Origin of the sequence: Methanococcoides sp. NM1, from assembly GCF_900774285.1 — an archaeon.
Classification (GTDB): domain Archaea; phylum Halobacteriota; class Methanosarcinia; order Methanosarcinales; family Methanosarcinaceae; genus Methanococcoides; species Methanococcoides vulcani.
Genome location: NZ_CAAGTW010000003.1, coordinates 1 through 57534 on the forward strand (window position 1 = coordinate 1; position 57534 = coordinate 57534).

Below are 57534 nucleotides of genomic sequence, written 5' to 3' on the forward strand. Positions count from 1 at the left end.
GATGATATGGAAGGTCCTATCGGTACTATTGCTTCACTTGGTATTGGCGAGTATAATAACAGCTTTACTGCCAGCAATATCTCTGTAGCAGGTCCTTATGTTAACAATGTAACCGCTTCTGCAACTTATAATGGATCCGAGGTTAATGCTTCCGATATCAGCTACTACTTTGGTGTCAATGCATCAATTGACATTGAAAAGTTCACTGATGGTCATGATGTAAACGAACCTATTGGTCCATATCTTCTACTTGGTTATCCGGTTGAATGGACATATGAAGTTAAAAACACAGGAAATGTGAATCTTGCCGTAGATGTGCAGGATAATGACATCAATGTTACTCCAGTGTACATGGATGGTGATGATGGCGATGAAATCTTCGAACCTGGTGAGGTCTGGGTCTTCAACGCTAGTGGTACGGTTATTGAGGGTCAATATTGCAACATTGGAAATGTAACTGGCTCTTATGGGGACTTCTTGGTAACAGATGAGGATTCAAGTTACTACTTCGGTGTAACTAATACAACGCTTAAGGATATGCTTGAGGGCAAGGGATACTGGAAGAACTCCGAGAATTGGCCTGAAGAAGTTACTAATATCACTATTGGCAATGTCACTTACACAAAAACTGATGCTCTAGGCTACCTTAACTCTCCAGTTGAGGGCAAACCTTCCATAATGTTTAATCACTTGGTGGCAGCCAAATTGAACGTCATGGTTGGCAATCCCTACTATCCTTATGAAATAGATGGTGAATTGGTCGATTTCATCGAAGCAGCTGATGCCTGGATGAAAGATTATCCATTAGGTAGTAGTAATCCTGAAGTTGGAGCAGCATGGAATGAGTCAGGGGAGCAGCTTAAAAATGTGCTGGAGATGTATAACGAAGGCATATTGTATTAAAAGTAATTGATTGTCATGCACTTGAACGTTTGACTAAATAATCGTTGAAGAACAGGTTTCATTTTATTTCCTGTTCAACTCTCTTTTTTATTCTTTTTCGAATTTGTTCCTTCCAAAAACACCTCATTATGATGAGCATACACTTCTCTATAGATATATTTATATATAAATCCCGCCAATATCTTAATTGGGTATACATGGTGGTGGTGTAGTATGAACTCTCTAATCAAACCTCTGGGTTTTTTAGTATTGATCGTCTTGCTCCTGAGTGGGCTGACAAGCATTTCAACAAATTCTCCTGGACTTGCTCCAGAGCCAACCAGTGACACTCCTGAAAACGATTATTCGGAATGGGACAACTCTACTCCTACAACGAGCGAGTTCAACATCTCAGTGAAGGAAGGTGATAATGAGGAGCCTGTTATCAGAAAGTCCAGTGGTGACTCTAAGCCCAATGAGGTTGTTGAAGTAGAACCAGTAATGCCAGTAGCTAATTTCACTGCTGTTCCAAGATCTGGTGTTGCTCCATTAAATGTTACGTTCAAGGATCTATCCAGCAATGCTATCGAATTTTCCTGGGATGTGGATGGTGTTGTTGGTGAGGATTACAATGTTTCTGAGCTTTTCCATAATTACGACGAGGCGGGCACTTATAATATATCCTTAACCGTGAAGAATGGGGATGGTAATGATACTAAAACATTTGTGGATTACATCATTGTAATTCTCTCTGAGCCTGAACCAGTTCGGACCGTTGAAGTAATGCCAGTTGCAGATTTCATAGCTAATGTAACTAAAGGAACTGCTCCATTAGCTGTCAAGTTCACGGATAACTCCAGTAATGCTACCAACATTTCCTGGGATGTGGATGGTGTTGTTGGTGAGGATTCAAATGCTTCCGAGTTTGTATATGTTTACGAGAATGTGGGAACTTACAATGTGTCTCTGACAGCAACAAATGAAAATGGTACTGATACAAAGTTCATGGCTGAGCATGTGGAAGTCGACTCTCCGGAAAAGACGCAGGAAATTCCTGAATTCCCGACAATTGCAATTCCAGTTCTTAGTATTCTGGGATTTATGTTCCTATTACAAAGAAGAAAATAAACCGTGGTGGTACAAATGGAACTTGTAAAAGTATATTGTGAACATTGTGGAAGTGAGATGCTGGTGTACGATACTCATGTGAAAAAGCACATGTATTGTACTATACACTGTCTTGAGTCCGCAGGTGGAAGTTCTTCAGGGGCCGATGGTAACACGGCATCCACCTGATGATCTTTCCATAATTATTTTTTTAGCTTTCTGGCTATTGTACATATTGATTACTTTTAGTATTCTAGTTTTGATCCAATCTTCTGATTTTCGGCAACTTTAAATAATACTGGGGTATTACTATGGTAATACCTGGTTGATATTTTGGAGTTTCCTCATGAGATCAATATCATTATTAAGCAGCGGTCTGGATTCGATCGCTGCTCTCGCAATTGCAAAAAGGACCTCCGATGTTGTTCTGGCATTGACTTTCGATTATGGTCAGCGTTCTGTTCAGAGGGAGATCGATCATTCAAGGGTTATTTGTGAACATTATGGTATAGATCACAGAATAATCCGTCTGGACTGGTTAAAGGACATTACGAACACATCTCTTGTGAACGAGGACGTGGATATTCCTGAGCTATCGGTCGAAGATATTTCAAAAAATACAGGTGCCGTTACTGAAGACTCCGCAAAGAGTGTGTGGGTTCCCAATAGGAATGGTGTCTTTTTAAATATCGCAGCAAGTTTTGCTGAAAGCTATGATTGCGATTATGTCATTGCAGGATTCAACGGGGAAGAGGCAAAGACATTCCCTGACAATTCTAAAGAGTTCGTTGATGCGTCTGACGTGTGTTTTTCTTACTCCACTGCAAATGGTGTGAAAGTTCTTGCACCCCTTATTGATATGGACAAGTCAGGTATAGTGCATGAGGCAATGGATGCAAAGGCACCACTTGAGTGGAGCTGGAGTTGTTATCACGGTGGAGATGAGCCATGCGGAGTATGTGAAAGCTGTGTAAGACGTGCACGTGCTTTCCATGAGTCCGGTTTGAAGGACCCTCTTATGGTAAGATTGGGGTTGGATGATTAAAGGTGCTAAAGGTGTTTATTATGGAATGTATAATTCTTGATGAAATAATGGATTATGACGGAAGTCAGATCTCTTCTTTGTGGGCATACAACCTGAAAGGTATCCAGCAGGATTCGATCATTGCTTTCAGAGGTGGCTGTGATGTGAAGCTCGAACACATGATCGATCTTGAGGACAAGAGAATGGGCGATTCTATATATTCTCCTGATATGCTTCATTTCCTTATAGAACACTTTGATTCTACTGACCTTAAGCTCATCTATGCACGACAGCGATTGTTCACTGCAATTGTGGCAGAGGTACTTCTGGGGAATGGTGTAATGACCACAAGGCAGGGGGATGACCTGTTCGTGGATGGCAGGAAACTGACAATTTCGATTGCAAGCACTTCTGCAGTATCCCAAAAGATCCATTTCGGGATCAATGTGTCCCATGATTTTTATGGAAATCTGGCGGATATTGGTGTCGATGAGGTAAAGGCGGTAGGACTTCTTGGAGCGATATCTAAAAAATATGTTGCCGAGATTGATGATATCGAAAAAGACCTTCGCAAATCCCGACCATTGGATGTGGTATGATGCAGGTACCTATCAGTGAGATATTTTGCTCTGTTCAGGGTGAAGGTCCTCATGTGGGCGTGAGGCAGGCTTTTGTAAGGTTCGTCGGTTGCAATCTTAACTGTTCATATTGTGACACGAATGTTGAGACACCGGCTGTCTGTAAATTTGAAAAGGTTCCCGGATCGAACGTATTCCAGGACATACCAAACCCTCTTAGCGTAGAGGATGTTAATGAACTGCTGGGCATTTATGAGAATGTCCATTCTATATCCCTTACAGGTGGAGAACCTCTCCTTGAGGCAGATTTTATTGCAAATCTGGATGTTTCAAGTCCTCTGTACCTTGAGTCTAATATGACCCTTCCACACATGGCAAAGAAGATCAAGGACAAGGTCTCCTATGTTTCAGGAGATGTGAAGCTTATTGATGAGTTCGAGGGTGAGGATTTTGCGTCCCATCTTGACAGGACCATAGAATGTTTCCGCATGCTTCGGAATACAAAGGAAAGGGAATGTTTCTCTAAACTGGTTATCACAAAGGACACAGTAGCAGATGATGTTCTGGGTATTGTTGATGCTATTTCAGGTTATGTTTCTTGTGTGGTACTTCAACCGGTGACACAGAAACATCTTGCTCCTGATATTGATGTTATGCTTGAATTACAAAAGAATTTGCTTGATTCAATAGATACTTTGATAATTCCTCAAACACACAAGATGTGGGGTTGTTTATAATGACAAAAATGAGACTTGGAATAATAGAATACATAGATAGTGCACATTATTTACCTGAACACGAGACCTGTGGCATCGTCCATGGTCACACTTATAAGATAGAGATAGTTCTCGAGGGCGAGAAAAAGGAAAACGGAATGGTCATGGATTTCTATGAGATCAAGAAGACCGTACGTGAAACTCTAAATAACTATGACCACAGGCTCCTTAATGATATTCTGCCATTCCCAAGTGCAGAGAATATCTGTGAGCATATTCATGCAGACCTCTCTGAAAAGCTTGGTTATCCGCTTTCTGTGAAGGTATGGGAAGGTCATGGTAAGTGGTGTGAACTGAATGGTTTGGAGTGATCTCTCCACAACCTATATCTATAACGGTTCTAATTGAATTGCAGACTTCGTATTATTAATGCTGGAGGACAAACTTTGCCTGATACTGATAAAAACCCTAACGAATGTCACGATGAGACTGGCATTGATCTTGATGTTATGCGAAAGATCTCAGAACATCCTTGTTATAATAAGGACGCGCAGCATAAATATGGCCGTATTCACCTGGCTGTAGCTCCAAAGTGCAACATCCAGTGCAATTATTGTGATCGTAAGTTCGATTGTGTCAATGAGAGTCGTCCGGGTGTGACAAGTGAAGTTCTAACTCCGCAGCAGGCACTCGAAAAGACAAAGGATGTTCTCAAGGATTATCCTTTCATCAAGGTAGTTGCAGTAGCAGGTCCTGGTGATCCTCTTGCCAACGATGAGACCTTTGAGACCTTTGAACTTATCAAGAACGAATTCCCCGATGTGACCCTTTGCCTTAGTACAAATGGATTGGCACTTCCGGATAAGATGGATGATCTTCTAAGGGTTGGCGTCAGTACACTTACTGTAACTCTTAATGCTATTGATCCTGAGATACAGGCAAAGATCGTGGACCATGTGGCTTACAAAGGCAAGTCCTACACAGGTGTGGAGGCTGCGGAAATTCTGATCAGGAATCAGCTTGAAGGCATAAAGATGGCAGTTGAAGCCGGACTTGTTGTTAAGATCAATACGGTGCTTATTCCGGAAATTAACAGGGACCACATTATAGAGATTGCAAAGAAAGTACGTGAGCTTGGTGTCTTTATCATGAACATCATGCCTCTTATCTGTCAGGCAAAGTTTGCAGACATGGAACCACCTTCCAATCAAGAGCGCAAAGAGATGCAGAATCTCTGTGAGCCTTATGTACAGCAGATGCGCCACTGTCGCCAGTGCAGGTCTGATGCATATGGTCTTCTGGGCAAGGACCTCTCTCAGATGAGCGAGGAGCGCAGGAACGTCATCAAGATGGAGTCTATTAAAAAGAAGGAACATGAAGAATGATCTTCTTCTGTTCTGCCTGAACCACATAAGGGAATGATATGCTTGGATATTGAACAACTGGCTGCAAACCTTCGAAACTTTGAAGGTGTGACCCGCAAGAAACCCATAGCTGACATTGTCAATATGTTCGAGGACGTGCGTAGTGAATATGGTGAGACCATCGTGGATTTTGGAGACGATGCAGCAGTGCTCGATACTGGTGGTGACGAGGTTATACTGTTCGCTGCTGATGCGATCTGGGGCAAGATCGCACTTGAAAGTCCCTGGTGGACAGGATACACTTCCGTCGTTGTGAACGTCAATGACATATCAGCAATGGGCGGAAGGCCTGTTGCAATGGTCAATGTCATGTCCTCCTGTGATTCCGAAGCATGCAAAGAGATGATGCGTGGTATCAAGGACGGGGTAAAGAAGTTCGGTGTCCCCATGGTTGGAGGACATGTTCATCCTGATACTCCTTATAATTCACTTGGTGTTGCTATCATTGGTGTTGCAAAGAAAGATCATATTGTCAGAAGCGACATGGCAAGGCCGGGCGATGCAGTGATAGTTGCCTATGATATGGATGGTCGTGTGGGCAAGAATTCTCCTTACAGCTGGGATACCACTTCTTTTAAGGATGCCCAAACCGTTCGTGACCGTTTCCTTGTGATACAGATGATCGCTGAGAAGAATTTGCTGACAGCAGGAAAGGATATCAGTAATCCGGGAACTGTGGGAACGCTTGGTATGCTATGTGAGACCAGCAAAGTTGGTGCATCTGTAGATATTACAAAGATCCCTATGCCGGAAGGCCTTGAGTTGGAACAGTGGCTTAAGATCTATCCCGCAACCGGTTATATTTTAACTGCAAAGCCGGAGAACTGTGATGAGTGTATCCGGATATTTGAGGATGTTGGAATTGCTGCGGTTGTGATCGGTGAGATCAACGATTCCCAAAAAGTGGATATTTATTCAGGGGACCAGAAGGCAGTTGTCTTTGATCTTAACACCGATACCATTACAGGTATCGATATGGGAGCAGAAGATATTTGATCAGAAAATGTGGAATGAACCTGTGATCAATTCAACAGGTTCTCTTTTTTAAATATCAGCATTATTCAATGTATGCTTCCATTTCCTTGAAGTAGTATTCTTCTGCCTCTTTAACGACATCAAGCTTGCCTCTAAGAGCAATAACTTCCCTTTTGTCACATTCTACAATATCAACGTTGAGATTTCTTTCGACCGGTTGCAGGCCAAATTCTTCTACAATATCATAGATGATGTATGATGGCGTTCCTGGAGGCATTACCAGGTCGAAAAGCTCCTCGATCTCTTCTCCAAATTCCTCTTCGATCTCTTTATTCTCTTTCCTTTTTTCGAGGTCTTCAATTGTCAGCATTTTTGGCATTGTGATCACCTTTATATGACAGAACTGATGGCACGTTCTACATATATAGTAATCGCTGGTTCCTATATACCGGGTTTCTGAAATTAGAGAACGTTTCGATCAAATATACTAATATGTCTTTCTTGTTCCTGTATTGCAGAAAAGTATTATATGTTCAGATGACGATATCTTTTTAGAATTATTCAGGGTGAATCATAATGAGACTGATAGGCATATCTGATAATCTGGGACAGTTACGTGTGGAATTTGCCGGATGCAATATGAGATGCCCATATTGTGTGCACATCCGCCAGCCCATGAAGGAATATTCCATCGAGGATGTTGTGGACCTTGCAAAGAGATCTGAAAGTGAAGATGTTTATCTGGGTGGCGCGGAACCAACACTCCAGAAGGACCTTCTTCCCCTGATCGAAGGACTCCATGCTGCTGGCAAAAGCATACTGCTTAAATCCAATGGCATGAAGCCGGATGTCCTTGAGAAGGCACTTCCCTTTGTCAAGGGATTTGTTATTGAGATAAAAGCCCCTCTTGATGATATTCCTGCGATCATGGAACTTACAGGCCTCTCAGAGGAGCGCAGTATCAAATACATCTCTTTACTGCGTGAATCCCTGAATATTGCAAAACAGAAATGGCTTAGGGTCTGGATAAGGGTCATACCGGGGTTTATCAATACTGGGACGATAGCTCGGATCCTGCCGGATATAGGGGAAGCATCAGAGGTTATGCTGTACCAGTTCATGAGCAATCCTGATTTCGACCTGCCTTTCAAAGGGCACGATAAGCCAACTCCGGAATGGGATGAGGTCAGAAAGCTTGGTGAGATGTTACTTGAAAAGGTGCAAAAGGTCCGGATCGTAGGAGATGGTGGAAAACTGCTTCTTGAGAATAACTGAATTTATCAATGTAGCTCAAAACCAAAAGCTTCTCAAATGGGTTACCATACCGGAATATTTATTCGTGTTAATGGCTATCTCTTATGTGATAGCAATGCAAGAATATAAATTGAAACGCGGTTTTTCCCCGGACATCGAAAGAATTTATGAAGAGATTGAAAAAAGCTTTCCTGGCGAGATCAGACGCGAGGGAGACAAGCTTTTAGTTTCTTATGGCGTGATCACAGAACTGTCCGTCTATATGGACGGCAAGAAGCTAGTGGTGAATACTGTCACTGACGCTACTAAAGGCGATGATGGACTGATCCTTGACACGAACAAGCGCTTCAGGGATTTCCTTCTGCTGGCAACAGGATATACTGCTAAGGAACGCCTTAAGCAGGCCAAGAAGGCAGTATCCAAGTAAGGGCTTTGATCCAGGGGATATTGATCATCTGTGACATTCGTTAATAAGGAATTCCTTAAGGCCCTGAAGTCATTTGACATACCGACGTGTCTGAGGGTGTGTGCAGGTACCGATGGGTCTGTAACATTCCTCCTTGAGATTATGACCCGCAAGGACGTCTCTGTGGTCACTGAGGCACAGCATCTCATACAGGCAGATGAGGAAACTGCATCCCTTCTTGATATTGCAGTGGGATCTGACGTGAACTACAGGCTTGTGACGCTTTTTGCAGGCGCAAGACCCTTTGTCAGGGCTCTGTCGCTGTCCCCTATTGAGAGGATGCCCGAAGACATCCGTCAGGACCTCATGCGCGCGGATGTCCCCATTGGCAAGATACTCCGAAGCAGCGGCATTGAGACCCGCCGGGACTTTGATAACATCGAGATCAATGAAGATGACCTCCTTTTCGGTACCAGTAAAGCACTTTCAAGGTCATATCGCATCGTACACGATAACAGGACCCTGATGTGGATAAATGAGAAGTTCCCGGTAGACGACCGCTGGAATTTATAAACCCGACCGAAAGGTTCATAATTGATTCTGTGTATCTGGGAACCACATCACAACCCCCATTTTATGAAGGTGCCTCGGTGGCTTAGGGGTATAGTACGTCCTTGGTAAGGACGAGGTCGTGGGTTCAAATCCCACCCGAGGCTCATTTTACTTATTTTCACGCTGTTTTTGTTACCATTTTCATCATTGTAAAGTGTAGATTTACTTTGCTGAACGAAAACCCTTCCACGGTTTTAATTATGTATTCTGTAGATGTAAGTGGATCTTGAATCGAATCGTCGCAATCCGAGAATGTCAAGATTGTATGTTTAGTTTGGTTGAGGATTTCTACAGAGCCCATATTACAACTAACCATATGTATCACGTTTTTGTCACACAATAACCAATTTGTAAACAAGGTTATGTATCCATTTGATATACGGGAACAAGGAATAAGAGCCGAACGAAAATACCAGACTTAGAATCAAGAAATAATAATAAGGGGGATCAGATGAAAATAACTGACAAGTACAATGAGATAAGATCAATCCTTGTTCCAGGGTTTGACGTGGATACACCAAAGGAAATCAATTTCGGTATTCAGTTCAGCGTATCAAAGAAACAGTTTTCCCGCGTAATAAGAATATACGACGGAAAGAAGGGAATTAAAGTTGATCTGTCCCAGTTAGGCACATCACCTGAAGCAGAAGAAATACGTATTGCACTAATAGAAGGTGTAGTACCTTCACCTAATAATAAGAACATTTCAATTCCCGAAGAAAAGTTAACATCATCTATAGACTTGCCTGTTACAAATGGACATGGTGTAATTGGCTCTGATGAATCAGGTAAGGGTGATTTCTTTGGTCCTCTTGTGGTAGCTGCAGTAAAGACCACTCCAGAAATTGAATCAATTCTTGAGGGGATCGGTGTCAGGGATTGCAAACAGTTGACCGATTATCAGAACATTTCTATTGCAAAGCAGATAAAAAGCTCAATTTCAGCTGATATGTTCTCCGTGAAGATCCTTGAACCAGTTGCATACAATAAATATTATGAAAAACTTCAGAACCTGAACATTATGCTTACCGTAAACCATGTAAGTGCAATCAGAGACCTGTACCAGCAGGGTGATATCATCATAATTGACAAATTTTCATACCACGACAGCATGGTCGAGGATGAACTTTGCCAATGGAACATCGATGTGAAGCCTGTTCAGATACCCAGAGCAGAAGACCAGTCAATTGCAGTGGCTGCAGCATCAATCCTTGCACGTGCAGCTTTCCTTGAGGCTATACAGGAAATGAACGAGAAGTATATCGGAACATTCCCAAAGGGTGCATCGGATAAGGTTAAGAAGGTTGGTGCAAAGTTCATTGAAAAGTATGGCAGGGATAGGTTACACGAAGTTGCAAAAATGCACTTCAAGACAGCATCCGAGATATGGGGAAGCTAAGTCAAAAAAGAAGATTCAAAACGGCAAATAAGATCAAATTGGATAAGCTTTTTTAATATATGTTAGGTTTATAACCTCATTTAGATCATTTCAACTCTGGAGATCTTAGAGAAACTCGAAAATCCCAATTTAATTTATTTTTATTTACAGGTGAGAAATCACATCTGATCATCGCTTCTTTAAACTGCTTATTTGTGATGAAGAAACCATCTGGTGTTTGTTCAAAAAGAAGTTTAAGCGCATAACTGGTGTAATTTTTATTTGATATTTTTTGTGGGAGTATATTTAACGTTATCCAATTATCCAGGGCGTTTTTTTGAATATCGGGTAATTCGTATTCACTCGTATCTTTCTTTCTTTTTGTCATATTGATACTGAATGATTTGCAAATATTTAATTCACATCCTCTTTAACTAAGAACACTTCCTCTATTATGGGACTTTGGAATCTTTGAAGTAATAGGTGATAAATGATCTAAGTGCTTTTTGATAGCGTACACTTTTTATACGTTGTATATATCCCCGAAAAATGATACGAGGGATATGATTCAAACCTCAGCCTTTAACAAAATTGATCTGTCGGCTACTGGAGCAATATATATCCAATTTGATTTGAATAGTTTCTGTTGATAACAATGGATAATTTTGGAAAAACACTATGCTTTTATATATCCACTATCTCACTATTTTTGTGGTTAGTTTATGAAGAAAGAATTCGAAAGTATAATTGATTCACTTCCAGTATTACTAGAAAAATTGGTAAATTCAAGGCCATTAAAACGGGATAATCTGCAAGGCATGCCTGAATGTGGAATATATGTTTATTACAAGGATAGAATTCCGCTTTTTGTAGGTCGTTCAGACAATATGAAAAAGCGTATCATGGCTCAAAGTCGAAAAGGTTCAACTCATCATTCTGCTCCATTTGCATTTCTCTTAGCTAGAAATAAAGCAATTGCAAAAGGGATGGATATTGAAAATAAGACTCGTAATGAACTTATAAACGATCCACTGTTTAACGATCTATTTATCCAGTCGAAAGAGGAAGTTTCTAAAATGTCAATTAGATATGTTGAAGTTAAGAATCCAGAAGAGCAGACTATTTTTCAGGTATATGCTTCAATGGAATTGAATACTGAATTTAATAAATTTGAAACTCACTAATATTTTTCATTTTATTTTTTCGTACTAGGTCTGTTTCATCTGGAAAGATACAGGGTTAAAAGTTTAATTCTAGAAAAAGTAAAAATAAGAATTACCATTTTCTTATTAAAATAAATATACTATTTCGAAATATTTTTATACATTTAGTGCCTTTAATAAATTATTCTTCGTGTGGAGATTGCAGTTGAGTTTAGCATAGAGATCAAGGTGTTTAATATTCTTATGAATTTGATTCTAAAACTTTGTCTTAAGTTCATAATTCCGTGCATTAAAGGAGGAATAAAGATGATTAAAAATTTGATTTCTGAATTGATTAGGGGCATCTGCGCGGAGGCAACAGCCTCCCTATTCACTTCTTTGTGCTGATACTTATAACTGTCAAGATCCTGCTATGATGCCACATTGGTGAGCTAGGGGGTTTCAAAGCTCCCCTCCGCACTTATTAATTTATTTTAATAAAAATCTGCATTATTTTATGAAAGTTGCACTTTTCATGAGCAATTAACATACAAAAACTTTATGTATATTATGCATGTTTCTTAAAGAGGTCACATGGATTTAAAATTTCGTTCAGCTTCTGTAAGAAAAATCCCTAAATCATTTTCTTTATCTGTGATTAAAGAAATGAGAAAAGATGAATTTATTCCATCGGAAGTAGACGAAGGTTACCTATTTTTAGAAAAATCCGAATATGATACGTACATATTTAAGTATCTCAATAAGGTTACTTTGATACATACTGAATATAATGGCAACTTTACAAAAAAAACAGATTATGATATAAAAGAGACTATTTTTGAAATCGATTTAAAAAACAGTTTTATGATTGTTTACTCTGGAAAATCACAAAGCGATTATTTTATGAGACGTCTTTTTAAAAAAATTGGTTACTTTGATTCTTTTATATCAATTAATTTCATCCATTTTCTATCTATGCTAAAACAATCTAATTACATTGTTCAAAGTGAAGAAGCCGTTATCAATGGTTTTACTCATAATGAAATTTTAATTGGAAAATACATTGCAAGCATTAAAAGTTTGGATATTTTACATCACGTTCTTAATTCATACACTAATAAAGTAGTGAAAATAAAATTGCAATTAGAAGATCAAAATGAAAATGTGTCTATTCTATCAATAGATAAGAGCGGTTCATTTACTTTCAACAGTTTTGATAAAAATAATGAATATTTATTAAAATATTGTATCTTAAACTCGATTGTGGGAGATTTAGAATGGTTATAAGCTTAGATGGTTCTGAAGGAAGAAATGTTCATGGTGATATTCATGAAGAAGAAATAAGAGCACTTTTCTCTAATTTTTTCAAATGGGAACTCATTTATAGTAATTTTGATATGACCTTTCCTATTCTTGATACTAATAAATCAAAAAAGGCAGGCATCGATTTTCTTTACCGTCTAAATGAACCCTTTTTAGAAAAATCTGAGAATCATGGGGTTATTGTTGAATGTAAAGGTAGAGAAGATATGGAAAACTTTAATGTTTCTAAATTTTCTGAAGATCTTTATAAGCTAAAAGTAAAAATCGAAAAAGCCAATTTATCCCATGATGTATTAGAAGATCAAAAAATAATAGATTCCAATATCAACTATTTTAAATATGGAATTTTATGTTATCGCTTTAATAGTTTTGACATCAATAAATTCAAAAACGTATTAAAAAAATGTGAAATTAGGGACAGAACAAGAAAAAATCACTTCCCAGTTATATTCATTTTATCTAATGATCGCATAAGTGTATTTAGTCACCTAAAAAAGCACTATTCCAATCTGAAATATTATTATCCACACTATCTTTCAAATCAAAATTTAAATTTGAGGGATAATTTGTCTTTGTTCTATATGTTTTCTGATATTATAATGTTTGAAGCAGATGGTGTTAAGAATATTTTATCTTTTGATGAACCTTCTCCTACTACATTTAAATTAATAAGGGAGGTATGTGGTCGATTTAATCATAATATTTCTGAGATTACATTTGCAAGAGCAAACCCATTCAATAAGTCTATCCACAGAGAATATAATTCACAATGGGTAAGAGATAGAGGACAAGACATTAAGCTTCAATACTTAAATAATGATATGAACTGTTTTGAGCCACTTGAGGAGGTTTTTAAATGACTGAAGGCAATGAAGTCCAATTCAAAGAACATGATAAGCTGGAAGTTTTCTTTAATAGTGAACACATAAAGCTTCAAAACAGTCTTGAGTTTTTTAAAGAAAAGAATGTTTTTGTGTTTGCATATACTAATAACCATTTAGCAGACTTTGCAAAAAATTTCTTTTTAGGCATTGAGTCACAAGAAACACTCCGTAAGTATATTGATATAAATGCTTACCCCAAAATGTCGGGTTTTATCTTATTGACAAGTGAAGACATTTCATTAAATGACTTAAAAGAATATCTTAGTTCACATTCTGAAGATTCTTTTTCATTTAAAAAGAGCACTCTTTTATCAATTAATACTGATAATGAATGGATTTATGGCAAGATTGAATATTCTGTAACAGAATTCGCTAGCCATAATTTATTTTCTACAGAACGAAAAATGGTTTCATTCAGGATTTCAAAAAATGAAAATCATTTTAACTTGAAAATCAAACTCAATAGGGATAGTGATTATTCTGTAGTGCATAAAGTAATTGATTCAATAATTGAGAAAGATTCTTCTATCAATATAAAAATTGTAGATCTTAATTTATCTTTTCTGACAACTCATAAAAAGCACAAATTTATAAGTGAATTTATTGATGAGATTGATCAAACATATGATTCTGTTGGAATTATTAGATATGGTTCAAATCAAGCAAATGACTTGGAAACAGATGTTCCTTTTGATCAATTTCACTTAAAGAGTAACAATGAAACAAACATAATTCCAATTGGACAATTGACTCAAACACTTGAAGAGCGTGCAGCGGCATTGAATAGTGTACATGTAATTGTTTATAATAAAAATGATAATTTTTTATTTATAATTGGCTTGCATTCTAATGAGAAAAAGAAAAGAATTGAAATCGGGCTCAAGAGAGACTTTAAAAAAGTTGAAAATCATGATCAAATTACTGCAATAAAATCTAAATCTGATCTCGATGAATTTAATTCTGCAAACATTGATGATGTTGAAAAAGAAACAATTTTTGTAAATTTCTGGGATTCAACATCAAAACGATATTTGGAATGTTGGAAAGAGCAAATGGAAAGTTTAAATAGAAAATCTTTCGTTTGATTAATTTTTTTTAATTCCTTATTTCTTTTACACAATTTAAACAGAAAAATATGATTTTCTTTTGTTTAAGTAACGATTACATAAAGTGAAAGAGTTGCAACGAACACATTTTGTTTTGTATATTTCTCTAGTATCTCTATACATCATTTATTTTCACCTCTTCTTCATAGCTACCGCTCACCCAACAACCCGGCTATACCTCATCGTATTGTGAGTAGACAAAACAGATGCACGCTTGTTAACTCCCAGTTCCCTGAACTCTTTGTTAAGATGATCAGCTTCCCGGATAGTCTCAACAATTATCTTTTCAAACTTTTGAGCTTTTGATTCTTTTTTCTTCATCTCAACAAAAAACCACAACCTCCCTTTCACCAATCATCTCCAAACCCCACTGGAACTAAAATTAGAAATAGTAAATCGGCTAAATAACATATGATAGTTAGTTCTGATGACTAACATGCACATAATAACGGGAGGGAGTAAATGAGTCTATTTAATAGAATGGAAACCGTCCTCAAGGCGAAGATGAACAAGATCGTCAATCGCATGGAGGACCCCAGAGAGACACTTGACTATTCCTATGAGAAGCAACTGGAAATGTTGCAGGGTGTAAAAAGAGGGGTGGCTGAGGTAGCAACCTCAAAGAAAAGACTTCAGTTGCAGCGCTCAAAGCTGATGCAGAGCATTGACAAGCTTTCCGGGCAGGCAAGGGATGCCATTAAGAGTGACAGGGAAGACCTTGCAAGGCTTGCACTTGAGCGCAAGGGTGCACTGGACCTTCAGGTACAGGGACTTGACCAGCAGATCGCTGACCTTGAAAAGGAGCAGGATAAACTGGTGGCTGCTGAGAAGCGTCTTTCAACCAAAGTAGAAATATTCAGGACGAAGAAAGAGACCATCAAGGCACAATATACGGCTGCTGAATCCCAGGTGAAGATCAATGAATCCGTATCAGGGATCAGTGAGGAAATGGCGGATGTCGGTCTTGCTGTTGAGAGAGCAGAGAACAAGACCGAAGATATGAAGGCACGTGCCTCTGCCCTTGATGAGCTCATCGAGACAGGTACCCTTGATGACATTACAAGCAGTGGTGATGACATCGATAGGGAACTTGCAAAGATCAGTGCGGAATCGAATGTCGAGACGGAGCTGGCAAAACTCAGGATGGAGGAAGGAAAATGATAATCAGGATAATGGGTGAAGGGCAGTTTGAGGTCCCCGGAAGTCTGTTCGACGAGCTCAACATCATTGACAACCGGATAGTGGACCTTGTAGGCAAGGAAAATGAAGCTGATTACAGGACTGAGCTTTCAAGGCTCATTAATGTGATCAAATCGAACGGGAAGCAACTTGATGATGCAAGCATTGTGGAATCCAACATCATTGTCCCGCCTGAAGACCTGAGCCTACAGGAAGCAAAGGAGATCTTTACCGGAAGCGGTCTTCTCGAAGACTGAAATCTTCATCTTTACTTTTTAGAATGGCATTCCCCAGAGGGGATACCATTTCTCTACATTTTTCTCGACCGGCAGCTCGTTCTCTATAAGGGCTTTGAGCCTGAGCTCCGTGGAATTGTCCCTTTCCTGTTTGCCCCGTGGTACGAAGGGGTAGTAGCTGCCCTGCTTGAAATTATAGATCCAGTAGACCGGTCCCTCGCTTTCAAAACGGTACACTGCGCACAGGATCTGTTCTGAAAAACCCTGCTCGATCAGGGTCTGGCTGATCATATGTATGTTCGTGACAAGGTCCTCGAAATCTGCATCATCCAGGATCACCCAGAGGAAGTTGTACTTGTCTTTCTCGATGCGGTAATTTGTCCCTGTCTCCTGTGTGCTGTAGCTTAACAGCTCCTCGATCTCCTTTCTGGTATTCTCATACTGGGAAAGGGACATGGACTTGAAACAGATGCCTGCCTGGCCGGACGGGTGCAGGTTCAGGTTCACCTCCATGGTGATCACTGCCGTTGAGATCGCGAACAGCCGCTCCGTATTTGATGGCGGCAGCTTGCTCCTGCCTAGCAGGGAATCGAACATGCCTTTAAGTCCCATCAGAACTCAAGCTCCTGTTGTAGCTTTTCAAGTGCTGCAAGCCTTTTTTCCGTGGATGGGTGGGTCGAGAGCAGGCTCATGAAAGAACCTGAAACTGCAGGGATTATGAAAAACGCATTCATACCCTCCACTGACCTAAGGTCATCCTGGGGGATGCGGGGCATGATGCCGCTTATCTTCGTAAGTGCCGATGCCAGGTTGGAGGGCTGGCCTGTGATAACAGCAGAACCTCTGTCAGCCGCAAATTCCCTGTATCTGGAAAGGGCGCGTATCAGCAGGAAACTGATGACCCATACAAGCAATGACACGATCCAGATCGCGATAATGCCGCTGGATTCCTTTCTTCTGCCGCCCATACCTCCGAATCCGCCAAAGTAGAAACTGTACCTGACGATATAGAATGCAAGGGTCGATATGAAACTGGCTATGGTGAGTATCGCCATATCCCTGTTCTTGACATGGCTCAGCTCATGTGCAAGGACCGCTTCCAGCTCTCCCTGGTTTAGTTGGTCCATCAGGCCTGTGGTCACAGCAACCACTGCATTCTTTGGACCTCTGCCGGTTGCAAAGGCATTCGGGATCGATGTGTTCACCACTGCAATTCTGGGAATTGGCAGGTCCGCTATGGCACATAACCGGGTTATGGTCTGGTGAAGTTCAGGCTCCTCATGCTCGGAAACGATGGTTGCATGCATGGTCCAGAGGACCAGACGGTCTGAGTAGTAATATTGTGCTCCCATGAATACGCCTATGAACAACAGCATAAACATCTGGGGAGCACCCGAATAGAACAGGAATGCCAGAAATAGTAGGTACACTGCCGCCAGCAGGAATAGTGTCAACAACATCCTGCCCTCAAGTCCCCTGTCATGTTTCCATTTCAAATTGATAACCTCTTATCTTCACATAAAATATATTCGATATAGTATTCATAAATGTATCTTAACGTAAACTTATACTGAGCTGACATATTATAAATATATGCAATGTTTTTGCATTTTGATAGTAAAAGGTGCCATGGATCACAATCTTAAGAATATAGACCTGACAATTCTTCGTGATAAGCTCATAGTCATCACAGGACAAAATAAGATCATTAGATCGTCCTGATGAATATGCAAGCACGGTCACTTCTGCTTTGATCTTCACAAAGCATGTCGTGAGATCTTGTCAGTAAAATTGTAAAAAAAGATTCACGGGTCTTGGGAGGCCCAACAAGATCTCTCTGGAGAGTAATCCGAAGTTCAGAGCACTCTGGTAAAGCCACCGATCTTTTCATCGCATATTTTTTTGTGTTTTTCTTCTTCTGCGACAAGGTGTTTCATATCTTTTATGAATTCTTTCCTGTTCTTTTCTTCAGGGAATACTTCTTCCAGGACAGCAGGGTCTGCTCCAGTTATGTTGTGATACATGTCCCTTGCAAGTACTTCATATTTTCTTATCTCACTGAACATCTCGTAGATATTTGTCCTGTTAAAGTCAAACATTTTGTGGGGAATTCCTCGGGGTGCAGTTCTTGGGAGTTCAATGTTTGCCACGTTGAGCCATTTTTCAAGGATCAGGGCGTGTTTGTCTGAATCATTAGACAGGGTTTCCAGTGCTTCCAGATGTTGTCCTTCAAGCTCGATTCGTGCTTCCCATGTTGCAAGCTGTTCCATTTCAATTTCAATCCAGTACATTCTTTGAAGCTGCAGGACTAGAATTTCTTTTTGATTGATGTTTTCCAACCGGATCTCTCCAAAATAGCTGATATCTTGAATATCTTTTTTTATCTTATATAATCCTACGCGGTAGGTGCATCGGGGAAATAGTTATAATGTTTCGAATTCCTCGATTTCAAACAAATCCTTTAATTTATTTGCCCTTTGTAATTATATATTTAATTTTAAACGTAATATAGACCGCAGAATATTTATTTGATTAGTAGGAATTGGTTTGTTGGTTAGATATTTTATTTTTGTGCGTGGTGTGCGAAATGAGCAAAATACTGAAAGCTGTAGATGCTATGTTCAATTCTGAAGAATTGATCACTGATGTGAAAACATTGCAAGATACGCTATTTTTTAAGTATAATCAAACGTATGTATGGTCAATACAAAAGGAACTCGGCGACTTTTATCTAATTTATTATGTAAATCATGATGAAGTAAAAAATGTTATTGATGCTATCAAGTACATGCCTAATGACCCGGGACCCTATATTTCATACAGTTCAAAAGATTATAAATCCACTGAAAATGGAGATAATTTTGCCGAATTATATCAGATAGTAAAAGAAAAGCTGTATAATATTGATACGGTATTGGATAATATAATAAGTGGTGAATAACTTTCACTTATTTATTTTCTTTGATAAATATTCGGGTATCTTTTTCTTTTCGTTCTCCTTGATCTACTCTGAATGCAGTTTATCCTTTACTGATGTTTCATCAAAATGACAAAAAACAGAATCTGTCCCTTTTCTATGGGTTATAATATATATAATAGCAAAAACAATCCCTCTATGATGTAACAAAGTTACATCTATTCGATGTAGCTCTCCACCTCTGGAAGTTGCATTACATCATTTCAATTATTACTCACATAGCATCAGTATCCCGGATACTGGAAAGAAACAATGGATGATCAAGTAAGAAAAACGGACAAAGACGTGTCTGTCATTTCTAATGGCTGTCATTTTTGCTTTGTGTATAAGGATACGGCACAGCTGGCCGATTTTCTGCAGGATTACATCATGTCAGGTCTCGATGGCAACGAATTATGCATATGGATGACTCCTGATGCGGAAAGTGCTACAAAGGCAAAAGATATGCTCAAAGAAAGGGGCATCTATATCGATCCTTATCTTCGTACATCCCAGCTTGAGATCATCCCCATCCCGGAATTACCCGGAAATGATCTGAAATTATTGCCCTCTCTTCTGCTTGATCACTGGAAACTTATGCAGGATCAGGCTATACTGAATGGTTTCGATGGTCTTCGTTTTAATGTGGATCTGCAGAATATTGAAGGTTCCGGGCCGGAATACCTTACATCTTATGCCGATATTGTAAAAGATACGGTCAGTGAACTTGGGATGAGGTCGCTTTGTACCTGTCCTCTTGATATTTTCTCTCCTTCTGAGGTCATCGACCTGATGCACAGGAATGACAACATTATAATGAACGTGGATGAAAAGAACCTTTCATTCAAGGAGAGTGCATTGGATAGCAAGCCGGAAAAATCAGTATATCAGGAACCAATACGAAAGGATGAAGAACTCAGTTCCATCTATCACAGCAGTCCGGCCATTGCATTCCTGTGGAAGACCGAGAAAGGATTCCCGGTTGAGTTCGTGTCGGATAATGTGAGCCAGTTCGGATATGATGCATCGACCCTGATGTCTCATGACATCCTCTATGCTGATATTATTCATCCTGATGATGTAGAAGGCTATTATTCAGATCTTCTTGAATGCTTAAAAGAAAATAAAAGGCATTTCTCCAAAGAGTATCGAATTCTGGATCGAAATGGGGCTGTCCATTGGATATCTGAGCATTCTCAGCTGGATATTGTGGAAGATGGTGTTAGTGATCGCTATCATGGCATCGTCCTGGATATTACTGAAAAAAAGTTTGCTGAGAACGAACTGAAGGAATCGGAAGCAAAGTACAGGGCACTGTTCGATGGATTCAGTGATGCTGTTTGTCTGCAGAAGCCCGATGGGGCTTTCCTTGAGGTTAACAAGGTCGGGCTTGAACTGTTGGGTTACACGCATGAGGAATTTCTTTCTCTCAATTCAGGATCCCTTTTACTTCCCGATCGTTTTGAGGAGTTTAAAGCCCATATAGCTGAAGTGCTCGAGAATGGACATTCGATATTTGAGACCCTCCTCCTGAAAAAGGACGGATCCAGTGTACCTGTGGAGATGAATGCCAGTCTTATGGACTACAAGGGCAAAGACGCCATTCTCATTACCTCGAGAGATATCACTGAACGCAAGAACAAAGAGGAAAACGTGTTAGTTGCAAAGGCTAATGCTGAAACCGGTATTATTGCAAAAAGCGAATTCCTGGCCAACATGACGCATGAGCTCAGGACCCCCTTAAATGCGATCATCGGTTTTTCCGATGTTATGCTTGAAGAATCATCCGAGGCTCTTAATGAAAAGCATGTGAAGTACCTGCATAACATTTCAGATAGTGGTAAGAAGCTTCTTGGTATCATCAATGACATTCTGGATATTTCAAGGATTGAATCCGGGAATATGGAATTGCACTACGAGCATTTCCTTGTTTGGGAATCCTTTGATGTGGTTTGCTCTCTGCTTGCTCCGATAGCCGAAAAGAAAAATGTCGATCTGCACTCAGAATTAGATCCTCGGGGTATCATCATTAATGCTGATAAGCAGAAGTTCGAACAGGTCCTGCAAAATCTGGTGAGCAATGCAATAAAGTTCACTCAGGCAGGTGGTTCTGTTGATCTCAGTGCAAGATTCGTTGAAAGCAGGTTAGTGGTCCAGGTAAAAGATACTGGTATTGGTATTTCTGAAGAGGATCGTCAGTCCCTTTTTAAGTCCTTTAGTCAGGCAGATGGCTCCCACCGTCGGGGTTACGGTGGTACCGGTCTTGGCCTTGCAATTGTCAGGCATTTTGTGGAAATGCATGGTGGAAATGTCTGGGTCAAAAGCAAACCTGGCGTAGGAAGCACTTTTTTCTTTGATATGCCCATTGCAGTCACATCGCCTCGTGCAGCGAAGTCAATAACTCAGCACCTCATTCCGGAGATCGCTCAGCAAACAGTTCAGGATAATTCCGGACATATTAATAGTGATGCGATCGATGAACTGGCTGAAAATGTCACTCCTGAAATAATAGTTCCTGATAAATGCACGGATAGTGATCCTCTGGTGCTTGTTGTTGAGGATGATGAAAGGTCGCGTGAGCTTTTGATGTTAACTTTTATTGATGGTGGTTATCGTGTTGTGTCTGCCGGAAATGGTGTGGAAGCTGTGGCTCTTGCCAGAAAATTGAGACCATTTGCTATTACCCTTGATGTAATGTTACCTGAGATGGACGGCTGGACTGTACTTCGCCATTTGAAAGAGGACGAATCTACCTGTGAGATACCTGTAGTGATGATCTCTATGATGGACCAGAAAGAAATTGCTCTGGAACGTGGTGCAGTGGATCATCTGACCAAACCATTCGATCGGGAATATCTTTTGAAATTGATGGACAGGTACAAAGAGAAACTGGAGCGAAAGAACCCGAAGATCCTGTTAGTTGACGATGAGCCTTATGCGGTAGAGCTTCTCTCGTCCATGATGGAACCGGAAGGCTTCTCCATATTACGTGCATATTCAGGCACGGATGCAATTGATATATGTACGGAAGAACAGCCTGATATTGTAATACTTGACCTTATGATGCCACAGGTCTCCGGATTTGATGTGATCTCCGTATTAAGGTCAAACCCTGAAACCTGGAATATTCCGATCGTGGCATGCACTGCGCGTGATATCACAGCTAAGGACCGGATATTCCTGGACCGGAAAGTAAATTCCATTATGCAAAAAGGGGTTTTCAGCAAAAATGATCTTCTTGATACTATTCATCGTCTAAGTTCGGATGTTGTGTCCAAATAAATATATATTTTCGTTCCAATTGTACTTTATGACATTCAATGAAACAGTATCCATATATGCCCAGCAAATATTCGGGTCACTTTTTGGTGCAATTGAATACAAGTTAGCATTGGCAGCCTCGATAATGGTATTATCGGTGATACTTGCTTATCTGGTAGATATTATTTTCAAGAAAGTTCTTCTGCATTTTACCTCAAAGACAAAGTTTGAGATCGATGATCTTGTGATCAAGGCAGTGAAACGTCCTATACATTACACTGTGATCCTGATGGGCGCTTTCCTTGCACTTTCCGTGATAAGTGGTCCAGAAAGTTACCTGTTATTTTTCAATGACGTATTGTTGACCATATTGGCATTGATCTGGATCTTTACATTGATCAATATCAACAAGATACTCTTTGATAATGTCCTGCCATCGGTAGTAAAAAAAACAGAGACGAAGGTCGATGATGAAGTTCTCCCACTTCTGAAAGGCATCTCCGATCTTGTAATTGGTCTGGTCGGTATTGGCATGATCCTCGAAGGGATATGGGGAGTGAATATTATTCCTTTGTTTGCATCTGCAGGTATTGTGGGTATTGCTGTGGCATTTGCTGCCAAGGATGCTATTTCACAGTTCTTCGGCGGTCTTTCCATCTATTATGACAAGCCTTTCAAGAACGGTGACCGCATCGAGATAGGCGATGGCCAGATCGGGATCGTAGAAGAAGTTGGTATCAGAAGTACCAGGATCCTTGATTTCTACAATAATATGATCATTATCCCGAACAGCATAATAGCAAACAACAAGATCATAAATTATACGTCACCTCAGCCCAGGATGATGATGAAAATAACCATGGGAGTTGCGTATGGTTCTGATGTCGCAAAGGTAAAAAGGGTCCTATTGGACATCGCAAAGAGCATAGACCTTGTTCTGGACTACCCTGAACCATCTGTACGTTTTGATAACCATGGGGATTTCAGCCTTGATTTTGCATTGATCTTATGGGTGAGGTATCCTTCAGAGAAGTTCAGTGTCATAAATGAAGTTAACACGCTGATAGACTCAGAGTTCAGGAAAGAGGAAATTGACATACCATTCCCCACATATACGATCCTTAAGCAGCAATAAGTTCATTCTTTTCATTCTTTTTTAGTGAGGCAGTTGCAAAATTATTTATGTTTATGCCTCCATTTTATTTTTGAGGTGATATTGTGGATTTTGAAGGTATATTCAAACGATCGTGGGATGTTTTCAAGGAGAACATTGCTGCTTATGTCGTAGCTACATTGATAGCTTTTATTGGTTCCATATTCATTGTGACCATTGCACCGCTTTTCTATGGTCTTGCCTACATGGCCGTGAAAGGTATGGGCGGGGAAAAGGTCGAGATCAATGACCTGTTTGAAGGTTTCAATAATTTCGTGAAGAGCTGGGTGTTCTTCATTTTATTTGCCATTATAGTGGGAATAGGATTTATGTTCCTGGTACTTCCGGGAATCGTGCTTTCAATCCTTATGATCTACGCACTCCCTCTTCTCGTGATAAGGGGTTATGGCGTAATGGATTCCATAAAAGAGAGTATTGAGATCTCCAAGAACAACTTCGTCGACACTCTTGTGCTGGCTATCATCCTGTGGGTTATCAGTGCAATAGGCGGTATGACCTATGTTGGTTCTTTACTGACCACGCCCTTTTACTTCCTTGCATTGGTCGCAGCTCTTGAAGCACAGATGGGTGCAGAAGGGTCCTATACTGCCGAGTATACGGAAGTCTCGGACGTTGAGTGAGGGTATTTAAAAATAGTACTTTTGGGTCATAGTTGCGTTGGCATTATGACCCGATTTGATTTTTGATTGTTTTTTTGGTTTACTCCACGGTTACATCCAGCTCATTTTGAGTGATGTGCAGATAGGTAATATAGTTCCCCATTCCCTAATAATTGATAGTAACTTCAGATGTGCTGTAGTCTACCGGGTCTTTGCCGGTATTGGATCCAATATTGAAAACAACACGGCTATCCTCTGTTATTAGTCTGAAGTAATGCTGGGTAAGATCGTCGATTGAAAATGATGTGTTTCCATCTGCTATCACAGCAGGCCACGAAAAGGCTGGGTCAGCACCATCTTGGTTTGGTGGTATGTATTCCATCATAAAGGAATCATTTGTGAAATCCACAGTTGCATACTGGTCAGCATTGTTACCACTCACAGGGTAATTTTGTCCTCCTTTCCATTTTTCTATATAATCGGAGCCGACAGCGGTATCCTCATAGGTGACTTCTACATACAATTGCTTATTTCCTTGTTTTTTCTGCAAATCATATGAGAGTGTCCGGGTTCCGGAAATTGCTGTTACAGCATAGTTATCTGGGTTTAATCCGGCCGAAGCCACAGCTTCAAAGTCAAAATAGAACTCAGACACTGGCTTTGGATAGTTTATTGAATCTTGACATACCTGGCCTACTTTTAGCTTGCTCGCGAGTGACTGTGTTCCCATTGGGGGTTGTGTAGTGAAAGAAATAATGGCTGTTTTGTTTTCATCATCCTGTGTTGCACTGGTATATGTCATTGAATTGGCATAGTTTGCCCATGCTTTATAGTAGTCGCTTTTGATATAGACAATAACCTTATCAAGATGGTCAGTAGGATTTGTTCTGTTGACGGAAAGCGAAGTGTTCGGGTACAATATGTGTGGTTTGTTGTCAGATATGACATTAATCGCTGTATTGCCTGTACCGGTTGCGGATGAGTTGCCATTTACGGTCATTATTGGCAATGTGAGTGTTACCCCATTATAATGTAACTCAGGTGGTGATACCATAACAGTTCCACCTTTTGATCCATAGTCTGACCATACTCCTCCACCTTCATACGCTATCTTTCGATCATCTTTAACATATTCTACAGTACCCAATGAGCAGTTGAACTCCTCTGTCATATTAGTTGTAGTATTGATGATCTGGATCGTCATGGTGCCCCGCTCAGCTTCACCTGGCCCGTTTACATTTATCTCGCCACCCATAAGGGACACAGAAGTTGTTTGGCGTGGTGACTCTCCTAGTGCTACTTTACTTATGCGGGAGTCCAGAACGGTAAATGCCTGCTCTACTTTCTGTGCCTTTGCGCTGTCCTGCATATCATTGAGTACAGGGACATTATATACTAATATAATACCAACGGCAATGATGGCAAGTGAGTACATCAATAACAATCCAACAACTGAAGAAACCGCTTTACAAGAGTCAAATGGTCTTTGTTTAGTCCCCATATCCACCAATCCCTATTTATATAACCTTGGTCATCAAACGTTTTACTACATTAATTTATACTCTCAGCATACTTATCTTTTTGTGTAGTATACTGGATTTTTTGTTGTCTGAGATCCAGTATTTCTATTATGTAGAGTTCAATTTACTACGTATGCATTCAACTCATTTTGAGTGACATGTAGGTAGGTGATAACATTTCCCAGTGAATCATAATTGAGAGTTACCTTGGATGTACTATAATCCATAGGGTCCTGTGAACCACCATCCAGACTGAATTCGATCGGATCTTCCTTTGTCATCAATTTTATGTAGTGCTGTGTGATATCATCCAGTGCGTATTGATCATAACCTGATGTGGTATTGATAACAACATTTGGCAGTTCACTTGTAGTGTTGGAAGGTCCCCATGAGAAATCTGTATCTGCACCATCTTGTAGGGGTGGATCATATTCCATAATGAAAGATTCGTTTAGTAGATCTACACTTGAGAACTCCTCTGCTTGCTCTCCTCCTATCGAAAATACGTCTATACCTTCCCAATGTTCTATATAGTCAGGACCTACCGATGTATCCATATAGGTGACATATAGTTCCAATTGATCAGCACCTCCCTTTTTTTGTAAACTATATGTAAGAGTCTTTGTTCCGGAAGTTGCTTTCATTTCATACTTCTTTGGGTTTAATCCCTGAGATTCCGCAGCTTCAAAATGAAAGTTGAAATCGTGGACTGGTTGCAAGTTGGACTTATTTACCTGACCCATTTTTATTTTATTTGTGAGGCTAAATATTCCCATTGGAGGGGTTGTATAGAATTCAATGATGGCTGTTTCGTTTGCATCATCAACTGTTGCACTGGTGTAAATCAACGTATCTGCATAATTAGCCCATGCATCGTAGTACTGGCTTTCAATGTAGACAATGACCTTGTCATGTACAACGGGATTCTTTCTTAGGACAGAGGCTGAAACATTCGGATACAATATGTGTGGTTTGTTGTCAGAAGTGACAGCAATGTCAATATCACCTTTACCGCTGGATGATGACCTGCCATTGATAGTCATTATTGGTAATGTGAGAGTTACTCCATTATAATGAAATTCTGGTGGGGATACCATAATAGTTCCACCCTTTGATCCATAGTTTGACCATACTCCACCGCCTTCATATGCTATTTTTCGATCATCTTTGATATATTCTACAGTGCCTAGTGAACAATTGAACTCTTCTTTTGTATTATCTGTTTGATTGATGATCTGGATCGTCATCCTTCCCTTTTCAGTTTCATCCGGGCCGTTTACATTTATACTGCCTCCGCCAAGGGTTATGGATGTTGTCTGCAGGGGGGATTCTCCAAGTGCCACTTTACTTATACGTGAGTCAAGAATTGTAAAAGCCTGCTCAACTTTTTGTGCCTCAGCATCGTCTTGCATTTCAGCAATCATGGGAACGCTGTAGAGAAACATCACAGTAATACAAATGATTGTAATTGAGAATATGAGCAATGATCCAACAACAGATGAAACGGCATTGCATGAAGTGTATAATTCTTTTAGGCATTTCATCTGTTATACCTACCTCATTCGATACTCATATCAAGTGATGATTTTAGTACATGTACATCGATGTTTTCAGTATAATCTTTATGTGCATGTACACTGGATTCTGTATTGTTTACTTCTACCTGCATTTCCAGGGTGTCTCTCAAGTAGTCTTCCCAGGCGGTATAGTATACACTCTTGATAGTAATGTCAACTGCTGAAACATTTTGGTAGCTGTAAACCGAAGGCACCCCATCTTCTCTTGCTATTACTCGTATAAGTCCTTTTCCTGCAATTCCATCTGTTCCCCGAATTGGGGCAAAAGGTATCACAAGCAGATTATCGTTAAAGACAAACTGGGGTTCTCGTACCATTACGGCATCGCCGGTTTGGTATTTTGCCCAAACTCCAGTATTCTCATATGATATGGTTGTACCTTCAAATTCGTTCTGTAAAGATCTAATTTGACTGTCTATCGCTGTCTGATTTTCCTTTGCAGGAATCGAGGAATTCCATGTTTGCAATGTCATATTCATATGGCTGTCACTGGTGACCCAAATTCCGCCTCCGTACATTTTAAGTTCCACGGATTGGGAGGGTGCATTGTCAAAGACGACCTTATTTACGTTCTCTCCAAGAACTATGAAACTTTGCCTGATGTTCTCTTTGTGTCCACTTTCCTGCAGGTTTTGAAGGGCAGGGAATCCTGCAACTGTTATTACAGTTATTGCAATGAGCATGATCCCAAGTATGAGTACTACATCAACTACTTCTGATACTGCATTATCCGATTCAATTATATTTTTTCTTACCATATATATCAGAACCTTTGAGTTGATCAGTAGATTTCGACCATATTTGCTGTGCTGTTATATATCATGTAATGTTCCTCTGATGCACTGCTTATGGTAGTACTCATTAGCTGGATGTTTCTCATTTCATAAGGTATTTTTACTCTTGTTTCGTCACGTCCATGAGACTCAAATACCATCTCATTAGTCTGGTTTGAAAATTCAACAGAATAATAGTCATTTGCTACTTTCAGAGGCAATAGCATCTCATATTTTATTTCATCAACCTCTCCGCCTGCAGAGCTGGTAATGTTCACTATAGTTTCCATCTCTGTAAGCTGTAGTGCAATGTTATTTCCATGGATCTCAAATTCTTCTCTCATGACCGTATGCTCTGCCTGTTCCATCATATTGTAGGATGCATTCATTACAAGTACAAAAGTAATGACTGTTATTGAAAATGTAAGTATGAATCCAACAGATGTTGCTACAGCTTTGTTGTCATGGAATATTTGCTTCATGTTCGATCCTCATGGTACTGTGATAGGTATTGATACATTGATCTTGTTATTGCTGGAAGCGATATTTATCGTTGCATTGACCACTTTGTATCTTTCTTCGACAAACAAGTTCCCATCTGCAAGTCCGCCGGAGATTTCGTAGTATCCCATAGCATTGCTTGAGTTCATAAATTTGAGCTTATAGATATCACTTGCTGTAGAGGCGCTAAAGTTGAAGTCCGATGCACCGCCATTGATCTCATTGCCAGTAATATTCAGGTATATGTTTGATCCGGTCTTAGAGTATGTCTGACCTGGTACAGTTATAGTGATATTGCTACTATCATTGTATACTTTCATGAACCAGATCGATGTACCGGATTGGTTTATTGCACGCACTTCGTATGCATTTGCTGCATCTCCAAGTTTGGATGTATTTGTCAGATCGATCATGAACTTGTTCGTTTGACTTATGTTTTTGACAAGAACCCATTCAGGGTTACCTTCATAGAGTCCATTCTCGGTAAAATATGCATCACTGAGTGTACTGTTATCGAAAGAAAACGAATATCCTTGGAATGCATACAGGGCTGATGCTTCAGTTGCATAGCTGTCCATATATTGTGTAAATACAGACTCATTGATCGGTACTGTTCTATTATTTGTAGCATTATAGTAAGCAGCCCTTGTCGCCTCATCTGCCATCTGGGCAATGTTAGATATCTCATAATTACTAATATCACTGGTGGATTCCGATGCCATGTTGCTTGCATAGATGATATTGCTCATCATTATTGTTGAAATAACCAGTGTGGACCCTATGGCAAATGCAGCAAGTAACAGCAATTGTGCGGAATCATCGAACTTTCTCATGTTAACATCCCTTATTTATTTTACATACGCCATAAAGTAAGTTTCACATCGACTATATTGTAGAGGGCAGTTGTAGTATCAATGTCTGGTATGCTGGTAGTGGTTTCATAAAATGTAGTATTTCCAACATCTGAATCAGACAGTAATACTTTCCTTGAGATAATTACAGCATTGTCAGAGGGATCTCCATTGTATATATAGTAATTTTCTCTTCCTGAAGCCGTGGAATAACTGAATTGGATATTGTGAGCTATTCCATTCTCCACTGCAACGAGTTCCAGCATATCTACTACAGTTCCATTAAGCGAATTGCTCTTATTATCATCGGACTGGTAATTTGTGCCGTTCCAAACATACATTTCCCCGTTCCAGTTAATAATCTCATTTTTCAGGTCGGAGTTCTGTCCATATGGTGCATGGTCAAGTGCAGTTAGCATATCCTGGCCCATTATGTATATCTGGGATTCAATGTGGGCATTTGCAGTTGATGAAGTGAGTGGTGTAAGCGATGTTGCTTGGACTGCGAATAAAAGTATGGCTACCATTATGGTTGCAGCCATTATGGCTTCAAGTGTATGCATCTGTGCGCCCTGATCATCTCTAATGTCAAATATTCTTTGAGATATCATCTTACCACACCCTTACTGATAGTATGGCTGTTTCAGTTTCTCCAGTATCAGAATCTTCAATAAGGACAATACGTTTGGTTTGTCCGATATTATCGGAAAATGGAAGTGCTTTTCCTGCCATACGTACTTCTGTACTGTTATCTAATGTTACATTAAGTTCATATCTATGATATTCGCCTCTCAGCCCCAAGGCATCTGCTTCATTTTCATAATTGCTGGAAAGCAGATCAAAATAATCATTAGTCTTGTCTCCATCAATGAGATTTGGTGTATTGATGTTTCCTGCACTGATCTCCTTCTCAGTTATGGATGTTGCAACGCGGTCAGCAACAAGAGTGATCTCATCAGAATTGGACTGGAACGGTGTGAAGAGTCCTGCTGAATACTGGAATATGAAGAATAATGCAACAATGAATATGGTAATTCCCATCAGGTAATCGATGGTTACCTGTCCTTCATCATTTCTTCGAAGTTTTCTATTGAGCAGATTAGGTTTGTTCATATTCTTCATTGTTCCTTTCTGGGATATTTCCGGATGCATGGATTATCATATACCATATATCTCTGTACCCTTCTTAACTTTTTTGATATTTTTCTCGACGATGGACAACCGGTTCTTATCTACTTTGAGTCCTGCGAGCTGTTCGATGAACCAGATGGATTTTACATGGTCATCAGGTGCGAGCTTCCAGTCGGATTTCTCGATGTAATAATCGAGACCTTCTGCATATCGCATAAGTTCAAGGCGAATATCTTCACTGATCCACCCAAGTTCCTCATAGTAGGAAAGGATGTCTGCGAGGTGGTTACATCCGACAAGTTCCATAAGAAATTCAAGCCATTCCATACAGAGCTTCATATTAGTAGAATTTTTGATTATATTGTTCAGCTGGACATTTTCACCATTTGCACGATAACTTCTTGCCCCAAGGTTCTTAAGCTCTTTCTCAACAAAATCTGTTAGTGATAAAAGTTCATCTTTGAGCAATTGATCTTGTGCTTCACTGTCAGACCTGAGCTCCTTATTTGCGTTATGTGTGTTTTCCACACTTCTGATCAGGTCAGCAGTGACTGAATGGAGTTCAAGCATGCTTTTTTGGGATTCGGCCTGTATGGTGTTCATTGCAGCAAGTGTCTGGTCCAGTTCATCTATGCGGTTATTTGTCTCAAATATCTCTGCAGACCTTGAATTGCCGAATTCAGTTAATTTCTGCATCTGATTTAGCATAATGCCGTAAGAGCCTGTAAGTTCCACAATGTTCTGCTCAATGGTGCTAAGTCCGGTCTTAAGTTCAACATTATCGGTATGAATGCTTTCCAGTGTGATCTCAAATTCATTGAGACGTTCTTCCAGGAATTCTATCTTTTCTGCAGACTCATCGACTCTCATATTGATAATGGAACTGGACTTATCCCCATCCCTTTTCATGGAATTGATAGAGCCTTCCAGTGTATTTATCGTGCCAGAGATGTTTTTAATATCCTTGCTGAGGTCTTCATTACCCTGCTTTGAATGGGCAAGTTCATCTTTTATTATTTGTATCTTTTCGGAGGAGTATCCAATATTAAGATCGCTATCCGGATCAATAGGAGTACTTGTACGTTCCGTTTCTGTCACGTTATTTGAATCTTCGGATAGTAACTCGTCAAATTGAATGCCAAGTGGCTTCCATTCGGTAGCATTCTCAATATTTTGCGGGTCGATAGGAATTACCTTTCTGATCTCTTCTAATGTCGGAGTATCTGTATTTTCATAAGGTAAACTTCCTTTTTTGCCGGAAGTGAGATCCACATTTCTTTTTACTGGTTCAGTAACGTCTTCCTCTATCTTAACTTCTGATGCCGGAGGTTGCCATTCTTCCATTCTATCAAGAAGTTTTCTCTTGTGAGTGAATCGTTTGAATGTGTTTGTAATTAATGCCAGTATCCCGTTCTTATTTGTGTCAACTATATCCTCTGATTCCTGTGATACATTTTCCAGGGTTGAACTCATATCAGGTGTTGCTGGCGGGAATAATGGTGTTCCTGATCCCGAATTTCTTTCTGTATTTGTATGGGATTGCGTTCTGGGTTCAGGTGGTTTGAATGGATCATATGTCGTATTTTTCGGTATGGTTTCGAAAGGCTTCCTTTCAAATTCCTGAGGCGGTTTATTTTGATCAGTAGTAAAGGATGCTTGATCCCCATAAGGTGAAAATGAGCTGCTGTTATCATCTTCTGCCGGGAGATCCGGTTCAAACAAGGGCAATGACCTCTTCCTTGATCCAGTGCCTTTTTCAGGAATGGTTTGCTCATTAGCTGTGGCAGTGATCCCATTGATCGGACCTTCAGCTGTATTTTCCTGAATATTGATAGCTTTTTTTAGATCCTCGTCTTCCCTTTCACCGTTAATAAAAAGTGGTGTGTCAATATTAACCGAGTCCAAGTTTCGGTTCTCAATTCCATCGATGATCGAAATTTCGGGTTTAGGATCGTGTTGATCTACTGGATTAATATGGATAGTACTATCTGCAACAGTCCCTGGATCTTTATTTTTCGGGTTGCTTATCGGGGTAACAGTTGTATTTGCCAGAAAAGGAGCGTCCGCTGTAGCTTCTGTTCCAAAAGGAGAAGTGTGTTCCTTTTCTTTTTTATTTCCCCACGGCAGTTCACTCATTGCAGACCAACTTTTGAGTTTAATATAATTGCTCTCTGGAGTCTTTGAGCTTGTAAGTAAGCTCTTTATGTTACTCAGAAGACACAACGATTTTGTTAAATTTGCATAGCTCTGCTTATTATATGTTTGATTTTTATTTAAGGCTTACTGATTATAATGATGGTGATGAGTCCAAGTTATTTGCATTAACTGACACTTTCACTACTTACAGGTTTATGTAAGACTTAAGGTTAAAATAAATTAAAAGATAGCCCAGAACCAGCATACCAAGTGAAACTATCCATGCCCATCTCAATATGCGAGCCAGATTCTCAGGCTGTGTTAAAATAAAAAAAAGTCTGTCGGCCAGGTTTGGCCGATCAGAGGATTTGTGCTGCATGAGAAAGCCTTATGCTTTGATCCTCTTCAAGCGGAACGTGTTTTCTCTTTCCATCTCTTCAAGACGAAGACTGATGAAGCTCATACCTTCCTTCAGTTCAGGTATGACCTTGAACTCAAGTGCATTGACACGCCTTTTTGTCTTTTCGATATCATCAAGAAGCTTTTTCATGGTTGTCTCGATCTCTGCTGCCAGAATGATCTTTTCAACCAGGATCTCATATGAATCGACGGCTTCATCAATGTAGGAGCTTGTTCCGAGAATTCCGTATCCACGCTTGTTTATGAGTTTACGCACACTTGAGGATTCGATCTTTGGCACTACTACGCCCATGATGTTGTGGCTTTCGAGCTCGATCTGAGGTGCATCCTTCATTGCGAATGCTGTGGATTTGACAGTCATCCTGCCTTCCACAGATTCTGCGATACCGATCTTCTCATTGGCCTTTTCATAGGCAGCATCCAACTCTGAACGTACATCCTTTGCCTTGCTTAAGATATCAAAGAACTCAAGGATAAGACCATCCCTCTTCATCTTCAGCAGCTTGTGGCCACCTTCTGAGAGCTTGATCTTCTTCTTCAGGTCAATGAGTTCTGATCGAGTTGGTTTAACGTCTTTTGCGCCCATTATAGATCCCTCACTATAGTATCACTCACTGGTCTTCTGGTGAGCAGGGTGGTACTTTTCAATGTACTTGTTATCGATCCTTGTGAGTTGTGCTTCAGGCAGCTCTGAAAGGATCTCCCATGCGACTCTTAATGTATCGTCGATGGTACGGTCCTCATCCCTGCTCTGGCGAACAAATCTGTCTTCGAACAGATCTGCGAACTCAAGGATCTTCCTGTCTCTTTCGGACAGTGCTTCTTTACCGACGATAGCAACCAATCCACGAAGGTCACGACCTTCTGCGTATGCTGCATACATCTGGTCAGACACTGCCTTGTGGTCATCTCTTGTCTTTCCGTCTCCGATACCGGAGTTCATAAGACGGGAAAGGGATGGCAATACGTTGATCGGTGGGTAGATACCCTTCCTGTGAAGTTCACGGGAAACCACGATCTGTCCTTCGGTAATGTAACCCGAAAGGTCAGGGATCGGGTGAGTGATATCGTCACCAGGCATGGTAAGGATAGAGAACTGGGTAACAGATCCCTTTAAGCCTTTGATAACACCTGCTCTTTCATACAGCGATGCAAGATCAGTGTACATGTAACCTGGGTAACCACGTCTTCCTGGAACCTCTTCTCTTGCTGCACCCATCTGACGCAGTGCTTCACAATAGTTTGTGATATCTGTCAGGATAACGAGTACGTGCATGTCATGCTCGTATGCAAGGTATTCTGCAGCTGTAAGTGCCATCCTTGGAGTGATGATACGTTCGACAGCAGGGTCGTCTGCAAGGTTAAGGAAAACAACAGCTCTTTCAAGAGCACCTGTCTTCTCGAAGTCCTCCATGAAGTACTGTGCTTCTTCGTTGGTGATACCCATTGCAGCGAAAACCACTGCGAAATTTTCATCGCTTCCTGGAACTTTTGCCTGTCTTGCGATCTGAAGTGCGATCTCGTTGTGTGGAAGACCTGCTCCGGAGAAAATCGGAAGTTTCTGTCCTCTCACAAGGCTATTTGTACCATCGATTGTGGAGATACCTGTCTGGATAAAGTCCTCTGGAGGCATTCTGGAATATGGGTTCATTGCTGCACCGTTGATGTCCACTCTCTCGTCAGGAACGATACGTGGTCCACCATCGAGTGGTTCACCGGCACCTGAAAGGATCCTTCCAAGCATGTCCTTTGATACTGGCAGCTTGATGGTCTCGCCACTGAAGACTACACCGGATTCTTCGTTGAGTCCGACTGTACCTTCGAAAACCTGAACGACTACCATATCTGCAGATGTGTCAAGAACCTGACCTCTCTTGGTGGTTCCGTCCGGCAGGTTGATCTGAACAAGTTCACCATACCCTACAGGTTCTGTCTTCTCAAGGAAAATCAGAGGTCCGGAAACCTCTACGATCGTTTTGTATTCTTTGGTCATGTTCAGTTGCCTCCGAGCTGAGCAAATTCTTCATCCATCTTTGTCATGACTACATCCAGTGCACCCTCGAAGTCCTCTTCGTACTTAACTTTTGCCAGTTCATCCTTTGACTCGATAGTAATGATCTTGTTCATTGGAACTCCTGACTCAAGTGCAGCTGTTGCCATCTCACCGTACTTTGTGATAGATTTGAGAAGCTTGTACTGCTTTTCAAATGGACAGTATGTGTCGACAGGGTGGAACGCATTCTGCTGGAGGAAGTATTCCCTCACCATACGTGCGATCTCAAGGGTCAACTGCTGGTCTTCCGGAAGTGCATCTGAACCTACAAGCTGTACGATCTCCTGCAACTCGGATTCCTGCTGCAAAAGGTCCATTGCATTGTCCCTGAGGTCGGTCCAGTCAGCTGCGACATTTTCGGAGAACCAGTCTGCAAGACCCTGAGTGTATAGACTGTAACTTGTCAGCCAGTTAATGGATGGGAAGTGTCTTCTCTGTGAGAGCTTTGCGTCAAGAGCCCAGAACACTTTAACGATACGAAGTGTGTTCTGTGTGACAGGCTCGGAGAAGTCACCACCAGGTGGTGATACTGCACCAATAACTGTAATTGAACCGTCAAGTCCTGCAAGTGAGTTCACGGAACCAGCACGCTCATAGAACTCTGAAAGCCTTGCTGAAAGGTATGCTGGATAACCTTCTTCACCAGGCATCTCTTCAAGTCTGGATGAGATCTCTCTCATTGCTTCTGCCCATCTTGAGCTTGAGTCTGCCATGAGTGATACATCGTATCCCATGTCTCTGTAATATTCTGCAATTGTGATTCCAGTGTAAACTGATGCTTCACGAGCAGCTACGGGCATGTTGGATGTGTTTGCTATAAGAACTGTCCTTTCCATAAGTGGACGGCCAGTCTTTGGATCTTCGAGTTCAGGGAACTCGTTCAGTACCTCAGCCATCTCATTACCGCGCTCTCCGCAACCAATGTAGACCACAATATCTGTGTCACTCCATTTTGCGAGCTGCTGCTGTGTAACTGTCTTTCCTGATCCGAATGGACCTGGAATTGCAGCGGTACCGCCTTTTGCGACAGGGAACATTCCGTCAAGGATCCTCTGACCTGTGATCAAAGGCTTGGTTGGCATGAGCTTCTTAGCTACAGGACGTGGACCTCGTACCGGCCACTTCTGCATCATTGGAAGCTCGGTTCCATCAGCGAGTACACATACAGTTTCATCGACCCTGAAGCTTCCGCTCTTGATCTCTTTTACTGTACCGGATACTGTTGGTGGGAGCATGATCTTGTGCTCGATGTTTGCAGTTTCCTGAACAACACCAATAACACTTCCACCTTCTACAGCATCGCCGTTGCTTACTGTTGGCTTGAACTCCCATGTCCTTTCACGGTCAAGTCCGTTTGCAGTTACTCCTCTCTCAATGAAGTTGCCCATCTTTTCCTGCAACACCTGGAGAGGTCTCTGTATACCATCATAAATACTTTCTAATAATCCGGGTCCAAGTTCCACGGATAAAGGCATACCAGTGTTCACTACAGGTTCTCCCGGTTTGATACCGGACGTATCTTCATATACCTGAACAGTGGCCTTTGCGCCCTGGATCTTGATTACTTCACCCATCAGTCCTTCGTGACCTACCTTGACCACATCGTACATTCTCGGTTTAATTCCTGTAACTGTGACGACCGGTCCTGCCACACGATAAATTTCACCATTTACTTCCACAGATCTACACCTACCGATTGTTTTATCTTTTCCCTTAAGTTTGAGCTTTCACCAGTTCCTCCGAGAGTAACGACTGTTGGCTCAACAGACTCACTTAGAGTGTCTCTCAAAATTTCCGGTAGTTTGTTAACGTCATCGCCATGCATGACAAAAATGCCGACATCGGAATCCTTTAGGACCTTTGTGACCATGGATTCCAGCTCATCATCTTTGGCTTCGTATATTTTTTTGACACCAGCCAGTCTGAATCCTGTAACAAACTCGCTGTTACCTACTACTGCTAATTCCATTAGATCACCAACTGGTTCCTGATTATTTCCTCATCAAGATTCGCTGCTTTTCCACGCAGTATAATGCGCAGGTTGTTCACTTCATTCTTCTTGTTCAGGACATAGTCCATGATCGGAACAATGGATAGTGGGTACATATGTGAAAAGCTTGCAGCGGATTTGATGCTGTGTCTTGTGAGTTGAGTTTCCAGATCGACCAATGAATCCATTTCCGGGCTCACTATGTCAGAGATGTCTTCCCAATATGGATATTTTTCAAGTGAATTGATAAATTCACTGAAAGGAAGAGGCAATAGCTTTTCGATCTCTTTCATGCTTAAATGAAGACCGCCCTCAAGAATGAGGTCTGCAATTTCGTCCTCGCCGACACCTGCTTTCTTTAACCTAAAGAGTGTACTGAGATTCTTTATATCGATCTCTGTACGGATGAACTTTGAGAACAGCTTGCGGTCATTAGACCCCGGAGTGCCGATCGCGTAGAACATTCCGTTATAGTACTCTTTGTCAAGCTGGTTTTCAATAGCAGAGAGGTTTGTCCCATCATATCCTTTTAATGTCGGGTAATAATCGGTCCCACTGAGAGCATCGATGACACTTTCATAGGATTCTTTTTCTGCAAGGCTTGACAAAAATGTATAAGACAGTTGTCCGGCTGCTACGAGACTATCGTTGATCTCTTCTACTGATGCATTACAATACTTTCCACGTAGGATCGTTTTGATGCTCCATATGTCGTATTTCTTTAAATATTCAGAGATCAGGTAGTTCAACTCGCCTTCTGATATATTGATGATCTTTGTAAAAGTGACACCCAGGTTTCTGTTCAATGCATGCTCGAACAGATCCACGCCGTCATATACTCTTGCCAGTTCGTCGACATCCTGCTTATATTGTGATTCTTCGATGAAACGTGTGATCTCATCAATGCCCATGTTCATAAGTCGGGGATAGGTCTCCCTTGGAAGAAGATTGCTCTTCATCGCTCGAACACGTGCTGTCGCATAAGCATAATTGGAGCCACTTCCGCGGTGAGTCGGACTACTTTTCCTTTTTAATTTTTGCAAAAGCCGCATTTTGATATCACCCGAACAAGATATCAGATGTTTGTTTCAATGATTGCTCATTAACATTCTTCAGGATTATGTCATATGTATAATCCAGACGAATTGTCCCATCATTGTTCTCAATGACCACGCCACCAATACAATCAACATTGCCAGCATATTCCAATGAAGAGAGTTTTCGGACAAGTTCCTCAGAGTCTTTGTTAGAATATATTTTGCTGCCGTTGCCTTCATTCTGTTCAATGATGGCCTTCAACAACTCTTCCTGTTTTTCGGCAGGGAGGGCTACAATAGACTCTACTGAATTGTCGTATACTTTATCAAGGACTTCTTTGCGGGCATTAAGCGTTGCACGCTTGACTTCCAGGTTTGCACTGGATGTCTCCTGTTGGCGTAATCTTTTGATATCATCTTCAGCTTTTGCAAGACGGTCTCCCATGATCTTTTTTGCAGACTGCCTAGCTTCATCAAGTATCTGAGATACTTCTGCATCAGCTTCTGCATTGACCATGGTAACATTTGCTTGCGCAGCATCCATGATATCTTTAATAACTGTTTCGAGTCCCATGCTCTGACACCTTCAGAGAATTTAAGAGCAATATAATTGCTCTTAAATTAACTTAGCTGATAAGCAGTGCGACGACAAGTCCGAAAATGACGATTGTCTCTGGAATGACAGTAAGGATCAAACCTTTACCGAACAGGCTCTCATTCTCTGCCATTGCACCTACTGCTGCTGCTCCGATATCTTTTTCTGCAATACCTGATGCAAGACCTGTAAGTCCTACTGCGAGTCCTGCTCCAATTGCTTTTAATCCTGCTGGGTCCATCATTGTTGCTGCTGTTGCTACGTCTGCCATTTATTCATTCCTCCGTGTATCTTCTTATATATCCAAATGGGTTGTATTTTCTTCCGCCACCTTCGTAGAATTTACCGAAAAACTCTACATACTGCAACCTGAGTGCATGTAATCCGGGGGCTATTATACTCAGGACTGTGTTTAACGCATGTCCGAATATGAATACTATAATTGCGCCTACTGCTGCTATGATTCCGCCCTGGGGCAGGATCATATCAAAAGCTATGAGATTGACAGTAGATGCAATATAAATTGATGACAATCCTACTGCTATTAAACGAGTGTAGGAAAGTGCATTACTTAATAGTGCAGGTAATTCGATAGGTCCTTTTACGCCTTCTCCTTTAACGAGCATGACGAATCCTATAAGGAACACTATGATCCCTATTATTTGTGTAGGTGCTGTACCGGTGTAACCAAGTACTGCTAAGATTATTCCAAGTTCTACTACAAGCCAGCTACCTTTTTCAAACATTGCTGCAGCAAAACCGTGGTTTCTCTTCTCGTTTATGAATCCAATCACGTATCCGAAATTGATATGAAGCACACCGATAAGTGCTGTTGCAGCTATCATTGTCATAACAATATGTGTACGGTGGATTGGATATGTGATCACTTCTCCGGCGATCGGGGAGGCGAACAGTGTTATTGTTTCGAATCCTGCGATCAGTCCGGGCACTGTACCGTGATCTGTGTGCAGACTTGCAAGTGGGAATCCAAGGAACTCGCCGTAAAGGATACCAAATATCAATGTTGATACCTGACAGTAGATAAGTACATTCATCAGAGGTTTGACTGCATCTGATTTGACCATCTTTTTGATTCCCATTGCAAGTGCCAGAAGGATCAATGCGTATCCGATATCACCAAGGATCATTCCATAGAAAAGTGGGAATGATATGAATATCAGTGTTGTTGGATCGATCTCATTGTATTTTGGACGTGCATACAGGTTCATTATTTCCTGGAATGGCCTTGCGACCTTTGGATTGTCATACTCGATTGGTATGATGTCCGTATCCTGTTTGGTAATTTCCTGCACTGATACAAAAGCTCGTCCGTTTGTTGCAGTGTTAACGATGCTCTCAAGTCCTGCAATACCATCTTCCGGAACCCATCCATCTATCATGAATGTGTGTTCAGATGTTGCAATTTTGACTGGAGCTTCTGCTTTTTCGGATTCGATAGCAAGCAGTTCTTCACTGGCAAGTATGAATTCAGAATATTTCTCTTTGATCGATGAAATATCTGTTTCCAGTGATTCGATCTGTTTAAGGATGTCTGCTTCTTCCTTTTCAATGCCTGCAAGTAAGGTTTGTGGTATGCCACTTATTTCAGGGATCCTGAGCTCTCTGAACTCAAAGTTTGAAAGGATCTCTGAAACTGTTGCTTCATCCTCTTTCTTGACAAACAATGCTACAGTTCCGGTATTCTGGTCATACTCCATCTCGTAGGTCGATGTAACCTTTGAGATAGCAGGACCAACATTTTCCTTGACAGTACCTGCAAAGACTGCGATGTTCTCATAATTACGATACAATTCCATCTCAATTGGAATTGCTGAGAATGGCGCAAGGTCTTTCGCCAGTGTTTCAAGTTCCTTTAATCGTGATTCCAGTTCTGATCTCTGTTCTGTTTTCGCAGTAACCTCTTCATCCAGTTTATCAAGTTTGGATTCAAGGTCATTTAAAACAGTGTTAACCTTCTGTTTAGGTGCATCTGATTTCTTGACACCAAGGAAGGATGAAATAGATCTTAACTGAATAAGCTTTTTAGAAACATCACCTGCGTTTTCGAAAGGTCTGCCAAGTTTGAGTCCGGAACTATCTTCATTGTAATTCTCAAGGTGGAATAGATTGCTGCTATGGAGAGCCTCAATTGTTTCTTCCATAATGTCCTTGTGACCTACAATGACGGCACGACTCATCTGTTTTGGCTTAAGCATGAATTGCCCTCTCGAATTCTGTGACTAGATTATCAACGGCTTTATGAACGTTAGCTTCAGCTTTTTCACTGATGCTTTCTGCTTCACCGTTGCCGTTAGTAATAATTTCTTCAGATTCCTGTTTAATTGTTTCTTCAGCAGACTTAAGTGCACTCTGTGCAGATTTCGCTGCATCAGCTTCTGCCTGTTTGATGATCTCTCTGGCTTCAGCACGAGCATTCATTATACGCTCGCTCTTATTTTTGAGCCCTTCCTCCACCATTTTGGCCGCACTTTGTTCTGCTTCCTTTATTTCGGATAATATTTTGTCTTTAGCCATATAAATCCTCAATATATCTATAAACTGTTACTTAGCGCGATTTACTCACCCCTATAGCAAGCATGCATATAAGTTATTCGGTTCCGTCTTTCTGATTGTGGAAATGTTAATAATTTATCATGGGATATTTGCAAAAAATACTTAAGTTCTGACTATCTGCAAACCTGATGTTCAGTTTGTCAGAACCTTTTTTGAGATTCCTGTCTCTCAATATAGGGGTAAAATTAGATTCAGTTCTTTTCCTGGAGGTCGATCCTTAAAGGTATATTTGCATCCTTGGGGATCGTATGGATGTATTCCTTCCTGAACTCCGGGTTTCGCATCATACAATACTCTGCAGAACCTTTGTATGCACGGTGTTTGCCCATACGCTTCCATATGTCTGCAAGACTGTCCTCTCTGATGTTGCCAAAGGCAAGTGGGGTGTAAGCACATGGCATGACGTCGCCACCGGATGTCACGTGGATCCATCTTCTACCGGCAAAACAGCCAAACTGGTCAGGTCCCATGAAATAAGGGAATGCTGTAACTCTTGGTCCATCTGCTGCCATATTCTTTTCTTTCTGGAACTTCTCCAGCCTTGAAACATCCTTCTGGCTGATCGTTTCATCTTCGCGTTCAAGCCATCTGCCAACAGCGATGATCTCGTAGATGGACATCTCATGCATTCCAAGGCTCTCTGCCAGGCCATAGAAATCTTCGAGGTCGTCAATATTGTCCGGGGAAACCACAACGAACATATCTGTAAGAATACCTGCATCAAGACTATTTTGAATTCCATCCATCGCATTTTGGTATGCCCCCTCTCTTCCGCGAACACGGTCATGCTCACTTTCAAATGGACTGTCAATGCTAATATGTGTCGCAAAAAGACCGGCATTCTTAAGGTCCTGTGCTCTTTCAGCTGTCAACCTGAAACCGGAGGTAAAACATGTGGCAATAGCCTTTGTTTTATCGACACTGGCAACCATATCCGCAATATCGCTTCGGAGCATTGTTTCGCCACCATCGAATTGTACAGAATATGTGCCAAGTTCAATAGCTTCTCCTATTACCCTGTTAATTTCATCAACGCTCAGTTCAGGGTCGGCAACGATTCCTGCAGCACCGCAATGAATGCAATTGTAAGGACATTTATCAGTGATCCCGATCGAGAACTGGTCCGGAATTCTTTTTTTCATAATGGCACCGATCTGTGCACTTATGAGCCTGTTAAACGCAGTGCTTGGTATCGGTGGGGACCATGTGGAAAAAATGATGTTCTCCTCATCTGCTCTGATCGGTTTCTCTTCCTGGAATATCTTATTGATCCTTTTGATAACAGGACTTGCGATTGTTGAAAGAGGTCCTTCTATATCCAGAACGACTTTTCCGTTCTCTGTACTTGCATTTACTTTGATTACTGATTTTTCATATACCCGCATATCTTCACCTGGGTTTTTATGATTGATTTTATTTTGGAAGCATCTCAATGGTTATGTAGTCGGTGATCTCAAGAAGTTTGTTCCTTGCATCCGATGGCTCAAAGTTTGAAAGTATCTCTTTTGCCATTTTCACATATTCCATTGCAATTTCGGTTGCTTTTTGCACAGCCTGCTCCTGTGTCATCTCCTTCTGATATATCTGTAGCAGGGAAATGGATTCATGACCTGATCTTTTATCATCTGTACTCTCTGTATATTCCAGCAGATCATCAACGATCTGGTATGCTATTCCCAGTTTTCCCCCATAGTCTTTTAAGAGTTCTGCTGTAGCTTCATCAGCTCCTGCGATATAAGCTCCCATGGTTGCGCTTGCAGCAAAAAGGGATGCTGTTTTCTTATCAATGCAGTCAAAATAATGATTGTCTTCAAATGTTCCGGTTGTGCTTTTTATATCAATGGTCTCCCCTTCGGCCATTGCCATTCCTGCACGTCCGAATGCTCTGACAACCGGGGCATCATATGATGATATAAGCTCGATGGACTTTGAGATCATATAGTCACCTGCAAGCATTGCAGCTGCGGGTCCGAATTTCTTGTGCGCGGATTCAACACCTCTCCTTATGACTCCCTCGTCAAGTATGTCATCGTGTATAAGGGATGCCGAGTGGGTAAGTTCGATGGCAAGGGCCGCATTAACTGCATCCTCAGAATTGCTTCCGCATATTTGGGAAGAAAGCATCAGTATAATTGGTCTGACCCTTTTGCCGCCGGATCTGCAAATATGACCGACCACGGATTTCATCTGGGATGAATCGTCCATACTGTTGATCATATCGTTCATAGCATCGTTGATATGTTGGTATTCTTCCCATTCTTCGATGTTCATCGCATGCCCTCATATATGGAAATTTTGTTTTTGTTCTGGAATTTTATTTTATTCGGAGTACTTTGACGGACAGCCCATGACTATCTGTTCTGCATCGATCATTGTTTCAGATACCATGGTTCCTGTCAGACTGATACTTTTTCCTTCTGCCAGGTTTGCAGGAAGATCTGCAGAATATTCTACATTTATCTCATAGTTCTCATCTTCTGCATCTGCCAGTGTGAATGTGGTCATTTCAGGTGAAATGCTAAGGCTTCCATTCTTCACAATTCCCATGGTGTTGACCTTCTGGCCTAAATGTTCCTGTGGATCGGCTGTGATGTCAGATACCATATAATATCCTTGCTCGACATCTACGCCCCAGAGTCCGATCGCCATCACTGTCATTATTGCAATTATGGTGAAGATCGTCTTTCGTTTTTTATCCATGTGCAAACACCTTTATCATTTAAGCTTCCGAATTTTGGAAACCAATTGTGAACGGTTGTATATCAGATAAATAATGTATGATATTAGCACTATCCATGTAATTACAAAAGCTGTCTGAAATGCCTGTATTCCCAGTGCCATGCGCGTTCACCTTGCATCGATTTTTGTCGTTGGAAATATGTGGTTTCCTATGTGTGATCCATGTCTTGACGACATGGTTTAATATGGGTTCTGTGTAGTATATTGCCATACTATTTAAGTAAATTGAACGAATGTTCGATTGTACTCTTACATTATATATATGACATAAAGGAGAACTGTCTGATATGGTAAAACCTCCACGACTTATCGCATGGGAACTGACATGGGGTTGCAATCTTTCTTGTGTCCATTGCAGGGGCTCATCAACCTCAGAGATACCCGAAGGTGAACTTTCTACAGATGAGGCAAAGCACTTCGTTGACGAGATCGCTGAAATTGGTGATCCGATCCTCATTATAACCGGTGGGGAACCACTTACCCGAAAGGATGTTTACGAGGTCGCAAGATATGCGACTGATAAGGGGTTACGTGTTGCTCTTGCCACGAACGGTACCCTTCTTGATGAGGACGTTGTGAAAAAGCTCAAAGATGCCGGGGTTCAGCGAGTAAGCATTAGCATTGACGGGTCGACAGCAAAGACGCACGATGAGTTCCGTGGAGTTTCCGGTGCATTCGAAGGTGCGATGCGTGGGATCGAATATCTCAAAAAAGGTGGTCTTGGCTTCCAGATAAACACCACGATCACAAAAAGGAACATTAACGAGATCCCTGAAATACTTGACCTGGCAACTGAGATCGGTGCAGAGGCTCTTCATATATTCCTCCTTGTCCCCACAGGCAGGGGCAAGAACCTTGAAAAAGAAGAGATACCTCCGGTTGAATATGAGCGTGTTCTCAACTGGTTCTATGATCAGCAGAAGCATGTCAGTATCCAGCTAAAGGCAACCTGTGCCCCTCATTATTTCAGAATAATGCGCCAGCGTGCTAAAAAGGAAGGCGTAGAGGTCACCGTCAAGACTCATGGTTATGAGGCAATGACGCGTGGTTGTCTTGGAGGTACCAGTTTCTGTTTTGTTTCAAGCACAGGTGACGTTCAACCATGTGGTTACCTGCCTGTTGTTGCAGGAAACATAAAGGAGCAGAGTTTCAGGGATATATGGGAAAATTCCAAATTGTTCAATGACCTTCGGGATTTTGACAGTCTGGGTGGCAAGTGTGGAAAATGTGGCTATAAAAACGTATGTGGTGGCTGCCGTGCTCGTGCTTATGCTGCTACAGGCGACTACATGGCTGAAGAGCCGTACTGTATATATGTACCCAGATAAAGGCTGCATGTATCTGCTCCGGTAAAATGTCTGCCTTTACAGGAAAACATTATAATCTAATGATCGCATGAAGTCTGCATAGCATGCAGGAGCCTGCTAAAAAAACATTCGGTGTTCATTTATATGATACAACTTGATGATATTGATAAGAATATCCTTAATCTGATCCAGCTGGATTTTCCACTTGATGTTCATCCATTTGAAAAAGTGAGCGTTCAACTGTCTATCTCTGAAGAGGAACTGCTGGAGCGCATGGACCGTTTGAAAGAAGAAGGTGCAGTGCGCCGAATCGGTCCTGTAATCAACACTAAAAGGGTAGGTGGGATCAGTACTCTTGTCGCATTGAAAGCTCCTGGACCAAAGATAGATGAGATCGCAGAGCTTATCAATCAACATCAGGAAGTTTCCCATAATTATTTGCGCCAGGCAGATTATAATATATGGTTCACAGTGTCTGCTGCTAACAAGGAACGTCTGGAGCAGATCATAAATGACCTTCAGGAAGAGACCGGCTGTCCGTTGATCAACCTGCCTACAAAACGACTTTTTAAGATCGGGGTGAAATTCGATGTCAAATGATAATGTCGTCATGGATGAAGCTGATACCCGTCTTCTCAAGCTTACTCAGGATGGTATACCCTTTGTCCATTCGCCATTTGCTATGGTCTCAGAAGAACTTGGGATGACCGAGGAGGAGGTTGTCCGCCGGATAGAACAACTTCAGACAAATGGTTTTATTCGCAGGTTCGGTGCATCCATCGGTCATCGTGCAATTGGAATAACGGCAAATGCAATGTGTACCTGGAATGTTCCTGACGAGCGTGTTGAAGAAGTAGGTGCCGTTATGGCAGGCTTTACAGAGGTGACCCATTGTTATGAAAGGCCACGTTATCCTGATTGGCCTTATAACCTTTTCACCATGGTACATTCCTATACAAGGGAGGATTGTGAATACGTTGCCCAGGAGATATCCAGGGCCACCGGAATTACTGATTATAAGCTTTTGTACAGTGTTCGCGAGTTCAAAAAGACAGGTGTGAGGTTGTGAATGGCAGAGCAGACCGATAGTCGTAGTTATTTGCCACTTTTCATTGATCTGAGTGACAGGAAAGTGGTGATCTTTGGTGGAGGCCCTGTTGGTCTTCGCAAAGCATCGCTATTTTCGGATTATGCGCATACAATTGTTGTAAGTGCGGACTTCGTTCCTGAGCTTAAGGACCTTTCATCCTCATCTTCTGTGGAGCTGGTTTCCATGGATCTTTTATCCGTATCAGACGAAAAGCTTGAAGAGCTTGTCATGGGTGCGTTCCTTATTATTCCTGCAACCAACATCGCTGAATTGAACGATCGAATAAAGGAATTTGGCCGAAGGTCAGGTGCATTGGTCAATCGTGTTGATATGGCGGATGATGTTGTCATTCCTTCTGTTATTAAGAGGGGTGGTCTGACCATTGGGATATCCACACTTGGGTCGAGTCCGGCAGTATCCAAATACACTCGCAAGAAAATAGAAAATGTCATTACTCCTCAGTATGGAGATATGATCAAACTGCAGGATGAGGTGCGAAATCTGCTAAAGGGCAAAGTTGCAGAGCAAAAGACAAGAAAGGCTATTCTCTGGGAGATCCTTGAAGATAGGTCCGTATGGGAAGCTCTTGAAGTTTCATATGAAAAAGGGTATAAAATAGCATCTGATATAGTTCAGGAGCACATAAGCAAGAAAGGTTGATACTATATGGGACATTACATTAAATTTAAGTCCGATGTTCGTGTTCATGAAGGTATGCTACATCTAATGCACGTTCATTGTGGAGGTTCACTGTGACAGAGATATCAAGTATGGTTATTACACATGCCAAGGCTACTGTTGAGGAAATGGAGGATTCCTGGCATGGGGACCTTGATCTTGTTCTGAATCAGCTATACTCAAATGAACTTGTTTATGAGTGTGCGGTCCTCAAGACATGCAACCGCGTAGAAATATATGTTGTTTCCTCAAAGGGTAGCAGTGTTCTGTTCCATTTTGCAAAGGAGATGGGCGTGTCAGCAAAGATCGTGGAGTTCTATGACCACGATGAATCTTTAAGACATCTGCTCAGACTTGCTTCTGGTCTTGAGTCCATGATAATTGGAGAAGCTCAGATCCTGGGTCAGATTAAGGACCTGTTCCTGGTAGCAAAAGAAGCCGGTACTGTAGGAAAGATCCTAGATACTGCTTTCAGCAAGGCTATCCAGGTTGGCAAGAGAGTACGTACCGAGACCTTCATCAACAGGGGGGCGGTTTCCATTGCTTCTGCTGCTGTTGATCTTGCTGATGATATCCTGCATGGTCTGAATGACAAGAATATCCTTGTCATTGGTACCGGAGAAATGGGAACTCTGGTCACAAGGGCTCTTGCACACAGGGATATGAATGTGATCTATATTGCAAATCGTACCTACGAGAAAGCGAAATATCTTGCAGTAGAGCTTGGTGGCGAAGCTGTCATGTTCGACCAGCTTGAGAAATATGTTTCCGCAGCTGATGTAGTAATAAGTGCCACTTCTGCTCCTCATTATGTTCTGAAGAAGGATATTGTGGAAAAGGTAATGGATGGTCGTACGAACGAACTTCTGCTTATTGATATTGCAAGTCCCAGGGATATTGATCCTTCAATAGAAGAGATCCCGCATGTAATTCTTCGCAATATTGATGGGTTACGTGTTATCAATGAGAAGAATCTTCAGATGAGGATGGTAGAGGCCAAGAAGGCAGAGGTCATGGTTGGACAGGAGCTCGAACTTCTTCAGGCCCAGTATAAGCGTCAGAAAGCAGATGTTATTATTTCAGAGCTTTATAGCAATTCCTATAATTTGAGAGGAACCGAGATGGAGCACGCCATTAACAGGTTGAGTGCCTATCATACGATGGGTGACTTTGAGCGCAAGGTGCTTGTGGACCTTACACGTGCTATTACTAACAAGATCCTGGCAGAGCCGACCAAAAAATTACGCAATGCCGCTGAATATGACGATGAGGATTTTTTAGATTCTGTATCCCGTTTATTTGATATCAGTCCGATCAAGAAGAGCAATGATGCTACAAAATAAGAGTTGATACTATGTTCCCACAGGTTAGAATGCGAAGGTTAAGAAGTGGTAAGATACGCGATCTGGTTCGGGAGACCGAACTTAGCGCGAACGACTTGATATATCCGATGTTCGTGGATGAGACCACTGATTCTATTGTGGATATATCATCTATGCCCGGTGTCCAGCGTTTGCCTCTGGATAAGGTTGTTGATGATGCAAAGGATGCAGCAGATCTTGGAATTCCTGCAGTGGTCCTTTTCGGTATTCCGGAACACAAGGATGAGACTGGTACATGTTCTTATGGTGATGAGGACATTGTCCAGCAGGCTGTCCGTGCTATCAAGGAAGACCTTGGAAAGGACATGGTGGTCATCACTGATGTCTGCATGTGTGAATACACAAGTCATGGTCATTGCGGTATTGTGGATTTTGAGACCGAGGATGTTCTCAATGACCCGACCCTTGACATACTGGGCAAGATCGCTGTAAGTCATGCAAAGGCAGGTGCTGATATTGTGGCACCTTCAGGTATGATGGATGGTATGATCGGTGCTATCCGTACAGCACTGGATGAGGACAACTTCAAGAACACTCCTATAATGTCCTATGCAGCAAAATATTCTTCAGCATTCTATGGTCCTTTCAGGGACGCAGCAGACTCCGGTTTCCAGTTCGGTGATCGCTCAACATACCAGATGGACCCTGCAAATTCCAATGAGGCGATCCGCGAAGTTGAACTGGACATACTGGAAGGCGCTGATATGGTTATGGTCAAGCCGGCATTGCCTTATCTTGACATTATCTATCGTATCAAGCACGAGTTCAAGATGCCTACAGCTGCATACAATGTCAGCGGTGAGTATTCAATGCTCAAGGCCGCAGCAGAAAAAGGCTGGCTTGACGAGAAGAAAGTTATGCATGAGTCATTGCTGTCCATCAAGCGTGCAGGTGCTGACATGATCTTGACATATTTTGCAAAGGACCTTGCAATGATGTTGAAGTAAGGCAAGAGAACAGGACCACTATAATTTAGTTATTCAGCTTAATATTAATCTACAGATCAAATTTCAAATGGTGTTATTATGGTTACTTTAGACAAATCCAAGGATATATTCGACAAGGCAAAAATACTTCTTCCAGGCGGCGTGAGCAGTCCGGTACGTGCTATCAAGCCTTACCCCTTCTACACAGAGTCAGCTAATGGCTCCCATATCACTGATGTTGATGGTAATGAGTACATAGATTACTGTCTTGCATATGGTCCCAAGATTCTGGGACATGCAAATCCGGTAATCAGGCAGGCAATCATTGACCAGCTCGATAAAGGCTGGCTATATGGAACCCCAACCCAGCTTGAGGTGACCCTTGCAGAGAAGATCGCTTCTCTTTATCCAAGTATCGACATGCTGAGATTTATCTCAACCGGTACTGAAGCAACCATGAGTGCTTTAAGGGCTGCCCGTGGATTTACAGGCAAGGACAAGTTCATCAAGATCGAGGGTGGTTTCCATGGTGCACACGATGCTGTGCTTGTAAAGGCAGGGTCTGGAGCTACAACACATGGAGAGCCGGATTCCCTTGGAATTCCTGCAGACTTTACAAAGAATACCCTTCAGGTTCCTTACAATGACATCGAGGCAATGACTGAGGTTATCGAGTCCAACCAGGATGACATGGCTGCGGTCATCATGGAGCCGGTAATGGGTAACATAGGTCCGATACTTCCTGAAGGCGATTACCTGAAGGAGGTTCGAAAGGTCACAGAAGAGAACGATGTTGTTCTTATCTTTGACGAGGTTATCACCGGTTTCAGGCTTGCTATGGGTGGTGCACAGGAGTACTTTGGTGTCACACCTGATATGACGACCCTTGGAAAGATCGTAGGTGGCGGACTTCCGATCGGTGTTTTCGGTGGTAAGCGCGAGATAATTGACATGATCTCTCCATCAGGTTCAGTTTACCAGGCAGGTACTTTCAGTGGAAGTCCTGCATCAGTTGCAGCTGGTATTGCAGCCCTTGATGTACTGGAGAAGGAAAAGGTTCATGAAAAGCTTGCAGCAACCGGTGATATGATGCGCTCCAACCTTTCTGACATCATTGCTGATAAGGGACTTGATTATAATGTCGGTGGTATTGCTTCAATGTTCAAGGTATTCTTCGGTGACATGCCTCTTAACTATCAGGACGTTCTCAAATGTGATAAGGAAGGTTACTTGCAGTTCTTCCACAAAATGCTGGACAGCGGTGTGTTCCTGCCACCATCCCAGTTCGAGACGAACTTCCTTTCAATGGCACACACAGAAACTGATATTGAGAAGACCTTCGATGCATATGCAGCTAACCTGAAATGATACTAGAGGAGCAATACAAGATGATACTAGGAACCCGTGGAAGTGCTCTTGCCCTTGCCCAGGCAGACCTTGTGACCAGGATGCTTGAAGAACGCGGTTGTGATCTGACAAGAGAGATCATTAAGACATCAGGGGATGTTTTCACAGATCGTCCTCTTCATGAAGTTGCTGGTGTGGGTGCTTTTGTCCGTGAACTTGACGACAGGATGATCGAGGGTGAAGTGGACATCGCAGTTCACTCAATGAAAGACCTTCCAACAATAAGACCTCCTGAGCTTGCTCTTGCAGCAGTTCTGAAGCGCGATTCTCCTTATGATGTGCTCCTTACCATGGATGGCTCGACACTGGATGACCTTCCGGATGGTGCAGTGATCGGTACGAGCTCAATGCGCAGGCGTGCACAGCTTCTGCGTTATCGCCCGGACCTCAATATACAGGACCTGCGAGGCAATATCAATACTCGTATAAAGAAACTTGAAGATGGATTGTATGACGGAATATTGCTTGCCGAGGCAGGCTTGCAGCGCATGGGATGGGAAATGGATGTCCATCGCCTTCCTCCTGAGGCATTCTGTCCTTCTGCAAATCAGGGAACTATCGTTGTTGTCACAAGGGCTGGAGAAGAAGCTGAAAAAGAATGTTCTGTTCTGAACCACGACATATCAAGGATCGAAACCGAAGTTGAACGTATAGTGATAACGGATGTGGAAGGCGGTTGTGTTGTCCCTATTGGTTCGTTCGCACGTGTGAGCGAAGACGGGGATGAGATTCATGTGCTTGTTGAAGTGCTGTCCCTTGATGGTACAAATGAAGTGCGTATCGACGAGATGATCCCTATGAAGAACTACCGTGAACATGCTGTCGGCATTGGAAGATTGCTGGTGGAAATGGGCGGTAAGGAACTCGTCAGTGATGCTGTGTGTCAGCTGTCCGGCTGTGACGATGAGTGATCCGGATCGGAAGTGAAATGTTATGGTAAAGATCACAGGCATTGAATTCAGGAATCCCACAATACTTGCATCAGGTATCATGGGAACAACAGGTGCCTCTCTTGTACGTATGGCTAATTCCGGCGCAGGTGCGGTCGTGACCAAATCGATCGGACCGGAGCCGAAGACAGGACACCCAAATCCCAGCATGGTCAAGCTGGACTGTGGCTTTTTGAATGCCATGGGTTTGCCAAATCCTTCCTATGCAGATTTCAATAATGAGATAAAGATTGCAAAAGAAGGCGCTGACGTTCCTGTGATTGCAAGCATCTTCGGTGGCAATGCCGAGGAATTTGTAAGGGTTGCGGAAGGTCTGGCAGAGGCAAAACCTGATGCTTTTGAACTTAATGTCAGCTGTCCCCATGCGGAAGGTTACGGTGCTACTATTGGAACCGATTCCTGTATAGTGGAAGCGATCACTGCTGCTGTATGTGATGCGGTGGATGTGCCGGTCTGGGTAAAGCTGACCCCCAATGTCACTGATATAAGGTCCATAGGCAAGGCCGCCGAGAACGGCGGTGCCGATGCAGTTGTCGCTATTAATACCCTGCGTGGAATGGCAATTGACATCAATTCCGGTTATCCTATACTTGGCAACAGGTTCGGTGGACTTTCCGGTCCAGCGGTCAAGCCCGTTGCGATCAAATGTGTCTATGATCTATATGAAACACTGGAAATACCTGTCATAGGTGTCGGTGGAGTATCTTCATGGGAAAATGCAGTGGAAATGATAATGGCAGGTGCAAGTGCTGTTCAGATCGGTTCTGCTGTCCATGAAGGTGTAGAGGTCTTTGGAAACATTGCAACAGGCATAGAGCAATTCCTGCAGGACAACGGATATGCTGGTGTTGAAGATATTACAGGGCTTGCCCATGGGGTGATATGATGCGTCCGATAAATGCAAAAATAATACAGATCGTAGAGGAAACTCCTTCCATCAGGACATTTAGGTTCGATACATCTCTTGATGATGCCCAGCCGGGTCAGTTCGTAATGGTATGGATACGCGGAGTGGACGAGGTCCCTATGGGTTGCTCTTTCAAGAACGGAATTACTGTACAGAAAGTAGGTGATGCCACATCCCGCCTTTTTGAGCTGAAAGAAGGCGATTCCGTCGGACTTCGTGGTCCTTTTGGAAAAGGCTTCACATTACCTGCAAAGGATGAGAACATTCTGATAATCGCCGGGGGTGTTGGTGTCGCCCCTCTGGGTCCGCTTGCTGACAGTGCTGCTTCTGTCGATGCAAAGGTTACAACGATACTCGGTGCAAGGACTGCATCAGAGCTTGTTTTTGAAAAGAGGTTCTCTGAGGCAGGTGACGTTCACCTGACAACAGATGACGGTTCTGCCGGAACATGCGGTTTTGTCACAACTGTCCTGGCAGACATGGACGTGTCTGTTTATGATCGCATATGTGTGTGCGGCCCTGAGATAATGATGTTCAATGTCCTTAAGATGTTACAGGAAAAAGGTGCACATGATCGCGCAGAGTTCAGTCTCCACAGGTATTTCAAATGTGCAATTGGTGTGTGTGGTGCCTGCTGTATGGATCATGAAGGTCTGAGGGTATGCAAGGACGGGCCTGTGCTGAACGGTTCCTTACTGTTGGATTCAGAGTTCGGGAACTACAAAAGGAGTTCCAGCAGTCAGAGGATTAAGGTCTGACTTGTATCGTCTGACCACAAACCCCTTTTATTATTTTTAGTGTGCTACGATCTTCTCTTCAAGATGCTCTTTTGCCTTTGAGAGCACTTCATTGAAAAGTATCAGTAGGTTTCCTTCAAAGACCATCAGGTCAATGTTATATTGTTCTCCTCTGGAAGCGTATATTGTTGTCAGTTCCAGGTCCTTTTCAGCTTCTGACCTGATAGATTCAAAAGGATGGTCCCAGTCTGTGGACTTTTTGTATGCAATAATATTTTCCAGTGTATTCTCATCAAGATAGGTTCCCACCCAATTGACCAATTGATCTCGGTATCTGTTTGAGATCCAACAGTTTTGCAAGTAAGTCATTGCATGGGTCTTCGCTTCATTAGAGCTTTCTATACCGTCAATTTCTATCATGGTTACTACCACCATTTTTAGTATTTATGGTACGATGCAAAATATCTGCAGAGACAATTGTACTATTAATATATTCTTTTACACAGAATATATATGTTTTTCTTTGGTACTTAATTTTGGCAGTGGTTGGGGTGTATGAGATGTTTGGATTTTAGCTTTTGCATGAATAGTCGGGGGTATATGCAAAGGGAAATATGGCAACGATATTTGTAATAGTTGGCGTAGTTACTTTAACCGCCAGATTAAAAATTAGAAAAATGTGATTTGAATAAATATGATGTTTGATTTCTTCAACACTTAGTACATAATATCAAATGATGTTGAAGAATAAAATTGTACTTTTTGTATATTTATTATTTCAATCCTATCTTAAAAACAACATATTTTTAAGGAAGTTGTTTTGTTAATTTAATTAAGATTAGTCGCTTTTAATTAAGATTGGCCCATTTTGAAATTTATTATCATTAACTTCAAAATATTTACTTAAATCAACAACATTCTTTTCAAATAATGATTCCTTTGTGAGAATAAAAGCTGGTATATCCAGATTTTTTGTTTTGATGTGGCTAATTAGATCATTGATTTCTTGTGATTCGCAACTCTTGAGTGTTGAAAATAGTACCAAATCTGCATTTACTATTCGAGCTACATTGAGTAATTTATCAATTTGCTTTATGTCAAAACCTCTATCTGCTTTAACTTCTGCTAACCCAATTTTCTTTCCGAATGTAAATATTATATCAATTTCTGCTAACAAATCAATTTTCTCATAAATATCGGAATCAAAAATAAATCTTTTTCCAGCAAATTTTTGATTAAATATGATGCTTGTTGTAAGCAATACAGGTAGAGCTCCTTGATCGACAGCATTAGCAACTAATTCATTTAATCTAAAAGAATCATCTAATATATTTTTCTTCGAAAAAATAGGTATATTTATTGAATTATTACAGCAGTAACATTTCATTTCGTTTGTTATTGATGTTAAAGGATACCATAACAGAGAATTACAAGATGAGCATTTAAAACTTTTACCACGCAATAAAACATTCATTTCATATAACTGTTGTATTATACTGTAAAAATCACTTTTTTCTTTTCCTATATTAGGAGCATAGCTAAGTAAATTTTTAGTTTCAACAATTGTATTAGAACTTATTGTATTTATTTCATCAAGATTTTTTTCGATTAGCTCAACAATTTGTTCTATCTCTATATTGTCACCCACATCTTTCGTAACTTTTTGTATCAACCTCTCTAATCTTTTCGGTGTGAGCCTTACTAAAAAATCAAAAATATTTTTGTCTCGTAAAATATCGATTTTTTCAAACCCACCAATAAGATTTATTAGTTGATTTGTAATTTGAGTTCCATTTGTTTCTTTCAATTCTAATTCATGTTCTTCAAAAAATGTTTCAAATATACTTTTAACATCTGGAATTTTCAATTTAGCAACATAAGGTTCATTGTTAAGTGGAACAAAATTGCTAAATCGAACTGATAATCCGTTCGAACTTATTCTAGAAAAATTATGCGAATCAATGCTAAAATCTGAACTGTTTGTAAAAAGTTCTCCTAATTTTAAGCTGTTAGGAAGAAATAAATCTTCTAATCCAGTAATTTCTAAAACCAGATTAATATTCAACCCATATGTAGAAAAGAATTTTTCGCTAGGATGCTTAATTCTAAATTTATTATTAAGTATAGATACATTCTGTATATGCTTAAAGGAATTCCATTCCATTTTTATATTGTTAAAATAATATTTGGAATTATCGATTTCAGTTAGATCTTTGTTTGTTTCATTTATTTTTCTTTTAAATTCTTTCACTGAATTTTCAGCAAATATGCAATAGTTAGAGAAATTTTTCAAATCTTTTTTATATTCATCAAATAATTCTAATGGTAACCAAATGTTAACATTGTATGGATATGTTGCCCTTACATTCCAAAAATAAATCATACTATTAATGTTATTACAATCTCCAAAAATAACAGTTGGCTTCTTTTTATAATACTGTTCTTTATTAAAATCGATTGACCATATGTCTATGCTTTCCTGACTTCTACTCAGTCCTCTAAATAGAAATAATAGAGAATTAGTTTGTTTTTGTGCAATTTCAAAAAAAGTAGATATTGAATCTAAATTAACTAATTCTACATTTTCAAAAAAAGCTTCGTCCTCATATCGAGTATCATTTTTAATCAATCCATAATTTAAATGATACATTAAATTGTTTGAATCTTTTTTTTCATCAAAACTAGTATAAATTTTCTTAACAGCATTGTCAAACCCATATTTTGAAAAATCAAAAAAATTATCTAAAATAAATAATGGAATTGAAAATCTATTATAATCAAAACTATTATTTTTGCCATCAACAACTAATGTTTTAAAATTAGATTTTAAAGATTTATCATCAATTTTGGAATAATTTATTACAATGTCTGGATCATGATTTTTAATAAATTCTATTGTATTTTTTGAAAATAAGTCTTCGTCATTAGTTAGTATCAGATTGAAAAATCCCCCTATCTCAGAAGAAAAATGTTTGATTATTGAGATTAGATTTTCATGATCATCCTTTTCAATGATACAAAGTTTTTTTATAGGTCTTATCTTTGTTGAGATTGTTTCATTTCTATACATTACCATATTCTTCCTTTGTATATATCAGTAAATTATCAAATCATCCAATATATTTATTAATCTTAAATAAACTACTTTTAAGTTCTTCCAAGTATAATCCTTTTCCTGCACTCTACCTTATTGTGATCATATAAAACTCAAAAGTAACCTTCCTTGCTCCAGTAGATCTCAGACTCAAGGATAAATTCTCAGTGCTGATTAAGTCTTTGCTATCCATAACTCCCGATTCTATCGAGCTCATAGCAAAATCAACAATAAACTGGATTGCTACCCTCTCAATATTTGTATTCCTTGGCTTATTGTTCCAATCATGGTCCATGTTTCGCAACTGAAATCAAATTTAGTCAGATACTCTTTGAAATAGTAGTTACTCCAATCTTTATCTTAAGTAATGATCATTTTCTTCAGCGATCATTCCATGTTTTGTCCAGATACATGCATTGTCTTAGATCCTTCAACATCCAATCTAGCACAAGCACCAATTTTATTTATACAATTATGGGTTTTAGTGCTACATGGAGAACTACATGAATAAAGCAATTTTCAGAGATCTATTCATCTTTGCACTTGCATTGATGCTGGCAGTATTTTTCTGGAAGAACAACCTTTTGCTAACTTTTCTGATATTATCAATATATGGTATTCGTCAATATTTCTGGTCTGCAAAAGGTGATAATATCATCTATATCTCGGGTATCCTCCTTGGCTGCACTGCCGAGTTCATCGGTACTCATCTTGGTGTCTGGACATACTCAGCTCCCTTGTTCCTGAACATTCCATTATGGCTTCCATTTGCATGGGGTCTGGTATCTGTAATTATAATCAGGGTTTCACTTCCATTTATTGAATCCTGATCTGCCAAAACTTCGAACCAATTCAATGTGAATGCCTATAAATAATTTCACTACAATTCTTTTGTGGGGTATTAAAATGTCTGACATGGATATCGTTGAAGTGGAGCCACAGC

63 protein-coding genes, 1 tRNA gene and 1 pseudogene (1 of these 65 only partly in view) are annotated in these 57534 nt (G+C 40.9%); 36 read left to right on the forward strand and 29 right to left on the reverse strand.

Features of this window, described 5'->3' with window-relative positions; all coding sequences use genetic code 11:
* From E7X56_RS11715 to E7X56_RS03500, 9 genes and pseudogenes are all read left to right on the forward strand, one after another.
* Positions 1-903 (forward strand): annotated as a pseudogene (locus tag E7X56_RS11715) (hypothetical protein); the annotation flags it as partial.
* 213 nt (positions 904-1116) lie between these two features.
* On the forward strand, positions 1117-2010 hold the full coding sequence (locus E7X56_RS03470; RefSeq protein ID WP_135604914.1) for a PKD domain-containing protein: 894 nt from the start codon (positions 1117-1119) through the stop codon (positions 2008-2010).
* A 15-nt stretch (positions 2011-2025) separates the two neighbouring features.
* Positions 2026-2178 carry a hypothetical protein gene (locus E7X56_RS11720; RefSeq protein ID WP_167879435.1) on the forward strand — a complete coding sequence of 51 codons (153 nt, stop codon included), beginning with the start codon at positions 2026-2028 and terminating at the stop codon, positions 2176-2178.
* A gap of 157 nt (positions 2179-2335) precedes the next feature.
* The gene (gene queC, locus E7X56_RS03475; RefSeq protein WP_135604916.1) at positions 2336-3034 is read left to right on the forward strand and encodes a 7-cyano-7-deazaguanine synthase QueC; all 699 of its coding nucleotides are present in this window, start codon (positions 2336-2338) and stop codon (positions 3032-3034) included.
* Positions 3035-3054: 20 nt separating this feature from the next.
* Positions 3055-3612 (forward strand): DUF366 family protein, encoded by a 558-nt coding sequence (locus E7X56_RS03480; protein WP_135604919.1) that lies wholly within the window; start codon positions 3055-3057, stop codon positions 3610-3612.
* Positions 3612-4328 carry a 7-carboxy-7-deazaguanine synthase QueE gene (locus E7X56_RS03485; RefSeq protein ID WP_135605332.1) on the forward strand — a complete coding sequence of 239 codons (717 nt, stop codon included), beginning with the start codon at positions 3612-3614 and terminating at the stop codon, positions 4326-4328. The genes E7X56_RS03480 and E7X56_RS03485 overlap by 1 nt, the downstream gene beginning before the upstream one ends.
* Positions 4328-4678 (forward strand): 6-carboxytetrahydropterin synthase QueD, encoded by a 351-nt coding sequence (gene queD / locus E7X56_RS03490; protein ID WP_135604921.1) that lies wholly within the window; start codon positions 4328-4330, stop codon positions 4676-4678. The genes E7X56_RS03485 and queD overlap by 1 nt, the downstream gene beginning before the upstream one ends.
* Before the next feature lie 138 nt (positions 4679-4816).
* Positions 4817-5692 carry a nitrogenase cofactor biosynthesis protein NifB gene (nifB, locus tag E7X56_RS03495; protein ID WP_135605334.1) on the forward strand — a complete coding sequence of 292 codons (876 nt, stop codon included), beginning with the start codon at positions 4817-4819 and terminating at the stop codon, positions 5690-5692.
* A gap of 42 nt (positions 5693-5734) precedes the next feature.
* Positions 5735-6727 (forward strand): methanogenesis marker 2 protein, encoded by a 993-nt coding sequence (locus E7X56_RS03500; protein ID WP_135604923.1) that lies wholly within the window; start codon positions 5735-5737, stop codon positions 6725-6727.
* Between the two features lie 61 nt (positions 6728-6788).
* Here the strand turns inward: E7X56_RS03500 and E7X56_RS03505 are convergent, their stop codons facing one another.
* Positions 6789-7085 (reverse strand): hypothetical protein, encoded by a 297-nt coding sequence (locus E7X56_RS03505; RefSeq protein WP_091688514.1) that lies wholly within the window; start codon positions 7083-7085, stop codon positions 6789-6791.
* A 197-nt stretch (positions 7086-7282) separates the two neighbouring features.
* Here E7X56_RS03505 and E7X56_RS03510 point away from each other — a divergent pair, with 197 nt between their 5' ends.
* The 5 genes from E7X56_RS03510 to E7X56_RS03530 all read left to right on the forward strand — a co-directional run bounded on the left by E7X56_RS03510 (position 7283) and on the right by E7X56_RS03530 (position 10377).
* Complete coding sequence (locus E7X56_RS03510; protein ID WP_135604926.1) at positions 7283-7981, forward strand: radical SAM protein; 699 nt, start codon at positions 7283-7285, stop codon at positions 7979-7981.
* Positions 7982-8075: 94 nt separating this feature from the next.
* Positions 8076-8387 carry a DUF5611 family protein gene (locus E7X56_RS03515; protein ID WP_135604928.1) on the forward strand — a complete coding sequence of 104 codons (312 nt, stop codon included), beginning with the start codon at positions 8076-8078 and terminating at the stop codon, positions 8385-8387.
* Positions 8388-8417: 30 nt separating this feature from the next.
* A complete protein-coding gene (locus E7X56_RS03520) occupies positions 8418-8939 on the forward strand; it encodes a chorismate pyruvate-lyase family protein (protein ID WP_135604930.1) in 522 nt (173 codons plus the stop codon).
* Positions 8940-9010: 71 nt separating this feature from the next.
* Positions 9011-9082 (forward strand) — tRNA-Thr (locus E7X56_RS03525).
* A gap of 347 nt (positions 9083-9429) precedes the next feature.
* The gene (locus tag E7X56_RS03530) at positions 9430-10377 is read left to right on the forward strand and encodes a ribonuclease HIII (RefSeq protein WP_135604932.1); all 948 of its coding nucleotides are present in this window, start codon (positions 9430-9432) and stop codon (positions 10375-10377) included.
* 85 nt (positions 10378-10462) lie between these two features.
* On the opposite strand, the gene E7X56_RS03535 is transcribed toward E7X56_RS03530, so the two are convergent.
* Positions 10463-10744: a hypothetical protein gene (locus E7X56_RS03535; protein WP_135604935.1), complete on the reverse strand. Its 282-nt coding sequence runs from the start codon at positions 10742-10744 to the stop codon at positions 10463-10465.
* A 334-nt stretch (positions 10745-11078) separates the two neighbouring features.
* On the opposite strand from E7X56_RS03535, the gene E7X56_RS03540 reads away from it, so the two are divergent.
* The 4 genes from E7X56_RS03540 (at position 11079) to E7X56_RS03555 (ending at position 14790) form a co-directional block, all read left to right on the forward strand.
* Positions 11079-11540 (forward strand): hypothetical protein, encoded by a 462-nt coding sequence (locus tag E7X56_RS03540; RefSeq protein WP_135604937.1) that lies wholly within the window; start codon positions 11079-11081, stop codon positions 11538-11540.
* A gap of 552 nt (positions 11541-12092) precedes the next feature.
* Entirely contained in the window at positions 12093-12785 is a 693-nt protein-coding gene (locus E7X56_RS03545) for a hypothetical protein (protein ID WP_135604940.1), read from the forward strand.
* Positions 12776-13681, forward strand: a complete 906-nt coding sequence (locus tag E7X56_RS03550) for a hypothetical protein (RefSeq protein WP_135604942.1) — start codon at positions 12776-12778, stop codon at positions 13679-13681. The genes E7X56_RS03545 and E7X56_RS03550 overlap by 10 nt, the downstream gene beginning before the upstream one ends.
* A complete protein-coding gene (locus E7X56_RS03555) occupies positions 13678-14790 on the forward strand; it encodes a hypothetical protein (RefSeq protein ID WP_135604943.1) in 1113 nt (370 codons plus the stop codon). Before E7X56_RS03550 ends, E7X56_RS03555 begins: the two co-directional genes overlap by 4 nt.
* Positions 14791-14967: 177 nt before the next feature.
* On the opposite strand, the gene E7X56_RS03560 is transcribed toward E7X56_RS03555, so the two are convergent.
* On the reverse strand, positions 14968-15162 hold the full coding sequence (locus E7X56_RS03560) for a hypothetical protein (protein WP_135604945.1): 195 nt from the start codon (positions 15160-15162) through the stop codon (positions 14968-14970).
* Positions 15163-15273: 111 nt separating this feature from the next.
* Here E7X56_RS03560 and E7X56_RS03565 point away from each other — a divergent pair, with 111 nt between their 5' ends.
* The gene (locus tag E7X56_RS03565) at positions 15274-15972 is read left to right on the forward strand and encodes a PspA/IM30 family protein (RefSeq protein WP_135604947.1); all 699 of its coding nucleotides are present in this window, start codon (positions 15274-15276) and stop codon (positions 15970-15972) included.
* Positions 15969-16247, forward strand: coding sequence for a hypothetical protein (locus tag E7X56_RS03570; protein WP_091688540.1), 279 nt, complete (start codon positions 15969-15971; stop codon positions 16245-16247). Before E7X56_RS03565 ends, E7X56_RS03570 begins: the two co-directional genes overlap by 4 nt.
* A gap of 18 nt (positions 16248-16265) precedes the next feature.
* Here the strand turns inward: E7X56_RS03570 and E7X56_RS03575 are convergent, their stop codons facing one another.
* The 3 genes from E7X56_RS03575 to E7X56_RS03585 all read right to left on the reverse strand — a co-directional run bounded on the left by E7X56_RS03575 (position 16266) and on the right by E7X56_RS03585 (position 18565).
* Positions 16266-16838, reverse strand: a complete 573-nt coding sequence (locus E7X56_RS03575; protein WP_135604949.1) for a hypothetical protein — start codon at positions 16836-16838, stop codon at positions 16266-16268.
* On the reverse strand, positions 16838-17722 hold the full coding sequence (gene htpX, locus E7X56_RS03580) for a zinc metalloprotease HtpX (RefSeq protein WP_371413344.1): 885 nt from the start codon (positions 17720-17722) through the stop codon (positions 16838-16840). Before htpX ends, E7X56_RS03575 begins: the two co-directional genes overlap by 1 nt.
* A gap of 360 nt (positions 17723-18082) precedes the next feature.
* On the reverse strand, positions 18083-18565 hold the full coding sequence (locus tag E7X56_RS03585; protein WP_244603386.1) for a hypothetical protein: 483 nt from the start codon (positions 18563-18565) through the stop codon (positions 18083-18085).
* Between the two features lie 248 nt (positions 18566-18813).
* On the opposite strand from E7X56_RS03585, the gene E7X56_RS03590 reads away from it, so the two are divergent.
* From E7X56_RS03590 to E7X56_RS03605, 4 genes are all read left to right on the forward strand, one after another.
* The gene (locus E7X56_RS03590) at positions 18814-19167 is read left to right on the forward strand and encodes a hypothetical protein (RefSeq protein WP_135604953.1); all 354 of its coding nucleotides are present in this window, start codon (positions 18814-18816) and stop codon (positions 19165-19167) included.
* Positions 19168-19455: 288 nt separating this feature from the next.
* A complete protein-coding gene (locus tag E7X56_RS03595) occupies positions 19456-22464 on the forward strand; it encodes a response regulator (RefSeq protein ID WP_135604955.1) in 3009 nt (1002 codons plus the stop codon).
* 28 nt (positions 22465-22492) lie between these two features.
* On the forward strand, positions 22493-23578 hold the full coding sequence (locus E7X56_RS03600) for a mechanosensitive ion channel family protein (RefSeq protein ID WP_167879436.1): 1086 nt from the start codon (positions 22493-22495) through the stop codon (positions 23576-23578).
* Between the two features lie 83 nt (positions 23579-23661).
* The gene (locus E7X56_RS03605; RefSeq protein ID WP_135604959.1) at positions 23662-24237 is read left to right on the forward strand and encodes a YciC family protein; all 576 of its coding nucleotides are present in this window, start codon (positions 23662-23664) and stop codon (positions 24235-24237) included.
* 145 nt (positions 24238-24382) lie between these two features.
* Here the strand turns inward: E7X56_RS03605 and E7X56_RS03610 are convergent, their stop codons facing one another.
* The 21 genes from E7X56_RS03610 to E7X56_RS12290 form a co-directional block, all read right to left on the reverse strand.
* The gene (locus E7X56_RS03610; RefSeq protein WP_135604961.1) at positions 24383-25717 is read right to left on the reverse strand and encodes a hypothetical protein; all 1335 of its coding nucleotides are present in this window, start codon (positions 25715-25717) and stop codon (positions 24383-24385) included.
* 138 nt (positions 25718-25855) lie between these two features.
* Positions 25856-27148 (reverse strand): hypothetical protein, encoded by a 1293-nt coding sequence (locus tag E7X56_RS03615; RefSeq protein ID WP_244603387.1) that lies wholly within the window; start codon positions 27146-27148, stop codon positions 25856-25858.
* A gap of 146 nt (positions 27149-27294) precedes the next feature.
* Positions 27295-28071, reverse strand: a complete 777-nt coding sequence (locus tag E7X56_RS03620; RefSeq protein WP_244603388.1) for a hypothetical protein — start codon at positions 28069-28071, stop codon at positions 27295-27297.
* Between the two features lie 23 nt (positions 28072-28094).
* Positions 28095-28568, reverse strand: coding sequence for a hypothetical protein (locus E7X56_RS03625; RefSeq protein WP_135604967.1), 474 nt, complete (start codon positions 28566-28568; stop codon positions 28095-28097).
* Between the two features lie 9 nt (positions 28569-28577).
* Positions 28578-29420, reverse strand: a complete 843-nt coding sequence (locus tag E7X56_RS03630) for a hypothetical protein (protein ID WP_135604969.1) — start codon at positions 29418-29420, stop codon at positions 28578-28580.
* A 20-nt stretch (positions 29421-29440) separates the two neighbouring features.
* Positions 29441-30049 (reverse strand): hypothetical protein, encoded by a 609-nt coding sequence (locus tag E7X56_RS03635; protein ID WP_167879437.1) that lies wholly within the window; start codon positions 30047-30049, stop codon positions 29441-29443.
* Position 30050: 1 nt separating this feature from the next.
* Positions 30051-30551 (reverse strand): hypothetical protein, encoded by a 501-nt coding sequence (locus E7X56_RS03640; protein WP_135604971.1) that lies wholly within the window; start codon positions 30549-30551, stop codon positions 30051-30053.
* Positions 30552-30596: 45 nt separating this feature from the next.
* Complete coding sequence (locus E7X56_RS03645; protein WP_135604973.1) at positions 30597-32705, reverse strand: FlaD/FlaE family flagellar protein; 2109 nt, start codon at positions 32703-32705, stop codon at positions 30597-30599.
* Positions 32706-33093: 388 nt separating this feature from the next.
* Positions 33094-33711, reverse strand: coding sequence for a V-type ATP synthase subunit D (locus E7X56_RS03650; protein ID WP_135604975.1), 618 nt, complete (start codon positions 33709-33711; stop codon positions 33094-33096).
* Positions 33712-33732: 21 nt separating this feature from the next.
* The gene (locus E7X56_RS03655; protein ID WP_135604977.1) at positions 33733-35118 is read right to left on the reverse strand and encodes an ATP synthase subunit B; all 1386 of its coding nucleotides are present in this window, start codon (positions 35116-35118) and stop codon (positions 33733-33735) included.
* A gap of 2 nt (positions 35119-35120) precedes the next feature.
* Entirely contained in the window at positions 35121-36857 is a 1737-nt protein-coding gene (locus E7X56_RS03660) for an ATP synthase subunit A (RefSeq protein WP_135604979.1), read from the reverse strand.
* Positions 36848-37147 (reverse strand): V-type ATP synthase subunit F, encoded by a 300-nt coding sequence (locus E7X56_RS03665; RefSeq protein ID WP_091688572.1) that lies wholly within the window; start codon positions 37145-37147, stop codon positions 36848-36850. Before E7X56_RS03665 ends, E7X56_RS03660 begins: the two co-directional genes overlap by 10 nt.
* On the reverse strand, positions 37147-38220 hold the full coding sequence (locus E7X56_RS03670) for a V-type ATP synthase subunit C (protein WP_091688574.1): 1074 nt from the start codon (positions 38218-38220) through the stop codon (positions 37147-37149). The genes E7X56_RS03665 and E7X56_RS03670 overlap by 1 nt, the downstream gene beginning before the upstream one ends.
* A 7-nt stretch (positions 38221-38227) precedes the next feature.
* Positions 38228-38779 carry a V-type ATP synthase subunit E gene (locus tag E7X56_RS03675; RefSeq protein ID WP_135604981.1) on the reverse strand — a complete coding sequence of 184 codons (552 nt, stop codon included), beginning with the start codon at positions 38777-38779 and terminating at the stop codon, positions 38228-38230.
* 52 nt (positions 38780-38831) lie between these two features.
* Positions 38832-39071 (reverse strand): V-type ATP synthase subunit K, encoded by a 240-nt coding sequence (locus E7X56_RS03680; protein WP_210409239.1) that lies wholly within the window; start codon positions 39069-39071, stop codon positions 38832-38834.
* 4 nt (positions 39072-39075) lie between these two features.
* Entirely contained in the window at positions 39076-41016 is a 1941-nt protein-coding gene (locus E7X56_RS03685; protein WP_135604983.1) for a V-type ATP synthase subunit I, read from the reverse strand.
* Positions 41009-41335 (reverse strand): ATP synthase archaeal subunit H, encoded by a 327-nt coding sequence (gene ahaH, locus E7X56_RS03690; protein ID WP_091688581.1) that lies wholly within the window; start codon positions 41333-41335, stop codon positions 41009-41011. Before ahaH ends, E7X56_RS03685 begins: the two co-directional genes overlap by 8 nt.
* 230 nt (positions 41336-41565) lie before the next feature.
* Entirely contained in the window at positions 41566-42759 is a 1194-nt protein-coding gene (locus tag E7X56_RS03695; protein ID WP_135604985.1) for a radical SAM protein, read from the reverse strand.
* Between the two features lie 28 nt (positions 42760-42787).
* Entirely contained in the window at positions 42788-43645 is an 858-nt protein-coding gene (locus tag E7X56_RS03700) for a polyprenyl synthetase family protein (protein ID WP_135604987.1), read from the reverse strand.
* A gap of 48 nt (positions 43646-43693) precedes the next feature.
* On the reverse strand, positions 43694-44074 hold the full coding sequence (locus E7X56_RS03705; protein WP_135604989.1) for a cytochrome c maturation protein CcmE: 381 nt from the start codon (positions 44072-44074) through the stop codon (positions 43694-43696).
* 15 nt (positions 44075-44089) lie between these two features.
* A complete protein-coding gene (locus E7X56_RS12290) occupies positions 44090-44215 on the reverse strand; it encodes a CcmD family protein (protein ID WP_091688589.1) in 126 nt (41 codons plus the stop codon).
* Positions 44216-44400: 185 nt separating this feature from the next.
* On the opposite strand from E7X56_RS12290, the gene ahbD reads away from it, so the two are divergent.
* The 10 genes from ahbD to E7X56_RS03760 all read left to right on the forward strand — a co-directional run bounded on the left by ahbD (position 44401) and on the right by E7X56_RS03760 (position 53518).
* The gene (gene ahbD / locus E7X56_RS03715; protein ID WP_135604990.1) at positions 44401-45441 is read left to right on the forward strand and encodes a heme b synthase; all 1041 of its coding nucleotides are present in this window, start codon (positions 44401-44403) and stop codon (positions 45439-45441) included.
* A gap of 123 nt (positions 45442-45564) precedes the next feature.
* Positions 45565-46020: a siroheme decarboxylase subunit alpha gene (ahbA, locus tag E7X56_RS03720; RefSeq protein WP_135604992.1), complete on the forward strand. Its 456-nt coding sequence runs from the start codon at positions 45565-45567 to the stop codon at positions 46018-46020.
* Positions 46010-46489, forward strand: a complete 480-nt coding sequence (ahbB, locus tag E7X56_RS03725; protein ID WP_244603389.1) for a siroheme decarboxylase subunit beta — start codon at positions 46010-46012, stop codon at positions 46487-46489. The genes ahbA and ahbB overlap by 11 nt, the downstream gene beginning before the upstream one ends.
* Complete coding sequence (locus E7X56_RS03730; protein ID WP_135604994.1) at positions 46490-47170, forward strand: bifunctional precorrin-2 dehydrogenase/sirohydrochlorin ferrochelatase; 681 nt, start codon at positions 46490-46492, stop codon at positions 47168-47170.
* A 92-nt stretch (positions 47171-47262) separates the two neighbouring features.
* Positions 47263-48531 carry a glutamyl-tRNA reductase gene (gene hemA / locus E7X56_RS03735; RefSeq protein WP_135604996.1) on the forward strand — a complete coding sequence of 423 codons (1269 nt, stop codon included), beginning with the start codon at positions 47263-47265 and terminating at the stop codon, positions 48529-48531.
* 11 nt (positions 48532-48542) lie between these two features.
* On the forward strand, positions 48543-49517 hold the full coding sequence (gene hemB / locus E7X56_RS03740; RefSeq protein ID WP_135604998.1) for a porphobilinogen synthase: 975 nt from the start codon (positions 48543-48545) through the stop codon (positions 49515-49517).
* 78 nt (positions 49518-49595) lie between these two features.
* A complete protein-coding gene (gene hemL / locus E7X56_RS03745) occupies positions 49596-50864 on the forward strand; it encodes a glutamate-1-semialdehyde 2,1-aminomutase (RefSeq protein WP_135605000.1) in 1269 nt (422 codons plus the stop codon).
* Positions 50865-50884: 20 nt separating this feature from the next.
* On the forward strand, positions 50885-51814 hold the full coding sequence (gene hemC, locus E7X56_RS03750) for a hydroxymethylbilane synthase (protein ID WP_135605002.1): 930 nt from the start codon (positions 50885-50887) through the stop codon (positions 51812-51814).
* A gap of 22 nt (positions 51815-51836) precedes the next feature.
* Positions 51837-52739 carry a dihydroorotate dehydrogenase gene (locus tag E7X56_RS03755; RefSeq protein WP_135605004.1) on the forward strand — a complete coding sequence of 301 codons (903 nt, stop codon included), beginning with the start codon at positions 51837-51839 and terminating at the stop codon, positions 52737-52739.
* A complete protein-coding gene (locus E7X56_RS03760) occupies positions 52739-53518 on the forward strand; it encodes a dihydroorotate dehydrogenase electron transfer subunit (RefSeq protein WP_135605343.1) in 780 nt (259 codons plus the stop codon). The genes E7X56_RS03755 and E7X56_RS03760 overlap by 1 nt, the downstream gene beginning before the upstream one ends.
* A gap of 36 nt (positions 53519-53554) precedes the next feature.
* On the opposite strand, the gene E7X56_RS03765 is transcribed toward E7X56_RS03760, so the two are convergent.
* Positions 53555-53917: a hypothetical protein gene (locus E7X56_RS03765; protein WP_135605006.1), complete on the reverse strand. Its 363-nt coding sequence runs from the start codon at positions 53915-53917 to the stop codon at positions 53555-53557.
* A gap of 418 nt (positions 53918-54335) precedes the next feature.
* On the reverse strand, positions 54336-56573 hold the full coding sequence (locus E7X56_RS03770; RefSeq protein WP_135605008.1) for a hypothetical protein: 2238 nt from the start codon (positions 56571-56573) through the stop codon (positions 54336-54338).
* A 521-nt stretch (positions 56574-57094) separates the two neighbouring features.
* On the opposite strand from E7X56_RS03770, the gene E7X56_RS03775 reads away from it, so the two are divergent.
* Both E7X56_RS03775 and E7X56_RS03780 read left to right on the forward strand, forming a co-directional pair.
* A complete protein-coding gene (locus tag E7X56_RS03775; RefSeq protein WP_135605010.1) occupies positions 57095-57421 on the forward strand; it encodes a hypothetical protein in 327 nt (108 codons plus the stop codon).
* 76 nt (positions 57422-57497) lie between these two features.
* Positions 57498-57534 carry the 5' portion of a GyrI-like domain-containing protein gene (locus E7X56_RS03780; protein ID WP_135605012.1) on the forward strand. Its footprint extends 434 nt past the window's final position, so the window shows 37 of its 471 coding nt (coding positions 1-37); the start codon lies at positions 57498-57500; its stop codon lies beyond the right edge, outside the window.

Excerpts from the sequence above, each read along its gene's own strand:
- E7X56_RS03670 (WP_091688574.1), bottom strand. The coding sequence starts at position 38,220 with ATGCGGCTTTTGCAAAAATTAAAAAGGAAAAGTAGTCCGACTCACCGC.
- E7X56_RS03775 (WP_135605010.1), top strand. The coding sequence starts at position 57,095 with ATGAATAAAGCAATTTTCAGAGATCTATTCATCTTTGCACTTGCATTG.
- E7X56_RS03620 (WP_244603388.1), bottom strand. The coding sequence starts at position 28,071 with ATGGTAAGAAAAAATATAATTGAATCGGATAATGCAGTATCAGAAGTA.
- E7X56_RS11720 (WP_167879435.1), top strand. The coding sequence starts at position 2,026 with ATGGAACTTGTAAAAGTATATTGTGAACATTGTGGAAGTGAGATGCTG.
- E7X56_RS03550 (WP_135604942.1), top strand. The coding sequence starts at position 12,776 with ATGGTTATAAGCTTAGATGGTTCTGAAGGAAGAAATGTTCATGGTGAT.
- E7X56_RS03700 (WP_135604987.1), bottom strand. The coding sequence starts at position 43,645 with ATGAACATCGAAGAATGGGAAGAATACCAACATATCAACGATGCTATG.
- E7X56_RS03665 (WP_091688572.1), bottom strand. The coding sequence starts at position 37,147 with ATGGAATTAGCAGTAGTAGGTAACAGCGAGTTTGTTACAGGATTCAGA.
- E7X56_RS03730 (WP_135604994.1), top strand. The coding sequence starts at position 46,490 with ATGGCAGAGCAGACCGATAGTCGTAGTTATTTGCCACTTTTCATTGAT.
- E7X56_RS03625 (WP_135604967.1), bottom strand. The coding sequence starts at position 28,568 with ATGAAGCAAATATTCCATGACAACAAAGCTGTAGCAACATCTGTTGGA.
- E7X56_RS03630 (WP_135604969.1), bottom strand. The coding sequence starts at position 29,420 with ATGAGAAAGTTCGATGATTCCGCACAATTGCTGTTACTTGCTGCATTT.
- E7X56_RS03650 (WP_135604975.1), bottom strand. The coding sequence starts at position 33,711 with ATGGGCGCAAAAGACGTTAAACCAACTCGATCAGAACTCATTGACCTG.
- hemB (WP_135604998.1), top strand. The coding sequence starts at position 48,543 with ATGTTCCCACAGGTTAGAATGCGAAGGTTAAGAAGTGGTAAGATACGC.
- E7X56_RS03760 (WP_135605343.1), top strand. The coding sequence starts at position 52,739 with ATGCGTCCGATAAATGCAAAAATAATACAGATCGTAGAGGAAACTCCT.
- E7X56_RS03675 (WP_135604981.1), bottom strand. The coding sequence starts at position 38,779 with ATGGGACTCGAAACAGTTATTAAAGATATCATGGATGCTGCGCAAGCA.
- E7X56_RS03615 (WP_244603387.1), bottom strand. The coding sequence starts at position 27,148 with ATGCAAGACGATGCTGAGGCACAAAAAGTTGAGCAGGCTTTTACAATT.
- E7X56_RS03765 (WP_135605006.1), bottom strand. The coding sequence starts at position 53,917 with ATGATAGAAATTGACGGTATAGAAAGCTCTAATGAAGCGAAGACCCAT.
- E7X56_RS03485 (WP_135605332.1), top strand. The coding sequence starts at position 3,612 with ATGCAGGTACCTATCAGTGAGATATTTTGCTCTGTTCAGGGTGAAGGT.
- E7X56_RS03570 (WP_091688540.1), top strand. The coding sequence starts at position 15,969 with ATGATAATCAGGATAATGGGTGAAGGGCAGTTTGAGGTCCCCGGAAGT.
- E7X56_RS03645 (WP_135604973.1), bottom strand. The coding sequence starts at position 32,705 with ATGAGTGAACTGCCGTGGGGAAATAAAAAAGAAAAGGAACACACTTCT.
- E7X56_RS03575 (WP_135604949.1), bottom strand. The coding sequence starts at position 16,838 with ATGGGACTTAAAGGCATGTTCGATTCCCTGCTAGGCAGGAGCAAGCTG.
- nifB (WP_135605334.1), top strand. The coding sequence starts at position 4,817 with ATGCGAAAGATCTCAGAACATCCTTGTTATAATAAGGACGCGCAGCAT.
- ahaH (WP_091688581.1), bottom strand. The coding sequence starts at position 41,335 with ATGGCTAAAGACAAAATATTATCCGAAATAAAGGAAGCAGAACAAAGT.
- E7X56_RS03610 (WP_135604961.1), bottom strand. The coding sequence starts at position 25,717 with ATGGGGACTAAACAAAGACCATTTGACTCTTGTAAAGCGGTTTCTTCA.
- E7X56_RS03505 (WP_091688514.1), bottom strand. The coding sequence starts at position 7,085 with ATGCCAAAAATGCTGACAATTGAAGACCTCGAAAAAAGGAAAGAGAAT.
- ahbD (WP_135604990.1), top strand. The coding sequence starts at position 44,401 with ATGGTAAAACCTCCACGACTTATCGCATGGGAACTGACATGGGGTTGC.
- E7X56_RS03655 (WP_135604977.1), bottom strand. The coding sequence starts at position 35,118 with ATGACCAAAGAATACAAAACGATCGTAGAGGTTTCCGGACCTCTGATT.
- ahbB (WP_244603389.1), top strand. The coding sequence starts at position 46,010 with ATGTCAAATGATAATGTCGTCATGGATGAAGCTGATACCCGTCTTCTC.
- queC (WP_135604916.1), top strand. The coding sequence starts at position 2,336 with ATGAGATCAATATCATTATTAAGCAGCGGTCTGGATTCGATCGCTGCT.
- E7X56_RS03685 (WP_135604983.1), bottom strand. The coding sequence starts at position 41,016 with ATGCTTAAGCCAAAACAGATGAGTCGTGCCGTCATTGTAGGTCACAAG.
- E7X56_RS03540 (WP_135604937.1), top strand. The coding sequence starts at position 11,079 with ATGAAGAAAGAATTCGAAAGTATAATTGATTCACTTCCAGTATTACTA.
- E7X56_RS03755 (WP_135605004.1), top strand. The coding sequence starts at position 51,837 with ATGGTAAAGATCACAGGCATTGAATTCAGGAATCCCACAATACTTGCA.
- E7X56_RS03635 (WP_167879437.1), bottom strand. The coding sequence starts at position 30,049 with ATGATATCTCAAAGAATATTTGACATTAGAGATGATCAGGGCGCACAG.
- E7X56_RS03515 (WP_135604928.1), top strand. The coding sequence starts at position 8,076 with ATGCAAGAATATAAATTGAAACGCGGTTTTTCCCCGGACATCGAAAGA.
- E7X56_RS03535 (WP_135604935.1), bottom strand. The coding sequence starts at position 10,744 with ATGACAAAAAGAAAGAAAGATACGAGTGAATACGAATTACCCGATATT.
- E7X56_RS03640 (WP_135604971.1), bottom strand. The coding sequence starts at position 30,551 with ATGAACAAACCTAATCTGCTCAATAGAAAACTTCGAAGAAATGATGAA.
- E7X56_RS03770 (WP_135605008.1), bottom strand. The coding sequence starts at position 56,573 with ATGGTAATGTATAGAAATGAAACAATCTCAACAAAGATAAGACCTATA.
- queD (WP_135604921.1), top strand. The coding sequence starts at position 4,328 with ATGACAAAAATGAGACTTGGAATAATAGAATACATAGATAGTGCACAT.
- E7X56_RS03480 (WP_135604919.1), top strand. The coding sequence starts at position 3,055 with ATGGAATGTATAATTCTTGATGAAATAATGGATTATGACGGAAGTCAG.
- E7X56_RS03510 (WP_135604926.1), top strand. The coding sequence starts at position 7,283 with ATGAGACTGATAGGCATATCTGATAATCTGGGACAGTTACGTGTGGAA.
- E7X56_RS03530 (WP_135604932.1), top strand. The coding sequence starts at position 9,430 with ATGAAAATAACTGACAAGTACAATGAGATAAGATCAATCCTTGTTCCA.
- E7X56_RS03565 (WP_135604947.1), top strand. The coding sequence starts at position 15,274 with ATGAGTCTATTTAATAGAATGGAAACCGTCCTCAAGGCGAAGATGAAC.
- E7X56_RS03695 (WP_135604985.1), bottom strand. The coding sequence starts at position 42,759 with ATGCGGGTATATGAAAAATCAGTAATCAAAGTAAATGCAAGTACAGAG.
- E7X56_RS03705 (WP_135604989.1), bottom strand. The coding sequence starts at position 44,074 with ATGGATAAAAAACGAAAGACGATCTTCACCATAATTGCAATAATGACA.
- E7X56_RS03470 (WP_135604914.1), top strand. The coding sequence starts at position 1,117 with ATGAACTCTCTAATCAAACCTCTGGGTTTTTTAGTATTGATCGTCTTG.
- E7X56_RS03600 (WP_167879436.1), top strand. The coding sequence starts at position 22,493 with ATGACATTCAATGAAACAGTATCCATATATGCCCAGCAAATATTCGGG.
- E7X56_RS03590 (WP_135604953.1), top strand. The coding sequence starts at position 18,814 with ATGAGCAAAATACTGAAAGCTGTAGATGCTATGTTCAATTCTGAAGAA.
- hemL (WP_135605000.1), top strand. The coding sequence starts at position 49,596 with ATGGTTACTTTAGACAAATCCAAGGATATATTCGACAAGGCAAAAATA.
- E7X56_RS03595 (WP_135604955.1), top strand. The coding sequence starts at position 19,456 with ATGGATGATCAAGTAAGAAAAACGGACAAAGACGTGTCTGTCATTTCT.
- E7X56_RS03680 (WP_210409239.1), bottom strand. The coding sequence starts at position 39,071 with ATGGCAGACGTAGCAACAGCAGCAACAATGATGGACCCAGCAGGATTA.
- E7X56_RS03555 (WP_135604943.1), top strand. The coding sequence starts at position 13,678 with ATGACTGAAGGCAATGAAGTCCAATTCAAAGAACATGATAAGCTGGAA.
- E7X56_RS12290 (WP_091688589.1), bottom strand. The coding sequence starts at position 44,215 with ATGGCACTGGGAATACAGGCATTTCAGACAGCTTTTGTAATTACATGG.
- E7X56_RS03545 (WP_135604940.1), top strand. The coding sequence starts at position 12,093 with ATGGATTTAAAATTTCGTTCAGCTTCTGTAAGAAAAATCCCTAAATCA.
- ahbA (WP_135604992.1), top strand. The coding sequence starts at position 45,565 with ATGATACAACTTGATGATATTGATAAGAATATCCTTAATCTGATCCAG.
- hemC (WP_135605002.1), top strand. The coding sequence starts at position 50,885 with ATGATACTAGGAACCCGTGGAAGTGCTCTTGCCCTTGCCCAGGCAGAC.